Source organism: Streptomyces sp. RK62 (genome assembly GCF_018070255.1).
Classification (GTDB): Bacteria; Actinomycetota; Actinomycetes; order Streptomycetales; family Streptomycetaceae; genus Streptomyces; species Streptomyces nigra.
Map to the genome: position 1 here is coordinate 1 of NZ_JAGPYD010000021.1, position 55165 is coordinate 55165.

At 71.5% G+C, this 55165-nt stretch carries 57 protein-coding genes, 1 rRNA gene, 1 pseudogene and 1 riboswitch (1 of these 60 cut by a window edge); of the genes and pseudogenes, 38 read left to right on the forward strand and 21 right to left on the reverse strand.

What is annotated here, in order from left to right; translation table 11 throughout:
* Positions 1–10: 10 nt before the first annotated feature.
* The 11 genes from rrf (at position 11) to KBY32_RS31630 (ending at position 10343) form a co-directional block, all read left to right on the forward strand.
* Positions 11–127, forward strand: a 5S ribosomal RNA gene (gene rrf / locus KBY32_RS31580).
* Between the two features lie 110 nt (positions 128–237).
* Positions 238–849 (forward strand): CDP-alcohol phosphatidyltransferase family protein, encoded by a 612-nt coding sequence (locus KBY32_RS31585; protein WP_055622464.1) that lies wholly within the window; start codon positions 238–240, stop codon positions 847–849.
* A 114-nt stretch (positions 850–963) separates the two neighbouring features.
* A complete protein-coding gene (locus KBY32_RS31590) occupies positions 964–3459 on the forward strand; it encodes a mannose-1-phosphate guanyltransferase (RefSeq protein ID WP_055622463.1) in 2496 nt (831 codons plus the stop codon).
* 98 nt (positions 3460–3557) lie between these two features.
* Complete coding sequence (locus tag KBY32_RS31595) at positions 3558–4469, forward strand: DUF881 domain-containing protein (protein ID WP_210982487.1); 912 nt, start codon at positions 3558–3560, stop codon at positions 4467–4469.
* Positions 4466–4798, forward strand: coding sequence for a small basic family protein (locus tag KBY32_RS31600; protein WP_003988855.1), 333 nt, complete (start codon positions 4466–4468; stop codon positions 4796–4798). The genes KBY32_RS31595 and KBY32_RS31600 overlap by 4 nt, the downstream gene beginning before the upstream one ends.
* A 5-nt stretch (positions 4799–4803) precedes the next feature.
* Positions 4804–5646 carry a DUF881 domain-containing protein gene (locus KBY32_RS31605; protein ID WP_210982488.1) on the forward strand — a complete coding sequence of 281 codons (843 nt, stop codon included), beginning with the start codon at positions 4804–4806 and terminating at the stop codon, positions 5644–5646.
* A gap of 424 nt (positions 5647–6070) precedes the next feature.
* Complete coding sequence (locus tag KBY32_RS35750; RefSeq protein ID WP_055622460.1) at positions 6071–6607, forward strand: FHA domain-containing protein; 537 nt, start codon at positions 6071–6073, stop codon at positions 6605–6607.
* Positions 6608–6646: 39 nt separating this feature from the next.
* On the forward strand, positions 6647–7384 hold the full coding sequence (locus tag KBY32_RS31615) for a MerR family transcriptional regulator (RefSeq protein ID WP_210982489.1): 738 nt from the start codon (positions 6647–6649) through the stop codon (positions 7382–7384).
* An 85-nt stretch (positions 7385–7469) separates the two neighbouring features.
* A complete protein-coding gene (locus KBY32_RS31620) occupies positions 7470–7943 on the forward strand; it encodes a bifunctional nuclease family protein (protein ID WP_004002801.1) in 474 nt (157 codons plus the stop codon).
* A gap of 261 nt (positions 7944–8204) precedes the next feature.
* Positions 8205–8864, forward strand: a complete 660-nt coding sequence (locus tag KBY32_RS31625) for a MerR family transcriptional regulator (RefSeq protein ID WP_108705893.1) — start codon at positions 8205–8207, stop codon at positions 8862–8864.
* Between the two features lie 54 nt (positions 8865–8918).
* Positions 8919–10343 carry a DNA polymerase IV gene (locus KBY32_RS31630; protein WP_210982490.1) on the forward strand — a complete coding sequence of 475 codons (1425 nt, stop codon included), beginning with the start codon at positions 8919–8921 and terminating at the stop codon, positions 10341–10343.
* Between the two features lie 310 nt (positions 10344–10653).
* On the opposite strand, the gene KBY32_RS31635 is transcribed toward KBY32_RS31630, so the two are convergent.
* Positions 10654–11058, reverse strand: a complete 405-nt coding sequence (locus KBY32_RS31635) for a PRC-barrel domain-containing protein (protein ID WP_210982491.1) — start codon at positions 11056–11058, stop codon at positions 10654–10656.
* Positions 11059–11172: 114 nt separating this feature from the next.
* Positions 11173–11268, forward strand: a riboswitch (glycine riboswitch).
* 177 nt (positions 11269–11445) lie between these two features.
* Here KBY32_RS31635 and gcvP point away from each other — a divergent pair.
* From gcvP to KBY32_RS31665, 6 genes are all read left to right on the forward strand, one after another.
* Entirely contained in the window at positions 11446–14331 is a 2886-nt protein-coding gene (gcvP, locus tag KBY32_RS31640; RefSeq protein WP_210982554.1) for an aminomethyl-transferring glycine dehydrogenase, read from the forward strand.
* Positions 14332–14448: 117 nt separating this feature from the next.
* Positions 14449–14622, forward strand: coding sequence for a hypothetical protein (locus tag KBY32_RS31645; protein ID WP_199835429.1), 174 nt, complete (start codon positions 14449–14451; stop codon positions 14620–14622).
* Complete coding sequence (gene kdpF / locus KBY32_RS31650; protein ID WP_037655415.1) at positions 14619–14708, forward strand: K(+)-transporting ATPase subunit F; 90 nt, start codon at positions 14619–14621, stop codon at positions 14706–14708. The genes KBY32_RS31645 and kdpF overlap by 4 nt, the downstream gene beginning before the upstream one ends.
* Before the next feature lie 7 nt (positions 14709–14715).
* Positions 14716–16380, forward strand: coding sequence for a potassium-transporting ATPase subunit KdpA (gene kdpA / locus KBY32_RS31655; protein ID WP_210982492.1), 1665 nt, complete (start codon positions 14716–14718; stop codon positions 16378–16380).
* 26 nt (positions 16381–16406) lie between these two features.
* On the forward strand, positions 16407–18482 hold the full coding sequence (kdpB, locus tag KBY32_RS31660; protein ID WP_374225007.1) for a potassium-transporting ATPase subunit KdpB: 2076 nt from the start codon (positions 16407–16409) through the stop codon (positions 18480–18482).
* 5 nt (positions 18483–18487) lie between these two features.
* A complete protein-coding gene (locus KBY32_RS31665; RefSeq protein WP_210982494.1) occupies positions 18488–19156 on the forward strand; it encodes a potassium-transporting ATPase subunit C in 669 nt (222 codons plus the stop codon).
* A 146-nt stretch (positions 19157–19302) separates the two neighbouring features.
* Here the strand turns inward: KBY32_RS31665 and KBY32_RS31670 are convergent, their stop codons facing one another.
* Together KBY32_RS31670 and KBY32_RS31675 are read right to left on the reverse strand one after the other, a co-directional pair.
* Complete coding sequence (locus tag KBY32_RS31670; protein WP_055622451.1) at positions 19303–19509, reverse strand: DUF5999 family protein; 207 nt, start codon at positions 19507–19509, stop codon at positions 19303–19305.
* 386 nt (positions 19510–19895) lie between these two features.
* Entirely contained in the window at positions 19896–20498 is a 603-nt protein-coding gene (locus KBY32_RS31675; protein ID WP_210982495.1) for a hypothetical protein, read from the reverse strand.
* A gap of 557 nt (positions 20499–21055) precedes the next feature.
* Between KBY32_RS31675 and KBY32_RS31680 the strand changes: the two genes are divergently transcribed.
* Positions 21056–22573 carry a glutamate-cysteine ligase family protein gene (locus KBY32_RS31680; RefSeq protein ID WP_210982496.1) on the forward strand — a complete coding sequence of 506 codons (1518 nt, stop codon included), beginning with the start codon at positions 21056–21058 and terminating at the stop codon, positions 22571–22573.
* 30 nt (positions 22574–22603) lie between these two features.
* Here KBY32_RS31680 and KBY32_RS31685 read toward each other — a convergent pair whose 3' ends face one another.
* Complete coding sequence (locus tag KBY32_RS31685) at positions 22604–24376, reverse strand: substrate-binding and VWA domain-containing protein (RefSeq protein WP_210982497.1); 1773 nt, start codon at positions 24374–24376, stop codon at positions 22604–22606.
* Between the two features lie 203 nt (positions 24377–24579).
* Here KBY32_RS31685 and KBY32_RS31690 point away from each other — a divergent pair, with 203 nt between their 5' ends.
* Complete coding sequence (locus KBY32_RS31690; protein WP_115509019.1) at positions 24580–25380, forward strand: CPBP family intramembrane glutamic endopeptidase; 801 nt, start codon at positions 24580–24582, stop codon at positions 25378–25380.
* Positions 25381–25441: 61 nt separating this feature from the next.
* Here the strand turns inward: KBY32_RS31690 and KBY32_RS31695 are convergent, their stop codons facing one another.
* On the reverse strand, positions 25442–26251 hold the full coding sequence (locus KBY32_RS31695; protein ID WP_210982498.1) for a PhzF family phenazine biosynthesis protein: 810 nt from the start codon (positions 26249–26251) through the stop codon (positions 25442–25444).
* A 164-nt stretch (positions 26252–26415) separates the two neighbouring features.
* Between KBY32_RS31695 and KBY32_RS31700 the strand changes: the two genes are divergently transcribed.
* Positions 26416–27033 carry a PadR family transcriptional regulator gene (locus tag KBY32_RS31700; protein WP_210982499.1) on the forward strand — a complete coding sequence of 206 codons (618 nt, stop codon included), beginning with the start codon at positions 26416–26418 and terminating at the stop codon, positions 27031–27033.
* A gap of 104 nt (positions 27034–27137) precedes the next feature.
* Here KBY32_RS31700 and KBY32_RS31705 read toward each other — a convergent pair whose 3' ends face one another.
* Positions 27138–27572 carry an SRPBCC family protein gene (locus KBY32_RS31705; RefSeq protein WP_055622444.1) on the reverse strand — a complete coding sequence of 145 codons (435 nt, stop codon included), beginning with the start codon at positions 27570–27572 and terminating at the stop codon, positions 27138–27140.
* Between the two features lie 260 nt (positions 27573–27832).
* On the opposite strand from KBY32_RS31705, the gene KBY32_RS31710 reads away from it, so the two are divergent.
* The 3 genes from KBY32_RS31710 to KBY32_RS31720 all read left to right on the forward strand — a co-directional run bounded on the left by KBY32_RS31710 (position 27833) and on the right by KBY32_RS31720 (position 30550).
* Complete coding sequence (locus KBY32_RS31710) at positions 27833–28354, forward strand: Clp protease N-terminal domain-containing protein (protein WP_210982500.1); 522 nt, start codon at positions 27833–27835, stop codon at positions 28352–28354.
* 74 nt (positions 28355–28428) lie between these two features.
* On the forward strand, positions 28429–29427 hold the full coding sequence (locus KBY32_RS31715; protein ID WP_107096769.1) for a DMT family transporter: 999 nt from the start codon (positions 28429–28431) through the stop codon (positions 29425–29427).
* A 172-nt stretch (positions 29428–29599) separates the two neighbouring features.
* Positions 29600–30550: a DMT family transporter gene (locus KBY32_RS31720; protein ID WP_210982501.1), complete on the forward strand. Its 951-nt coding sequence runs from the start codon at positions 29600–29602 to the stop codon at positions 30548–30550.
* Between the two features lie 131 nt (positions 30551–30681).
* Here KBY32_RS31720 and KBY32_RS31725 read toward each other — a convergent pair whose 3' ends face one another.
* Positions 30682–31359, reverse strand: coding sequence for a pyridoxamine 5'-phosphate oxidase family protein (locus tag KBY32_RS31725; protein WP_210982502.1), 678 nt, complete (start codon positions 31357–31359; stop codon positions 30682–30684).
* A gap of 35 nt (positions 31360–31394) precedes the next feature.
* Between KBY32_RS31725 and KBY32_RS31730 the strand changes: the two genes are divergently transcribed.
* Positions 31395–32726, forward strand: coding sequence for an aminotransferase class I/II-fold pyridoxal phosphate-dependent enzyme (locus KBY32_RS31730; protein WP_210982503.1), 1332 nt, complete (start codon positions 31395–31397; stop codon positions 32724–32726).
* 19 nt (positions 32727–32745) lie between these two features.
* Here the strand turns inward: KBY32_RS31730 and KBY32_RS31735 are convergent, their stop codons facing one another.
* Positions 32746–33681, reverse strand: coding sequence for a DMT family transporter (locus KBY32_RS31735; RefSeq protein ID WP_055622438.1), 936 nt, complete (start codon positions 33679–33681; stop codon positions 32746–32748).
* Between the two features lie 75 nt (positions 33682–33756).
* Between KBY32_RS31735 and KBY32_RS31740 the strand changes: the two genes are divergently transcribed.
* The gene (locus KBY32_RS31740; RefSeq protein ID WP_210982504.1) at positions 33757–34656 is read left to right on the forward strand and encodes a LysR family transcriptional regulator; all 900 of its coding nucleotides are present in this window, start codon (positions 33757–33759) and stop codon (positions 34654–34656) included.
* Positions 34657–34663: 7 nt separating this feature from the next.
* Here KBY32_RS31740 and KBY32_RS31745 read toward each other — a convergent pair whose 3' ends face one another.
* Positions 34664–35131, reverse strand: a complete 468-nt coding sequence (locus tag KBY32_RS31745) for a pyridoxamine 5'-phosphate oxidase family protein (RefSeq protein WP_055622436.1) — start codon at positions 35129–35131, stop codon at positions 34664–34666.
* 138 nt (positions 35132–35269) lie between these two features.
* Here KBY32_RS31745 and KBY32_RS31750 point away from each other — a divergent pair, with 138 nt between their 5' ends.
* The gene (locus KBY32_RS31750) at positions 35270–35920 is read left to right on the forward strand and encodes a cysteine hydrolase family protein (protein ID WP_210982505.1); all 651 of its coding nucleotides are present in this window, start codon (positions 35270–35272) and stop codon (positions 35918–35920) included.
* Here the strand turns inward: KBY32_RS31750 and KBY32_RS31755 are convergent.
* A complete protein-coding gene (locus KBY32_RS31755; RefSeq protein ID WP_055622434.1) occupies positions 35907–36356 on the reverse strand; it encodes a Rieske (2Fe-2S) protein in 450 nt (149 codons plus the stop codon). The two genes, KBY32_RS31750 and KBY32_RS31755, sit on opposite strands and share 14 nt — an antisense overlap.
* Positions 36357–36565: 209 nt before the next feature.
* Here KBY32_RS31755 and KBY32_RS31760 point away from each other — a divergent pair, with 209 nt between their 5' ends.
* The 6 genes from KBY32_RS31760 to ung all read left to right on the forward strand — a co-directional run bounded on the left by KBY32_RS31760 (position 36566) and on the right by ung (position 42050).
* Entirely contained in the window at positions 36566–37330 is a 765-nt protein-coding gene (locus KBY32_RS31760) for a HipA family kinase (protein WP_210982506.1), read from the forward strand.
* A complete protein-coding gene (locus KBY32_RS31765; protein WP_115509031.1) occupies positions 37327–37776 on the forward strand; it encodes a DUF3037 domain-containing protein in 450 nt (149 codons plus the stop codon). The genes KBY32_RS31760 and KBY32_RS31765 overlap by 4 nt, the downstream gene beginning before the upstream one ends.
* Positions 37777–37889: 113 nt before the next feature.
* Entirely contained in the window at positions 37890–38651 is a 762-nt protein-coding gene (gene fabG / locus KBY32_RS31770; RefSeq protein WP_115509032.1) for a 3-oxoacyl-ACP reductase FabG, read from the forward strand.
* Positions 38652–38669: 18 nt separating this feature from the next.
* Positions 38670–39431 (forward strand): SDR family oxidoreductase, encoded by a 762-nt coding sequence (locus KBY32_RS31775; protein ID WP_055622430.1) that lies wholly within the window; start codon positions 38670–38672, stop codon positions 39429–39431.
* Positions 39432–39643: 212 nt separating this feature from the next.
* Entirely contained in the window at positions 39644–41224 is a 1581-nt protein-coding gene (locus KBY32_RS31780) for an ABC transporter substrate-binding protein (RefSeq protein WP_115509033.1), read from the forward strand.
* 142 nt (positions 41225–41366) lie between these two features.
* Positions 41367–42050: a uracil-DNA glycosylase gene (ung, locus tag KBY32_RS31785; RefSeq protein WP_055622428.1), complete on the forward strand. Its 684-nt coding sequence runs from the start codon at positions 41367–41369 to the stop codon at positions 42048–42050.
* Positions 42051–42217: 167 nt separating this feature from the next.
* Here ung and KBY32_RS31790 read toward each other — a convergent pair whose 3' ends face one another.
* The 4 genes from KBY32_RS31790 to KBY32_RS31805 form a co-directional block, all read right to left on the reverse strand.
* Positions 42218–42700: a tetratricopeptide repeat protein gene (locus KBY32_RS31790; protein ID WP_210982507.1), complete on the reverse strand. Its 483-nt coding sequence runs from the start codon at positions 42698–42700 to the stop codon at positions 42218–42220.
* Between the two features lie 281 nt (positions 42701–42981).
* On the reverse strand, positions 42982–43458 hold the full coding sequence (locus KBY32_RS31795; RefSeq protein WP_210982508.1) for a hypothetical protein: 477 nt from the start codon (positions 43456–43458) through the stop codon (positions 42982–42984).
* Between the two features lie 112 nt (positions 43459–43570).
* The gene (locus tag KBY32_RS31800) at positions 43571–44083 is read right to left on the reverse strand and encodes a DinB family protein (RefSeq protein WP_210982509.1); all 513 of its coding nucleotides are present in this window, start codon (positions 44081–44083) and stop codon (positions 43571–43573) included.
* 56 nt (positions 44084–44139) lie between these two features.
* The gene (locus tag KBY32_RS31805) at positions 44140–44730 is read right to left on the reverse strand and encodes a TetR/AcrR family transcriptional regulator (RefSeq protein ID WP_210982510.1); all 591 of its coding nucleotides are present in this window, start codon (positions 44728–44730) and stop codon (positions 44140–44142) included.
* A gap of 83 nt (positions 44731–44813) precedes the next feature.
* Here KBY32_RS31805 and KBY32_RS31810 point away from each other — a divergent pair, with 83 nt between their 5' ends.
* Together KBY32_RS31810 and KBY32_RS31815 are read left to right on the forward strand one after the other, a co-directional pair.
* Positions 44814–46016, forward strand: a complete 1203-nt coding sequence (locus KBY32_RS31810; protein ID WP_210982511.1) for an FAD-dependent monooxygenase — start codon at positions 44814–44816, stop codon at positions 46014–46016.
* Positions 46013–46918 (forward strand): Gfo/Idh/MocA family protein, encoded by a 906-nt coding sequence (locus tag KBY32_RS31815; protein WP_210982512.1) that lies wholly within the window; start codon positions 46013–46015, stop codon positions 46916–46918. The genes KBY32_RS31810 and KBY32_RS31815 overlap by 4 nt, the downstream gene beginning before the upstream one ends.
* On the opposite strand, the gene lnt is transcribed toward KBY32_RS31815, so the two are convergent.
* The 3 genes from lnt to KBY32_RS31830 form a co-directional block, all read right to left on the reverse strand.
* Positions 46842–48413: an apolipoprotein N-acyltransferase gene (gene lnt, locus KBY32_RS31820; protein WP_210982513.1), complete on the reverse strand. Its 1572-nt coding sequence runs from the start codon at positions 48411–48413 to the stop codon at positions 46842–46844. The genes KBY32_RS31815 and lnt overlap by 77 nt on opposite strands.
* Positions 48414–48485: 72 nt before the next feature.
* A complete protein-coding gene (locus KBY32_RS31825; RefSeq protein WP_210982514.1) occupies positions 48486–48968 on the reverse strand; it encodes a nuclear transport factor 2 family protein in 483 nt (160 codons plus the stop codon).
* 84 nt (positions 48969–49052) lie between these two features.
* Complete coding sequence (locus KBY32_RS31830; protein WP_210982515.1) at positions 49053–49718, reverse strand: NADPH-dependent F420 reductase; 666 nt, start codon at positions 49716–49718, stop codon at positions 49053–49055.
* Positions 49719–49842: 124 nt separating this feature from the next.
* Between KBY32_RS31830 and KBY32_RS31835 the strand changes: the two genes are divergently transcribed.
* Together KBY32_RS31835 and KBY32_RS31840 are read left to right on the forward strand one after the other, a co-directional pair.
* On the forward strand, positions 49843–50205 hold the full coding sequence (locus KBY32_RS31835; RefSeq protein ID WP_210982516.1) for a helix-turn-helix domain-containing protein: 363 nt from the start codon (positions 49843–49845) through the stop codon (positions 50203–50205).
* Between the two features lie 22 nt (positions 50206–50227).
* Positions 50228–50653: pseudogene (locus KBY32_RS31840) on the forward strand (hypothetical protein); the annotation flags it as partial.
* Positions 50654–50687: 34 nt separating this feature from the next.
* Here KBY32_RS31840 and KBY32_RS31845 read toward each other — a convergent pair.
* The 3 genes from KBY32_RS31845 to KBY32_RS31855 all read right to left on the reverse strand — a co-directional run bounded on the left by KBY32_RS31845 (position 50688) and on the right by KBY32_RS31855 (position 52443).
* Positions 50688–50867 carry a hypothetical protein gene (locus tag KBY32_RS31845; protein WP_210982517.1) on the reverse strand — a complete coding sequence of 60 codons (180 nt, stop codon included), beginning with the start codon at positions 50865–50867 and terminating at the stop codon, positions 50688–50690.
* Positions 50868–50997: 130 nt separating this feature from the next.
* A complete protein-coding gene (locus KBY32_RS31850; protein ID WP_055622418.1) occupies positions 50998–51873 on the reverse strand; it encodes an undecaprenyl-diphosphate phosphatase in 876 nt (291 codons plus the stop codon).
* A 99-nt stretch (positions 51874–51972) separates the two neighbouring features.
* Positions 51973–52443, reverse strand: a complete 471-nt coding sequence (locus KBY32_RS31855; protein WP_210982518.1) for a helix-turn-helix domain-containing protein — start codon at positions 52441–52443, stop codon at positions 51973–51975.
* Between the two features lie 219 nt (positions 52444–52662).
* On the opposite strand from KBY32_RS31855, the gene KBY32_RS31860 reads away from it, so the two are divergent.
* Positions 52663–53832 (forward strand): thiolase family protein, encoded by a 1170-nt coding sequence (locus KBY32_RS31860; RefSeq protein ID WP_210982519.1) that lies wholly within the window; start codon positions 52663–52665, stop codon positions 53830–53832.
* Positions 53833–53894: 62 nt separating this feature from the next.
* Here KBY32_RS31860 and KBY32_RS31865 read toward each other — a convergent pair whose 3' ends face one another.
* Positions 53895–54677, reverse strand: coding sequence for a TVP38/TMEM64 family protein (locus tag KBY32_RS31865; protein WP_210982520.1), 783 nt, complete (start codon positions 54675–54677; stop codon positions 53895–53897).
* Positions 54678–54725: 48 nt separating this feature from the next.
* Here KBY32_RS31865 and KBY32_RS31870 point away from each other — a divergent pair, with 48 nt between their 5' ends.
* A protein-coding gene (locus KBY32_RS31870) for a DNA alkylation repair protein (RefSeq protein ID WP_210982521.1) crosses the window boundary here: on the forward strand, positions 54726–55165 show its 5' portion. Its footprint extends 283 nt past the window's final position; only the first 440 of its 723 coding nucleotides appear in the window; the start codon lies at positions 54726–54728; its stop codon lies off the right edge, out of view.

A 55165-nucleotide genomic window follows, 5' to 3' on the forward strand; every position in this document is an offset into this window, starting at 1 on the left:
TTCATAGTGTTTCGGTGGTCATAGCGTGAGGGAAACGCCCGGTTACATTCCGAACCCGGAAGCTAAGCCTTACAGCGCCGATGGTACTGCAGGGGGGACCCTGTGGGAGAGTAGGACACCGCCGAACTCCTTTTAGAGCTCTGGCTCTTGGGCATCACTGCCCGAGAGCCAGAGCTTTTTTGCGTTGAGGTAGGGTCGGGGAGCATCGTTGGTTCGTTTACCACAGGAGGCCCCCGGGTGGAGGTCCAGGAGACCCGTGTCCAGACAGACCGGGTGCTCACCATCCCCAACATCCTCAGCATGGCGCGGCTCGTTGGTGTGCCGCTGTTCCTGTGGCTGATTCTGCGGCCCGAGTTCGGGGGGCCCAAGAGTGACGGCTGGGCGCTTCTGGTGCTGGCCCTGAGCGGTGTCAGTGACTACCTGGACGGCAAGCTGGCCAGGCGCTGGAACCAGATCAGCAGCCTCGGCCGGCTTCTCGACCCGGCCGCCGACCGGCTCTACATTCTTTCGACTTTGGTCGGCCTCACATGGCGCGAGATTCTCCCCCTGTGGTTGACCGCGGTACTACTGGCGCGCGAGCTGGTTCTGCTGGTCATGGTCGGCATCCTCCGGCGGCACGGCTATCCGCCGCCCCAGGTGAACTTCCTGGGGAAGGCGGCCACCTTCAACCTGATGTACGCCTTCCCGTTGCTGCTGCTCAGTGACGGTAGTGGTTGGATCTCGTCACTCGCTGCTATTTTCGGATGGGCGTTCGCCGGATGGGGTACAACGCTCTATTGGTGGGCAGGAGTCCTCTACGTGGTACAAGTCCGCCGCCTCGTTCGCGCGGACGCCGCCATGGCCGATTGAACTCGCCGATTGCAGAGGGCGTAGCGGCTCGATGGCCCGCTCGGGAAAAGTGCGGGACAATCTGGACGGGTGAAGTCGGCTAGACCGTCGTCTCTGGAGGAGGACGCTTCCGACATGAAGGCCGTCGTGATGGCCGGGGGTGAAGGCACACGCCTTCGCCCCATGACCTCGAGCATGCCCAAGCCGCTCCTGCCGGTGGCCAACCGGCCGATCATGGAGCATGTGCTGCGGCTGCTCAAAAGGCATGGGCTGAATGAGACCGTCGTCACCGTCCAGTTCTTGGCGTCGCTCGTCAAGAACTACTTCGGTGACGGCGAAGAGCTCGGTATGGAGCTCACGTATGCCAATGAGGAGAAGCCACTCGGTACCGCCGGAAGCGTCAAGAACGCAGAGGAAGCACTGAAGGACGATGCTTTCCTCGTGATCTCCGGCGATGCCCTGACGGACTTCGACCTCACCGAGCTCATCAACTTCCACAAGGAAAAGGGCTCGATGGTCACCGTCTGTCTGACGCGTGTACCGAATCCGTTGGAATTCGGTATCACGATCGTCGACGAGGAGGGCCGCGTCGAGCGCTTCCTGGAGAAGCCGACCTGGGGCCAGGTCTTCTCGGACACCGTGAACACCGGTATCTATGTCATGGAGCCCGAGGTATTCGACTATGTCGAGGCCGATGTGCCCGTCGACTGGTCCGGTGACGTCTTCCCTCAGCTGATGAAGGAGGGCAAGCCGATCTACGGCTATGTCGCCGAGGGCTACTGGGAGGACGTCGGTACGCACGAGAGCTATGTGAAGGCTCAGGCGGACGTCCTGGACGGCAAGGTCGACGTCGAACTCGACGGCTTCGAGATCTCCCCCGGTGTATGGGTGGCGGAGGGTGCCGAGGTGCACCCCGACGCCGTTCTCCGCGGGCCGGCGTACATCGGTGACTACGCCAAGGTCGAGGCTGGTGCCGAGATCCGTGAGCACACGGTCGTCGGCTCCAACGTCGTCGTGAAGAGCGGTGCCTTCCTGCACAAGGCCGTGGTGCACGACAACGTGTACGTCGGGCAGCACAGCAATCTGCGCGGCTGTGTCGTCGGCAAGAACACCGACATCATGCGGGCCGCGCGGATCGAGGACGGCGCGGTCATCGGCGACGAGTGCCTGATCGGTGAAGAATCGATCGTTCAGGGCAATGTGCGGGTCTACCCGTTCAAGACCATCGAGGCTGGTGCCTTCGTCAACAACTCGGTGATCTGGGAGTCCAGAGGCCAGGCGCATCTGTTCGGCGCCCGCGGTGTCTCCGGCATCCTGAACGTCGAGATCACGCCCGAGCTGGCCGTACGGCTGGCGGGCGCGTATGCCACGACCCTGAAGAAAGGGGCCACCGTCACGACGGCGCGTGACCACTCCCGTGGTGCGCGTGCGCTGAAGCGGGCGGTGATCTCCGCGCTGCAGGCCAGCGCCATCGACGTACGGGACCTGGAGAACGTGCCGCTGCCGGTCGCGCGGCAGCAGACCGCGCGGGGCAGTGCCGGCGGCATCATGATCCGTACGACGCCCGGCGTGCCCGACTCGGTGGACATCATGTTCTTCGACGGGCAGGGCGCCGACCTGTCGCAGGGCAGTCAGCGCAAGCTGGACCGGGTCTTCGCACGGCAGGAGTACCGGCGTGCGTTCCCCGGTGAGATCGGCGACCTGCACTTCCCGGCCAGCGTCTTCGACTCGTACACCGGGTCGCTGCTGCGTAACGTCGACACGACGGGGATCGCCGAGTCCGGGCTCAAGGTCGTCGTGGACGCCTCGAACGGCAGCGCCGGCCTGGTGCTGCCCAGCCTGCTGGGCAAGCTCGGCGTGGACTCCCTGACGATCAACCCCGGTCTCGACGAGTCCAGGCCCACCGAGTCCGCCGACACGCGGCGGTCGGGGCTGGTGAGGCTGGGAGAGATCGTGGCGTCGGCGCGGGCCGCGTTCGGTGTGCGGTTCGACCCCGTCGGCGAGCGGCTGTCGCTGGTCGACGAGAAGGGGCGGATCGTCGAGGACGACCGGGCCCTGCTCGTCATGCTCGACCTGGTGGCCGCGGAGCGGCGCAGCGGGCGTGTGGCGCTTCCGGTGACCACCACGAGGATCGCGGAGCAGGTCGCGGCCTATCACGGGACACAGGTGGAGTGGACGACGACGTCGCCCGACGACCTGACCCGGGTGGGCGCCGACGAGGCGACGATCTTCGGCGGTGACGGCCGGGGCGGGTTCATCATCCCCGAGTTCAGCAGTGTCTTCGACGGCACCGCCGCGTTCGTACGGCTGATCGGGCTGGTGGCTCGCACCCAGCTCACCCTCAGCCAGATCGACGCGCGGATCCCGCGGGCGCACGTCCTCAAGCGGGACCTCGCGACCCCGTGGGCGGTCAAGGGCCTCGTGATGCGTCGCGTCGTCGAGGCGGCCGGGGATCGCTTTGTCGACACGACCGACGGCGTGCGCGTCGTGGAGACGGACGGCCGCTGGGTGATGGTGCTGCCCGACCCGGCCGAGGCGGTCACCCATCTGTGGGCCGAGGGTCCGGACGACGCGTCCGCCCAGGCGCTGCTCGACGAGTGGGCGGCGGTGGTGGACAGCGCCGGACGCTGAGTCCCGCATAGACACATGTGCCGGACAGGCCCCCCTGAAAGGGGCCTGTCCGGCACACGCGGTGGGGCCATTCGGAGTATCGGCGGCGACGTGCGACGATGTGCGGCATGCCGCAGCCCCCCGTTCGGAGCACACCCACGCGCCCGCCGCGTCCGGACGCGTCCATGTCGCTGCTCACCAATGTCATGGACCACAGTCTCGACGACGGCTACGCGGAGGCCGCCGCCCGGAAGCAGGCCGCCGGTGAGGGAGGGCTTCCCAAGACACTGCGGGCCAAGCTGGGGCTCGCCGTAGGGCTGGTGCTGGCGGCGCTCGTGGTGACCGTGGGAGCGGCGCAGGCGCGCGTGGCGGCGCCCGTCGTGGCCAAGGAGCGCGAGGAGCTCGTCGACCGCGTCGAGAAGGAGACGCAGGCGGCGGACGAGCTCGAGGAGACGGTCGACAAGCTGCGGGCCGACGTGAACGCGCGGCAGCGTGAGGCGCTGAAGTCGGGCGGGCACGGCGAGCAGGCCGACCTCGTCAGCGTCCTGTCCGGCGCCGTCGAGGTGCGCGGGCCGGGCGTGAAGCTGGTCGTGGACGACGCCAAGGAGGCCGGTTCCGCCGCCGGCGGTGACGCGCGCGGCTCGTCCGGCTTCTCCGACACCGGGCGGGTGCGCGACCGCGACATGCAGCGCGTCGTCAACGGGCTGTGGGAGTCGGGCGCGGAGGCCGTGTCGATCAACGGGCAGCGGCTGACCGCCCTGTCCGCGATCAGGGCCGCGGGCGACGCGATACTGGTCGACAACAGGCCGCTGGTGCCGCCGTACATGGTGCTCGCGGTGGGGGACGGGGAGCGGCTGAGCCGCGCCTTCCAGGACAGCGCCGACGGCCTGTACCTGAACGCCCTGCAGGAGAACTTCGGGATCAGGACCAACATCTCCGCGCAGGAGGATCTCCGGCTGCCCGCGGCACCGAGTGTGATCGTCCGTACCGCACAACCGAACACCGAGACAACTGAGAAGGGCACATCGTGATCGCCGTACTGGGCCTCGTCGTGGGCGTCGTGGCCGGCCTGTTGGTCCGGCCCGAGGTTCCGGCGGTCGTCGAGCCGTATCTGCCGATCGCCGTCGTGGCGGCTCTCGACGCCGTCTTCGGCGGTCTGCGGGCCATGCTCGACGGCATCTTCGACGACAAGGTCTTCGTCGTGTCGTTCCTGTCGAACGTGGTCGTGGCCGCGCTGATCGTGTTCCTGGGCGACAAGTTGGGTGTGGGCGCGCAGCTCTCCACCGGTGTCGTCGTGGTGCTCGGCATCCGGATCTTCTCCAACGCCGCGGCGATCCGCCGGCACGTCTTCCGGGCGTGAGGCCGATGAGCAACGAGGACGCGACCCGCGAGAACCGGCTGCGCGAGGAGTTGCCCGATGAGGTGCACACCGCCCCCGAAGAGGCTCCTGAGGCCCCTGAGGGGGACGGTGACCGCCCGGCGGAGCTGACCGGCCGGCAGCGGCTGGTGAAGGGCCTGTGGCCGCCGCGCGTGAGCCGGGCCCAACTGATCGTGGCGGTGCTGCTGTTCGGCCTCGGCTTCGGTCTGGCCGTGCAGGTGGCGTCGAACAGCGACGGCGACAGCGCCCTGCGCGGAGCACGTCAGGAAGATCTTGTCCGCATCCTCGATGAACTCGACGACCGAACTCAGCGTCTTGAGGACGAGAAGCAGGGTCTCGAGAAGCAGCGCGACGAACTGGAGAACAGTTCCGACCAGGCCGAGGAGGCCCGCAGACAGACGGTCGAGAAGGAGAGGCAACTCGGCATTCTGGCGGGCACCGTGGCCGCCGAGGGACCCGGCATCAGGATCACCATCGACGACACGAAGGGGACGGTCGAGGCGGACATGCTGCTCGACGCGATCCAGGAGCTGCGCGCGGCCGGGGCGGAGGCGATGCAGGTGAACGGTGTCCGCATCGTCGCCGGCACCTATCTGTCCGACGCGGGCAACGCCGTGAGCGTCGACGGGAACAAGATCAACGCCCCGTATCGTTTCAAGGTCATCGGCAAGCCGCAGGATCTGGAGCCGGCGCTCAACATCCCTGGAGGCGTGGTCCAGACACTGGAGAAGGAGCAGGCCATCGTGACCATCGAGCGGTCTGACAAGATCGTTGTGGACGCCTTGCGAGCGGCGAAGCGGCCTGACTACGCTCGGTCGTCCTCCCGGTGAACCGGCGGTGCATGGGGGACATCCGGCAAGGGCATGAGCTTGCGGGGGGTCGGCGCACCGATTGGGTGGTGCGTGGTGGAAACTGTCTGGCGGAGGCGGACGTTGTGAAGATGTCCGGGTCGGCCAATAGGTTCAGTCAGGGTTCGTCCTGCCCCACGGGCGGGTCTGTTTCGGTCAAGGGGAATCGCCCGTGAAGTTGTTTGGGAAGCTGTTCGGCAAGAGTGCGCGAGACGAGAACGCGACCACTCGTCACCGCGCACAAGGGGACGAGGATGGGCAGCGCCCCCTGTTCAGGGACCAGGTCCCTGGACCGGGCGGTGACATTTCCGGAGGTCAGGGCGCGCCGTCGGTTGACCCTGGCCAGTCCGGCGACATAGGTTTCGGGCAACCGTCAACCTCAAGTACGGGTGGAGGGTTTTCCCCGATGTCGGCCCTGGTGTGTACGAGGTGCGGTAACCGCAACGCGGAGAACAGCCGCTTCTGCTCCAACTGCGGCGCGCCGCTGCGTGCCGGCGCGGCGCCCGAGCGTCCGTCCGAGACGACGTCGACGATCTCCATCTCGGGCATCGAGGCCTACGACGCCGAGACCACGGGACAGACGCAGATCCCCGCGCTCTCCCCGGAGGCCCAGGCCGCCGTCGACGCGCTGCCGGTGGGCTCCGCGCTCCTGGTCGTGCGCCGTGGACCGAACTCGGGCAGCCGCTTCTTGCTGGACGGCGATCTGACCACCGCCGGGCGGCACCCGCAGAGCGACATCTTCCTGGACGACGTGACGGTCTCGCGTCGGCACGTGGAGTTCCGCCGCGCCCAGGACGGCTCGTTCACGGTGGCCGACGTCGGCAGCCTCAACGGCACCTACGTCAACCGCGAGCGGATCGACCAGGTCGCTCTGAACAACGGCGACGAGGTGCAGATCGGCAAGTACCGGCTGGTCTTCTACGCGAGCCAGCAAGGCTACTGACCTCCCCCGGACCCGTCCGGGGAGACCCAGGGAAGGTCCATGCTGAAAACACCGGGCGGCGGTGCCGGGCACGGCGCCGCCGCGACGGACGGTCGGCCGATGAGCATCGGCACGGTGCTGACCGTGCTGCGCGAGGAGTTCCCTGACGTCACGATCTCCAAGATCCGTTTCCTCGAGTCGGAAGGGCTGGTCGAGCCGCGGCGCACACCGTCGGGTTATCGCAAGTTCGGCCCGCAGGACGTCGAGCGGCTGCGCCATGTCCTGCGGATGCAGCGCGACCACTATCTACCCCTGAAGGTGATCCGCGAGCACCTGGACGCCATGGAGCGCGGCGAGGCCGCGGCCCTGCCCGCCCTGTGCCGGCAGCGGGACGGCGACGGCATCCTGGAACCGGTCGAGGAGCCCACCGCGGCCCGTGTCGGGCGGGCGCAGCTGCTCGCCGCGGCCGGTATCGAGGAGCGGGAACTCTCCGAGTGGGAGTCGTACGGGCTGATCACCCCGCTGCCCGACGGCGCCTACGACGCGGAGGCGGTGACCGTGGCCACGCTCGTGGCGGAGCTGGGGCGCTTCGGCATCGAGCCGCGGCATCTGCGGGTGATGAAGGCCGCAGCGGACCGGGAGGCCGGCCTCGTGGAGCAGGTCGTGGCGCCGCTGAAGCGGCATCGCAACCCGCAGACCAGGGCTCACGCCGAGGCCAGGGCCAAGGAGCTGGCGGGGCTCACCGTCCGGCTGCACGCCGCGCTGATGCAGACGGCGCTCGGGGTGCGGCTGCCCTGAGCGGGGCATGCACGGATCGGCCGGATCGGCCACCCGATCCCGGCCCGACTACCCAAACGTCCCGAGCACGGCCTAGGGTTGCTGTGTGAACGAGCTCGATGTCGTAGGTGTCCGGGTCGAAATGCCCTCCAACCAACCGATCGTGCTCCTGCGCGAAGTGGGAGGCGATCGCTACCTCCCCATCTGGATCGGGCCCGGGGAGGCGACGGCGATCGCCTTCGCCCAGCAGGGAATGGCCCCCGCACGACCGCTGACCCACGACCTGTTCAAGGACGTGCTCGAGGCCGTCGGCCAGGAGCTCACCGAAGTGCGCATCACCGATCTGCGGGAAGGCGTGTTCTACGCCGAGCTGGTGTTCGCCAGCGGTGTCGAGGTGAGCGCCCGTCCGTCCGATGCCATAGCGCTGGCCCTGCGCACCGGAACGCCGATCTACGGCAGTGACGGCGTGCTCGACGACGCGGGTATCGCGATCCCGGACGAGCAGGAGGACGAGGTGGAGAAGTTCCGCGAGTTCCTCGACCAGATCTCGCCGGAGGACTTCGGCACCAGCAGTCAGTGAGACGGCGTGGGCGGCCCGCCCGACCTGGTCGGAGCGGTGCGGCCCGCGGCCCGTCACGGCCCATGGGCCGGGCATGTGCCACGGGCGAGGGAAGGCGTCATGGAGCCCGATTCGGGCACATTCGGCTAGCCTTTCCCCGCGGCAAGGCACGGGAAACCACTCGTAGGGTGATTATCACTCGGCGTGCCGAGTGTGGCGATCGTTGACGCACCCCCGGTGACTGCCTACCGTCGAGAAGGCAGGTCAAGGACGGAGGTCGGCGTGAGAAGCAGCGGCGGCGGTACGGCTGGGGGTGCACCCGAGCGCGGCCTCGGGGCGAGCGGCCCGTACCCGCTTCACGGCAGCGCTGTCCAGGGCGGTGCGGCCGATCACGCGCAGCGACCGACGGCCGTGCCGAGCAGCGGCGGAGGGGCGGCGTCCATGGCATCCGAGGAGATCGGGTACCGGGGTCCGACGGCCTGCGCGGCCGCCGGGATCACGTATCGGCAACTGGACTACTGGGCCCGCACCGGTCTCGTCGAGCCGAGTGTGCGGCCCGCGTACGGGTCGGGGACGCAGCGCCTGTACAGCTTCCGGGACGTCGTCGTCCTCAAGATCGTGAAGCGTTTCCTCGACACGGGTGTGTCCCTGCAGAACATCCGGACCGCCGTCCAGCATCTGCGGGAGCAGGGCTTCCACGACCTCGAGCGGCTGACGCTGATGAGCGACGGCGCGACCGTGTACGAGTGCACCTCGCCGGACGAGGTCCACGCGCTGCTCCAGGGCGGCCAGGGGATCTTCGGGATCGCCGTGGGCGTGGTGTGGCGGGACGTCGAAAGCGCCTTGTCGCAGCTGCACGGGGAGCGGATCGACACCGGGGAGACGCTGGTCGGGCACAACCCGGCCGACGAGCTGGCGCGGCGGCGCAATCGCGCGGTCTGAGGACGCGGCCTCGGAACGCGGACGTTGTCAGTGCCGTAGGGCAGCATCGGAACTGTGAGAAACGCGCCCACCATCCTGCACCTCGACATGGATGCCTTCTACGCGTCGGTGGAACAGGCGTCCAAGCCGAGCCTGCGCGGGAAGGCCGTGATCGTGGGCGGGCTGGGGCCTCGCGGGGTGGTCGCCACGGCCTCGTACGAGGCCCGGATCTTCGGGGTGCACTCCGCCATGCCGATGGCGCAGGCGCGGCGGCTCGCGCCCAACGCCGCGTATCTCGTGCCTCGCTTCCGGATCTACCGGGATGTCAGCGAGCGGGTGATGGGGCTGCTGCGGGAGCTGTCGCCGCTGGTGGAGCCGTTGAGCCTGGACGAGGCGTTCGTCGACCTGGAGGCCGGGGGAGTGGCCTGGGACGCGGAGTCCGCCCGGCTGGTGGGGGTGAAGCTGCGCTCCGACATACGGGCGGCCACCGGGCTTGCCGGGTCGGTGGGGCTGGCCGCGTCGAAGATGGTCGCGAAGATCGCCTCGGAGGAGGCCAAGCCGGACGGGCTGGTGCTGATCGAGCCTGGGACCGAGCGAGGGCTCCTCGGGCCGATGTCCGTACGGGTCCTTCCGGGGGTGGGGCCGGCCACCGGGGACCATCTGCGGCGGGCCGGGATCCACACCGTCGAGGAGATCGCCGAGGCGGGTGAGGACGAGCTGGTGCGGCTGCTGGGGAAGGCGCACGGGCACGCCCTGTACGCGATGGCGCTCGCGCACGACGAGCGGCCCGTGGTGGCGGAGCGGGAGGCGAAGTCCGTCTCGGTCGAGGACACGTACGACGTGGACATCCACGACCGGCTGCGGGTGGGGCTGGAGGTGCAGCGGCTCGCCGACCGGTGTGTGCGGCGGTTGCGGGGGGCCGGACTTTCGGGGCGGACCATCGTGCTGAAGGTGCGGCGGTACGACTTCTCGACGCTGACGCGGTCCGAGACGTTGCGGGGGCCCACGGATGATCCGGCGGTGGTGCGGGAGGCCGCGGCGCGGTTGCTGGAGGGGGTGGATACGACCGGGGGTGTGCGGTTGCTGGGGGTCGGGGTGAGCGGGCTCGCCGACTTCACGCAGGAGGACTTGTTCGCTCAGGCGGCTGGGGAGGTGGCCGCGGAGGCGGACGACCTCGGCGGGGGTGGTGCTGTGGCTGAGGAGGCTCTCGGTACTTCTGGGGCCGCTGTGGAGGGGGATCGGGACGGTGATGCGGTGGGCGAGGCGCAGGCGCAGCCGCAGCCGACTGAGCGGCGGTGGCATGCGGGGCACGATGTGCGGCATGCCGAGTACGGGCACGGGTGGGTGCAGGGGAGCGGGGTCGGGCGGGTGACGGTGCGGTTCGAGACGCCGGAGTCGGGGCCGGGGCGGGTGCGGACGTTTCGGGTCGATGACCCGGCGTTGGAGGTGGCGGAGCCGTTGCCGTTGGTCGCGGCGGAGACGCCTGTGGCGCCGGGGTAGTGGGCGGCGCGGGGTGCTGGGCCGCGCCGCGGGTGCCGCTGCGCCCACCCGTGCCGCCCCAGCGGCACGACTGCCCGCAGCTGCGTGGGCCGGGGTCGCCGGCGTTGCTGGTAGGGCGTGGGGCTGGGCTGTGCCTACGGGTGCCGCTGCGCTCAGCCGCTGCGCGGGCCGGGGGTCGCCGGCGTTGCTGCTGGGGCGGCGCTGGGTGCTGGGTCGCGCAGGGCGGGTGCCGCTGCGCCCACCCGTGCCGCCCTGGCGGCACGACTGCCCGCAGCTGCGTGGGGCGCGCGCCGCAGCGGCAGGGTGGGGGTCAGGTGTGGGGGTGGGGGGTTCGGGGGGAGTTTGGAGGGTTCGAGGGGGCCAGGGTGCCGAAGTCGATGTCGGGGGGTGGGGGGCCCGGCGGGGCCACGTCGAGGCCGTAGTGGTGGTAGAGCTGGAGTTCCTGCTCGGGGGAGAGGTGGCGGCCCACGCCGAAGTCGGGGGCGTCCTTGATCAGGGCCCGCTCGAAGGGGACGTGCAGGGCGCCCTCCACCAGTTCGCTGGGCTCCAGGGGGACGAAGGCGTCGCGGGAGAAGAGGCCGGTGCGTATCGCGGCCCACTCCGGTACGCCGGTCGCGTCGTCCAGGTACACCTCGTCGATGGTGCCGATCTTGGTGCCGTTGCGGTCGAAGGCCTTGCGGCCGATCAGGTTGCGCGGATCGATGTCGGTCTGCACGGTCCCTCCACTTGGTCGCAAGTCATCCGTAAGCACTACGAAAAGGCAGATCCGTGACGGCGGCCACTCGAAGGTCCGTGCGGTGCCCCCGCTGGTAGGCTTGGCAGCGGCTGCTGACCCCGTGCGGGAGAGTCCTCCGGAGATCGCCGGAGGCGCCGAAGGAGCAAATCCTCCCCGGAATCTCTCAGGCACACGTACCGCACGGACGAGGTCACTCTGGAAAGCAGGGCGGGTGTCGACGGCTCCCGCTCTCACCGACGGTGAAAGCCGGGGCCCTCAGGGCGCCCCGGTGAAGCTCTCAGGTTGAGATGACAGAGGGGGAGGCCGTCCGGGCACCCGCGCCGTGGTGCCCCTCGAAGGTCGCGTCAGACCATGGAGGCCTCCGCAATGACCGCCCATCGCATTCCGCTCTCCGAGCTCGAGCAAGGGATTCCCTTCGAGCAGCGTCACATCGGTCCCGATTCCGAGGCGCGGGCCAAGATGCTCGCCCATGTCGGGTACGGCTCGCTCGACGAGCTGACCGCCGCCGCGGTCCCGGACGTGATCAAGAACGCCGACGCCCTCGACCTGCCCGGTGCCCGCACCGAGGCCGAGGTGCTGGCTGAGCTGCGCTCGCTCGCCGACCGGAACCAGGTCTTGGACTCGATGGTCGGGCTCGGCTACTACGGGACGTTCACCCCGCCGGTCATCCTGCGCAACGTCATGGAGAACCCGGCCTGGTACACGGCGTACACGCCGTACCAGCCGGAGATCTCCCAGGGCCGGCTCGAGGCCCTGCTGAACTTCCAGACGGTGGTTGCCGACCTCACCGGGCTGCCGACCTCCGGCGCCTCCCTGCTCGACGAGGGCACCGCGGCCGCCGAGGCCATGGCCCTGTCGCTGCGCATGGGCAAGAACAAGAAGGGCCTCTTCCTGGTCGACGCGGACGCCCTTCCGCAGACCATCGCCGTGATCCAGACCCGCGCCGAGCCCACCGGCGTGGAGGTCGTGGTCGCCGACCTCAGCGAGGGCATCCCCGCCGAGATCGCCGAGCGCGAGATCAACGGTGTGCTCCTGCAGTACCCGGGTGCCTCCGGTGCCGTACGGGACCTCACGCCCGTCATCGAGCAGGCCCATGAGCTCGGTGCCCTGGTGACCGTCGCCGCCGATCTGCTGGCGCTCACGCTGCTGAAGTCGCCCGGCGAGCTGGGTGCGGACATCGCGGTCGGCACCACGCAGCGGTTCGGTGTTCCGATGGGCTTCGGCGGGCCGCACGCCGGTTACATGGCGGTCCGCGAGAAGTTCGCGCGCAGCCTGCCCGGCCGCCTCGTCGGTGTGTCCGTCGACGCCGACGGCAACAAGGCGTACCGCCTGGCGCTGCAGACCCGTGAGCAGCACATCCGCCGTGAGAAGGCCACCAGCAACATCTGTACCGCCCAGGTGCTGCTCGCCGTGATGGCCGGCATGTACGCCGTCTACCACGGGCCGGACGGCCTGAAGGGCATCGCCGCCCGCACCCACCGCTACGCCACGATCCTGGCCGCGGGCCTGTCGGCCGGCGGGGTCGAGGTCGTGCACGGCTCGTTCTTCGACACGGTGACCGCCCGCGTGCCCGGCAAGGCCGCCGACGTCGTCGCCGTCGCCCGGGACCACGGGGTGAATCTGCGCCTCGTCGACGCCGACCATGTGTCGGTCGCCTGCGACGAGACGACCACCCGCGCCCAGGTCTCCGCCGTGTGGAAGGCGTTCGGCGTCGACGGCCGGATCGACGCGCTGGACGCCTCGGCCGGGGAGGCGCTGCCCGGCGCGCTGCTGCGCGGCGACGAGTACCTGACGCACCCCGTCTTCCAGCAGCACCGCTCCGAGACCGCGATGCTGCGCTACCTGCGCCGGCTCGCCGACCGTGACTACGCGCTGGACCGCGGCATGATCCCGCTGGGCTCCTGCACGATGAAGCTCAATGCGACCACCGAGATGGAGCCGGTCACCTGGCCCGAGTTCGGCCAGCTGCACCCGTTCGCGCCCGCCGAGCAGGCGGAGGGCTACCTCACGCTCATCCGTGAGCTGGAGGAGCGTCTCGCCGAGGTCACCGGCTACGACAAGGTCTCGCTCCAGCCGAACGCCGGTTCGCAGGGCGAGCTGGCCGGTCTGCTCGCCGTACGCGGCTACCACCGGGCCAACGGCGACGAGCAGCGCACCGTCTGTCTGATCCCGTCCTCCGCGCACGGCACGAACGCCGCCAGCGCCGTGATGGCCGGGATGAAGGTCGTCGTCGTCAAGACCGCCGAGGACGGCGAGATCGACGTCGAGGACCTGCGGGCGAAGATCGAGAAGCACCGTGACGAGCTCGCCGTGCTGATGATCACCTACCCGTCCACGCACGGCGTGTTCGAGGAGCACGTCGCCGACATCTGCGCGCAGGTGCACGAGGCCGGCGGCCAGGTCTACGTCGACGGCGCCAACCTCAACGCGCTCGTCGGGCTCGCCAAGCCGGGCCACTTCGGCGGCGACGTCTCGCACCTGAACCTGCACAAGACCTTCTGCATCCCGCACGGCGGCGGTGGCCCGGGCGTCGGCCCGGTCGGTGTGCGCGCCCACCTGGCGCCGTACCTGCCGAACCACCCGCTGCAGCCCGCGGCCGGTCCGGAGACGGGCGTCGGCCCGATCTCGGCGGCGCCCTGGGGCTCGGCGGGCATCCTGCCCATCTCCTGGGCGTACGTCCGCCTCATGGGCGGCGAGGGCCTGAAGCGGGCCACGCAGGTGGCGGTGCTCAGCGCCAACTACATCGCCAAGCGGCTCGAGCCGCACTACCCGGTGCTCTACACCGGTCCGGGCGGCCTGGTCGCGCACGAGTGCATCATCGACCTGCGGCCGCTCACCAAGGCGACCGGCGTCAGCGTGGACGACGTGGCCAAGCGCCTCATCGACTACGGCTTCCACGCGCCGACGATGTCCTTCCCGGTGGCCGGCACGCTGATGATCGAGCCGACCGAGTCCGAGGACCTGACCGAGCTCGACCGGTTCTGCGACGCGATGATCGCCATCCGCGCCGAGATCGAGAAGGTCGGCTCCGGCGAGTGGCCCGCCGAGGACAACCCGCTGCGCAACGCCCCGCACACCGCCGGTGCGCTCAGCGGCGCGTGGGAGCACGCGTACAGCCGCGAGGAGGCCGTGTTCCCGGCCGGGGTGTCCGTCGCCGACAAGTACTGGCCGCCGGTGCGCCGCATCGACCAGGCCTTCGGCGACCGGAACCTGGTGTGCTCCTGCCCGCCCATGGACGCGTACGAGGGCTGACCGTCCGCTGACCCGAAGGGCTCCGCCCCTGGCCGTACCGGCCGGGGGCGGAGCCCTTTCGCGTGCCACCTGGGTCGCGCGCCGTATGGGTTGCGTCAAGGCGGTGACGTGGGCCGTATGGGAGCCGTCAACGGCGGTCGTTTCCGGCCATGGAGGGCGTTTCCTCGAAGCGTCCCCGTCCGAACGACCTTCACCCAGGAGTCCACGATGGCCGATCTGGCCTTCGTCGTCACCACCATCGCGTGCTTCGCCCTGGTGGCCCTCGTCGCCAAGGGGGTGACGAAGCTGTGACCGCCGAGAACATCGCCGGCCTGGTCGTGGCCGTCGCCCTGCTGGGCTATCTCGTCCTCGCCCTGATCTTCCCGGAGAGGTTCTGAGAAACAGATGGGTCCCGTCCTCGCCGGCGTCCTCCAACTGCTGGCCCTCACCGCAGCCCTGGCGCTCGCCCACAAACCGCTCGGCACCTACATGGCCCGGGTCTACTCCGCGGACCGGCACTGGCGTGCCGAGAAGTGGATCTACCGGTGCATCGGTGCCGACCCCGACCGGCAGATGCGCTGGACCGCGTATCTGCGCGGCGTCCTCGCCTTCTCCGCCGTCGGCGTCCTCTTCCTGTACCTGCTCCAGCGGCTGCAGGGCGTGCTGCCCGGGTCGCTCGGGTTCGCCTCCATCGACCCGGACCAGGCGTTCAACACCGCCGTCTCCTTCGTGACCAACACCAACTGGCAGTCGTACTACGGCGAGCAGGCCATGGGCCATGTCGTGCAGACCGCCGGGCTGGCCGTGCAGAACTTCGTCTCCGCCGCCGTCGGCATGGCCGTCGCCGTGGCGCTGGTGCGCGGGTTCGCGCGCTCGCGCACCGGTGAACTCGGCAACTTCTGGGCCGACCTGGTGCGCGGTGTCGTCCGCGTCCTCCTGCCGCTCGCCGCCGTCGCCGCGCTCGTGCTCGTCGCCTGCGGGGTGCTCCAGAACTTCTCCGGCATCCACGAGGTCGGCCAGTTCCTGGGCGGCACCCGGCAGTGGAACGGCGGCGCGGTGGCCTCGCAGGAGGCCATCAAGGAGCTCGGCACCAACGGCGGCGGTTACTTCAACGCCAACTCCGCGCACCCCTTCGAGAACCCGACGCCCTTCTCGAACCTCTTCGAGATCTTCCTGATCCTCCTCATCCCGTTCGCGCTGACCCGGACCTTCGGCGTCATGGTCGGCTCGGTGCGGCAGGGGTACGCGATCCTCGGCACGATGGCCGCCCTCTGGCTGGGCTTCACCGCCCTGATGATGTGGACCGAGTTCAGCCACCACGGTCCGGCGTTCGACCTCGCGGGCGGGGCGTACGAGGGCAAGGAGGTGCGCTTCGGCGTCGGCGGTTCGTCGATCTTCGCCGTGGCGACCACGCTGACCTCGACCGGTGCCGTCGACTCCTTCCACTCCTCGTTCACCGGCCTCGGCGGCGGCATCACCCTGCTGGGCATGATGCTGGGCGAGATCGCGCCCGGCGGTGTGGGCTCCGGTCTCTACGGCATGCTCATCATGGCGATCATCGCGGTGTTCCTCGCCGGTCTGATGGTCGGCCGTACGCCCGAGTACCTGGGGAAGAAGATCGGCTCCCGGGAGATCAAGGCGGCCGCCTGCTACCTCCTGGTCACCCCGGCGCTGGTCCTCGTCTTCACGGCGCTCGCCATGGCGCTGCCGACCCCGGCGCACTCCATGACCAACAGCGGGGCGCACGGCTTCTCCGAGATCCTGTACGCCTACACGTCCGCCGCCAACAACAACGGCTCGGCCTTCGCCGGGCTGAACGCGGACACACCGTGGTTCAACACCACGCTCGGACTGTGCATGCTGTTCGGCCGTTTCCTGCCGATGATGTTCGTCCTGGCCCTGGCCGGCTCGCTCGCCGGACAGCGGCCCGTCCCCGTCACCTCGGGCACCCTGCGCACCGACAAGCCCCTGTACGCCGGTCTGCTCGTCGGCACGATCGTCGTCGTCACCGGCCTGACCTACTTCCCGGCCCTCGCGCTCGGACCGCTCGCCGAGGGGCTGGCGTCATGAGCATCGATCCACAGAAACAGAGCACCATGTCTCCTTCCCTTCTCGCGCCCCGCCAGGACGCGCCGGCCGGGCCCAAGCCACCCCAAGGACGCGTCGGCGCGGGCCTGTTCGACCCGAAGCAGCTCCTCAGGTCGTTGCCGGACGCCTTCCGCAAGCTCGATCCACGCGTCATGGTCAAGTCGCCCGTGATGTTCGTGGTGTGGGTCGGTTCGGTGCTGACCACGGCGTTCGCCCTCGCCGACCCCGGAGACTGGTTCGGGTGGACCATCAGCGCCTGGCTGTGGCTGACGGTGATCTTCGCCAATCTGGCCGAGGCCGTCGCCAAGGGCCGTGGCAAGGCGCAGGCCGACACCCTGCGCCGGGCCAGGACGGACACGGTGGCGCGCCGGGCCGACGGGACGGTCGTCCCCGGCACCGAACTGCGCGTCGGCGACCTCGTGGTGTGCGAGGCCGGTGACGTCATCCCCGGCGACGGGGACGTCGTCGAGGGCGTCGCGTCCGTCGACGAGTCCGCGATCACCGGTGAGTCGGCCCCGGTCATCCGGGAGTCCGGCGGCGACCGTTGCGCCGTCACCGGCGGGACGAAGGTCCTCTCCGACCGGATCGTCGTCCGGATCACGACCCGGCCCGGCGAGACGTTCATCGACCGGATGATCGGTCTGGTCGAGGGCGCCGCCCGGCAGAAGACACCGAACGAGATCGCGCTGACCATCCTGCTGGCCTCGCTCACCATCGTCTTCCTGCTCGCCTGCGCCACGCTGCCCCCGCTGGCCGGCTACGCGGGCGCGCAGCTGCCGATGGTCGTGCTGGTGGCCCTGCTGGTCTGCCTGATCCCGACCACGATCGGCGCGCTGCTCTCCGCCATCGGCATCGCGGGCATGGACCGGCTCGTGCAGCGCAATGTGCTCGCCCTGTCCGGGCGGGCCGTCGAGGCCGCCGGCGACATATCGACACTGCTGCTCGACAAGACCGGCACCATCACGCTGGGCAACCGCAGGGCGGCCGAGTTCGTGCCGGTCGGCGGGGTGACGGCCGCGGAGGTGGCCGACGCGGCCCAGCTGTCCTCGCTGGCCGACGAGACGCCCGAGGGCCGTTCGGTCGTCGTGCTCGCCAAGGAGCAGTACGGGCTGCGCGAGCGGGAGTTGACGGGAGCCGAGTGGGTCGCGTTCACCGCGCAGACCCGCATGTCCGGGGTGGACGTCCCCGGGCGCAGGATCCGCAAGGGAGCCGCCGCGGCTGTCGTCGCCTGGGTCGCGGAGCGCGGCGGTGACGTGCCGGGCGCGGCGTGGGAGCTGGCCGACCGGATCGCCGAGGCCGGCGGCACGCCGCTGCTGGTCGCCGTCGAGGACGCGGCCGGAGCGCGGGTGCTCGGCGCCGTCCACCTCAAGGACGTCGTCAAGGACGGTCTGCGCGAACGCTTCGCGGAACTGCGCCGCATGGGCATCAGGACCGTCATGATCACCGGCGACAACCCGCTGACCGCCAAGGCGATCGCCGAGGAGGCGGGCGTCGACGACTTCCTCGCCGAGGCCACCCCCGAGGACAAGATGGCGCTCATCAAGCGGGAACAGGCGGGCGGCAAGCTCGTCGCGATGACCGGTGACGGCACCAACGACGCGCCCGCGCTCGCCCAGGCGGACGTCGGCGTGGCCATGAACACCGGTACGTCGGCCGCCAAAGAGGCCGGCAACATGGTCGACCTCGACTCCGACCCGACCAAACTGATCGAGATCGTCGAGATCGGCAAGCAGCTGCTCATCACGCGGGGAGCGCTGACCACGTTCTCCATCGCCAATGACGTCGCGAAGTACTTCGCGATCATCCCGGCGCTGTTCGCGGCGGTCTACCCGGGCCTGGACAAGCTCAACATCATGGGCCTGTCCTCCCCGCACTCCGCGATCCTGTCGGCGGTCGTCTTCAACGCGCTGATCATCGTCGCGCTGGTGCCGCTGGCGCTGAAGGGCGTGCGCTACCGGCCGGTCAGCGCGGACCGTCTGCTGCGGCGGAACCTCACCGTCTACGGACTGGGCGGCCTCATCGCGCCGTTCGCCGGCATCAAGCTCATCGACCTGCTCCTCTCCCTCATCCCCGGAATCGGCTGAAGGCCATGAACCACTCCGTATCGAACACGGCCCGTCTGCTCGGGGCGGGCCTGCGCGCGCTCCTCGTCCTCACCCTGGTCACCGGCGTCCTCTATCCGCTGGCCGTCACCGGCATCGCGCAGGGACTGTTCCCCGGCAAGGCGAACGGCTCCGAGATCAGGGCGGACGGCAAGGTCGTCGGCTCCTCGCTGATCGGCCAGGCGTACGACCTGCCGCTGAAGAACGGCCAGGAGACCCCGGCACCCGACCTCAAGTGGTTCCAGGGCCGCCCGCAGAACGGCCTCGGCAGCAACAGCGTCAACACGCAGTACCGCCTCATCCTGTCCGGCGCTACCAACCGGTCCGGCGACAACCCGGAGCTCCTCCAGTGGGTGAAGGAGGCCAAGGCGGCCGTGGTCAAGGACAACTCGACCGCCGGGTACCGGGTGAAGCCGTCCCAGGTGCCCGCGGACGCGGTGACGTCCTCCGGTTCCGGACTGGACCCGGACATCTCACCGGAGTACGCCGCACTCCAGGTCCACCGGGTCGCCGAGCGCAACGGCCTGTCCGTGCGGCAGGTGCGGGAACTGGTCGAGGCCCACACCGAGGGCCGTACGCTCGGCTTCATCGGGGAGCCCCGGGTCGACGTGCTCGAACTCAACATCGCGCTGCGGGACTTGGTGGGCGGGAGCTGACGCGGGCCGTCCGCCCGGCTACCGTGTGTGATCGGGGCCGGACACACGTGGGGGCCGGCTCGCAGTCGGAGTCTGCGACCGGCCCCTGGGAGTACTCCGGGCGTGCGGCGCGCGCCGCCCGGTACCGCGGGGATCGTCCGGGACGACTACGCGGCGGTGACCACCTTGCCGGCGCCCAGCGGACGGTGCGGGGCGATGATCTTGCCGTCCGGCAGGAGTTCACCGGTGTCCTCGAAGAGGAGAACACCGTTGCACAGCAGGCTCCAGCCCTGCTCCGGGTGGTGCGCCACGAGACGGGCGGATTCCCGGTCGGCGGAGTCGGCTGAGGGGCACGGTGGTTGGTGCTGGCACATGGAGGGGATCTTTCGCTCTGTCGTGACGGATGAGATGGCTGATGTGTCTGTCTCGCGGCGTGAAACGTCGTTCATGGCCGCCCCCCGTTGTTAAGTCGGTCTGGACCCAGTGTTGCCCTACGGGCGGTCATCCGCAGGGATTTCGCAGCACCGCTTCTCACAGGTTGATGACGCATGACCCGCGCGGGCGGTTCACCCCAACCGCACTGTCCCTTCGGATGGTTTCGCCTGGTCGGATGGGGCTAGTCCGGGGTGGCCCGGGTGGTGCTGCGACACGTCTGAGCGGGGTGTCGCTCGGGCGAGTCGCGGCGCTGCCCGGGCCGTAATGCCGCGTACCCCGCCACCCGGAATGGATGGCGGGGTACGCGGGCCTCGCGCCCGTGCCGTCAGGCCGGCGAGCCGAGCAGGGGTGGCAGGGGCGGCAGCGGAGCCGGGGTGGCGCGCAGGGTCAGGACGGGCAGCAGGTCGGCCACCCGGTGCGGGACATGGGAGGCGATGCCCGGAGGGGCGGGGGCCAGCGGGATGAGGACGTCGGCGGGGTCGGGGTGGCCCGTGGCGGCGTCGGCGGTGGCATCGCCGTGCAGCCACAGCGTGAGCATGTAGAGGCCGGGGAACGACAGCAGTCGCGGCTGGTACGGCTGCGTCAGTGTCTCGGCCTGGCGCAGCGCGCGCTCGGTGGAGGCGATGTAGGGGCCCTCGAAGAAGTGCGAGAAGGCCCAGCCGTCGGGGGTCAGCCGGGTCTCGGCGGCGGCCACAGCGCGTTCCCCGGAGCGGATCAGGAAGCGCCAGCCCGCCAGCCGGGTCGTGGACATGCCCGCCGGGGTGAGCTCGTCCAGCACATGGACGGGCAGCGGGAGTTCGGGGGTGGTGGGTCCCTGTGCGGCGCGCAGGGAGGGAGTTCGAGCCTCGCTGACGGCGGTGGGGGAACCGAGCGCGGTCAGGACGGAGCGAAGTGCGGGCGCGGGAGCCGGGGGAACATGCAGCGGCATGGTGGGTCGCCTCTCATTCGACAGGCACGATGGCGCGAGGGCGGGGCAGGGCGGACAGCGCTGTCTGCTCGGGGGGAGGTCAGAGGTGCCGGGGAGCCGGGGTCCTGAAGCGCGGGGGATGTCGGGCCTGCCGTACGTCACCTGGACGACAGGTACGGGGACCGCGGGTGCCGACCCTCTGCCTGATAGCGCAGTTTATACGACGACGGTTCAGATGATGTTTCATCTAGCCGGTCCCGGTGTACACGGCAAGAGTGCATTCGGTCGGCGATATGCGGGAGAAAATCCCCATTGCCGGCCGGAGGTGTGGTGGTGACCTCGAAAAACGTCCGGGGCGCGGTCGGCCAATTGTCGTCGGCGTTTTTCACGACTTCGTGAACGCTCGGAAACTGCGCTGTGTCGCTTGCCCGGTGAATGTGCCGCCGGTCACAGCGGAACAGACTAGCGGGCCACAGGCCCGGGCGGGGACGTTATCGATCGCCTTGGCTGGGCATCATCCCACCTGACCCGCGAGACCGGCGGCCGATCCTCGGCCCGCCCATCCGAGGAGGGACCCGATGGGGGAGAAGGTCGTGGCAGGTCGGTTCGACCTGTCCGATCGTCAGCACTACCGTGACAAGCTGCGGCAGTGTCTGACGGGGCTGGAGCGGCTGTTGGAGGAGCGGCGGTTCGACCGTCCCAGGAATCTCCTGGGGCTGGAGATCGAGCTGAATCTCGCCGGCGCCGACGGTATGCCGAGAATGTTGAACGGGCAGGTACTCGAACGTATCGCCAGCCGTGACTTCCAGACCGAACTCGCGATGTTCAATCTGGAGGTCAACATAGCCCCGCACCGCCTGGAGGGCCGTGTTTTCGACCAGCTGGGCGAGGAACTCCGTACGTCACTGGCATATGCCGACCGAAAAGCGGGCGAGGTCGACGCGGGAATCGTGATGATCGGTATTCTGCCGACCCTCGACCGTGACGACCTGGTCTCCTCGAATCTCTCCGAGGTGGACCGCTACGCGCTTCTCAACGAGCAGATCGTGGCCGCCCGCGGCGAGGACTTCACCCTCGACATCGACGGCGTGGAACGCCTGACGTGCACCTCGAAGTCCATCGCCCCCGAGGCCGCCTGCACCTCCGTGCAACTGCACCTCCAGGTCACCCCGGGCCGCTTCGCCGACGTCTGGAACGCCGCCCAGGCGGTCGCCGCCGCGCAGATCGCCGTCGGCGCCAACTCGCCGTTCCTCTTCGGGCGCGAGCTGTGGCGGGAGTCCCGCCCGCCCCTGTTCCAGCAGTCCACCGACACCCGCCCGCCCGAGCTCCAGGCGCAGGGCGTCCGGCCGCGCACCTGGTTCGGGGAGCGCTGGATCACCTCGGCGTACGACCTCTTCGAGGAGAACCTGCGCTACTTCCCCGCGCTGCTGCCGATCTGCGACGACGAGAACCCGCTGGAGGTCCTGGACGCCGGCGGCACCCCCACTCTCGCGGAACTCGTCCTGCACAACGGCACCGTCTACCGCTGGAATCGTCCCGTCTACGACATCGCCGACGGCGTCCCGCATCTGCGCGTGGAGAACCGCGTCCTGCCCGCCGGGCCCACCGTCACGGACGTCATCGCCAACGCGGCGTTCTACTACGGCGTCGTCCGCGCCCTCGCCGAGGAGTCGCGGCCCGTGTGGACCCGGATGCCGTTCGAGGCGGCGGCCGCCAACTTCGACGCCGCCTGCAAGGACGGCATCGACGCCCGGCTGCTCTGGCCGCGCCGCGGCCGGCACGGTGCCATGGCCGAGGTCGACGCCGTCAGCCTCGTCCGCGACGAACTGCTGCCGCTGGCCGAGGTGGGCCTGGACGCATGGGGCGTCGAACCGGCCGACCGGGACTTCTACCTGGGCGTCATCGATGAGCGCTGCCGTCGGCGCACCAACGGCGCGTCCTGGCAGGCGGCCACCTTCCACCGGGCGCTGGAGTCCGGGCTGGGCCGGGACGCCGCGCTGGCCGCGACGACCCGGCGCTACCGGGAGCTGATGCTCCGCGGTGAGCCCGTGCACACCTGGCCGGTGGGCCTTCCGGAGCCGGTGCCCGCCGTGTGAGGACCGTTCGGGAGATCGTGTCGGCGGCCGTCATCCCCGCCGGTCGGGGGACGCCGCCTTCACGATCGCCTTGAGGATCGCCGTCTCCATCTGGGCCGGGTCCGTCACCTCGTGGCCCGAGCCCCCGGTCGCCTTCGCGATCCGGTCGGCCTCCTCGCGGTCGGCGTCCGGGCCCACGGCGATCATGATGAGGGGGAGCGGGCGCTTGGAATCGGCCAGCTTCCCCAGGCGGGAGAGGAGCGCGGCCCGCGAGATGCTGCCCGGGTCCTCGTTGACGCCGTCCGTGAGGACGACCACGGCGTTGAACCGGCCCTTCGCATAGGAGGACCTCGCCGCCTCGTACGCGGCGAGCGTCGTGTCGTACAGGCCCGTCGCCCCGTCCGGCACCGGCTTCAGCCGGTCGACGGCCGCCGCCAGCCGGTCCCGCTGCGTGACGTCGCCCTCGCTGTCGCCGAGGCGCCCGGCCGGCACCCGGACCCGGTAGTCCTTGGCGCCGTCCAGGGCGGTGGAGAAGTCCCACAGACCGATCTCGTCGTCCGCCGTGAAGGTGTTCAGCGCGCGCCGCAGCGACGCCCTGGTGACGTCCATCCGGGACCGCTCGGTGCCCGGCACTCGCTCCTCCATGGACGCGGAGGCGTCCACGACCATGGTGATCCGCGCGCTGCGCACGGTGATCTCCCAGACGCCGAGCGCCTCCTGGAGGGCGACCGCCGTCACCGGCCGGTCGACCGGCGCCGCGTACGGCTGCGGGGCGCTGCCGCCGGCCCGCGCGACCAGGCCGTCCGGCACCTTCTCGTCCGAGGTGCGGAAGCCGTACCGCTCCAGCAGGCGCTGCTGCTCCGGGTCGTCGAGGTAGCTCATGAACCGGATCGCCGCCCGGCTCTCGTCGGTGGTCAGCCCGGTCTGGTCGAGCAGCGCGTACGGGTAGTCCAGCCGGGGCGCGCCGTCCTGCGGGTAGAAGAAGTCCAGGTCACGGGCGTCCTCGGTGGCCGCGTTGTACGTGAAGGCGGCCTGTTCGCTGAGGACCACCGCCTGATTGCGCCGGGGGTTGGCCGACTCGCTGTCCGAGGCGTCGCGCGGCAGGCTCTCCAGGATCTGCCCGTCGCCCTCGGTGACCCGCTCCGACAGCGCCTTCATCAGGGCCGCCGCCCGGGTGTCCCCGCCCTCCGTCGCGTCCGCCGCCGCGCTCACCCGGGTCAGCGCGAGCAGCCCGGCCGCGCTGCGCGACGGATCGCCGGCTCCGAGCCGAACGGGACCGTCGCCCAGCGTCTCCCCGGCCAGTTCCGTCCAGGTGTACGTCCGGCGCGGCCAGCCCAGCTTCTTCGCGGCGGCCGGGACCATGGCGACCCCGACCGGTGAGGCGGCGACATTGCCGATCGTGGAGACCTCGGCCGTGCCGCCGTCCGCCGTGAGCCGCTGCACCCACGCCTGCGAGTCCGGCACCCACACCTCGGCGCCCGGGTCCTCGTCCGCCGACAGCGCCTCGGCGATCCGATGCGGCTCGCGTGCGGTCACCGTCACGGCGACGCATCGCCCGTCCGAGGTGAGACCGGCCCGCCGGGCCCGCTCCGCGGCCGTCTTCAGCGCGGGCGCCACCTCGGGGGACGCGGCCAGCGTCAGCCGTACCGCGTCGTCCTGGCACGAGGTGCCGAAAGTCAGCAGGCCCTCCCCGACCGCCGCCGCGGTGCCGCCGGCCACCGTCAGCGCGACCGCCGTCACCAGGGCCAGCCTGCGCCGGAAGGCGCGTCGACCGGGGTCGCCGCTGCCCGCTCCATACTGATCGGGCAAGCTGTGACGTCCCATGACGGTGGTGCCCCTCCCTGTCGCCCCGCCCGGTCCCGCGCCGCACTCCGGCCGCGGGCGGGCGGCGGGGCGGCGCCGGCGGAGCGCCCCGTACGGAAACCCCGTCCCCCGACGGCGGGCCCCGCACGGTCCTCGATACTTTTTTCGAGACCCTAGCGGGGCCGCGATGAGGATGAGGCGGGATTAGCCAACTGGAGGCAGGTGTGCAGGGCGAGGCAGGTCCCCTGGCCGATCCCTTTCCGAACGAACGGCCCGCACGGCGGATCCTCCGTGACGAGACGCTGCTCGTCCTGGCGCTCTCGCTCGGCGCGAGCGGCGTGTCCGCCGTGATCAGTTTCGTCGGGTCCGTGACGAAACCGGGCGGTCTCAAGGACCAGGCGGCCACGCTCAACGCCTCGGCCGCGCCGGGCCGTCCATGGCTGGATCTGGCGTGGCAGCTGTTCGGGATCGCCAGCGCGCTGGTGCCCGTCGCGCTGGTGGCGCACCTCCTCATGCGGGAGGGCGGGAGCATGCGCACGCTCGGCTTCGACCGGGGGCGCCCCTGGTTCGACCTGGGCCGTGGGGCGGGGATCGCCGCCGTCATCGGCAGCACCGGCATCGCGTTCTACCTGGCCGTCCGCGAGCTCGGCTTCAACCTCACCGTGGTGCCCGAGGCGCTGCCCGACGTGTGGTGGAAGTACCCGGTGCTGATCCTGTCGGCCCTGCAGAACGCCGTCCTCGAAGAGGTCATCGTCGTCGGCTATCTGCTGCGGCGGCTGGGGCAGCTGGGCTGGACGCCGGCCGCCGCGCTGGTGGCCAGCTCCGTGCTGCGCGGCTCGTACCACCTCTACCAGGGCATCGGCGGCTTCATCGGCAACATGGTGATGGGCGTGGTCTTCGTCCTGCTCTACCGGCGGTGGGGGCGGGTGGGCCCGCTGGTCGTCGCCCACACCCTGCTCGACATCGGGGCGTTCGTCGGATACGCCCTGCTCGCGGGGCGGGTGGACTGGCTGCCGACGCCCTGACCCGACGGCGTACCGAAGGGGGCGTACGACTCGGTCGTACGCCCCCTTCCGCATGCGTGCCCTAGGCGTTGAGCTCGCCCTCGATGACCGTGACCGCGCGGCCGCCGAGGAGCGTGCGCTCGCCGCGGAGTTCGACGCGGACGTGCCCGGGGCGCCGGGACGCCTGCAGGCCCGTGAGCTCGGTACGGCCGAGGCGCTCGGACCAGAACGGGGCGAGGGCGGTGTGGGCGCTGCCGGTGACGGCGTCCTCGTCGATGCCGACGTTCGGGAAGAACCCGCGGCTGACGAAGTCGTGGCCGCCGGCGGGGTCCTCGGCCGCCGCGGTGGCGATGACGCCGCGCTCGGAGTGCGCGCCGAGCGCCCGGAAGTCGGGGGTCAGGGCGCGGACCGTCTTCTCGTCGGGGAGTTCGACGAGCAGATCGCCGACGAACGGCCCGGTGTCGAAGGCGCACAGCGGCTCGGCGCCCAGGGCCTCCGCGAGGCCGTCGGGCACCGGCACCGGGGTCAGCGGGGCCGTCGGGAAGTCCAGCGTGATCGAACCGTCCTCGCGGGGCGTGGCGACGAGGACACCGCTGCGGGTGGCGAACCGCACCGGGCCCTCGTGGGCGCCGGTGCCGAACAGGACGTGGGCGGTGGCGAGGGTGGCGTGACCGCATATCGCGACCTCGGCGGCGGGTGTGAACCAGCGCAGTGCCCAGTCGGCCTCGCCGCCCCCGGGCAGCGGGTGGGCGAAGGCCGTCTCGGGGTGGTTGACCTCCATGGCCACGTCCTGGAGCCAGGCGTCCGCCGGGAAGGCGTCGAGGAGCAGGACCCCTGCCGGATTGCCGGAGAAGGGACGGTCGGTGAAGGCGTCGACGATTCGAATCCGCATGTCGTCGACGGTAGGGGGTTCCGGGAGCGGGGGGCCAAGGCCAATCGGAGGGTGCTGGACCGGTTCCTCAGACGACGGGCGGATCGGTGGGGGGTTGTCGGGCGAGTGCTTCCGATATATCGTTGAAGCATCGCGACAGATCAACGATGGATGGAGTGATGGCGATGCGTTCCCATGGATACGAGCGTGGACACGGCGGTCATGGTGAGCACGGGCACCACGGCCGGGGCGGCTTCGAAGGGCGCCGTGGCGCTTTCGGTCCGTTCGGGCCGGGTGGCTTCGGCGGGCCCGGATTCGGTCCCGGCCCGTGGGGGCCCCGGGGCCGGGGCGGACCTCGGGGGCGGGCCCGGCGCGGTGACGTGCGGGCCTCGATCCTGGCCCTGCTGAAGGACCGCCCGATGCACGGCTACGAGATGATCCAGGAGATCGCCGAGCGCAGCGGCGGGGCGTGGAAGCCCAGCCCCGGCTCGGTGTACCCGACCCTCCAGCTGCTGGAGGACGAGGGCCTGATCGTCAGTGAGAGCGAGGGCGGCAAGAAGCTGTTCGCGCTGACCGACGCGGGCCGCGAGGCGGCCGAGGCGGGCCCGGAGGCCCCCTGGGAAGAGGCTTCCCGGGGCGTCGACTGGGAGGCGCTGGGCGAGATCCGGCAGGCCGGCTTCGGCCTGATGGAGGCCTTCGGCCAGGTCTGGAAGACGGGCACGAAGGAGCAGCGCGAGAAGGCGCTCGCCGTCATCGGCGACGCCCGCAAGAAGCTGTACCTGATCCTCGCCGACGAGGACTGAGCGAGGACTGAGCGGGGCCCGTGGCCTCCCCGCCGCGGTGAAGGAAGCGCCCCGTGGAGCGATCCGCGGGGCGCTTCGCGTCGCCCGGCCGGACCGGGACGGCGTCAGGCGACCAGCCCGGCCAGCTTGCGCAGCGACTCGTTCAGGGCCGCCGTCGCCGAGTCCCTGAGCTTGCCGGCCATCAGCGACACGGCCGCGCCCGTGAACTCCCCGTCGATCCTCAGCGTCGTGGCGGATCCGCCGGACTCCGGCGTCAGCGTGTACCGCGTGACAACCGTGACCGCCATCGGTCCCTTGCCGCGGATGGCGAGCGTGCGCGCCGGCTCCAGTTCCTCGATGGTCCACTCGACCTCCGCCGGGAAGCCCATCAGCTTCATGTTCTCCTGGAAGGTCCCGCCGACCTCGAGGGCCGAGGGGCCGCCGGCCGGGAAGTCCGTGTGGGTCGCGTTCCACTCGCCGTACGACGGCCAGTCCGTCAGCTGTGCCCAGACCTTCTCGGCGGGTGCCTCGATACGTGCCTCCGCGCTGACTTCGGCCATGCGACCACCTCTTCGTGTCGGGCTCGGGTGTCGCGGAACGTAGCCGTGAGGCCCGCAACATTCAATAGTGATGAACCGTCAGATGTGCGGGCCGGGCCGCCGACATGTGGAGGGCAAGGCGGCGCGCGCCGCATCGCCGTCTTGCGTCAGATCTCCTCCCCAAGGAGGAGATTTCCGTCCCGGGAGTCCACTTCGCGTGGGACGCCGAGATGGTTCCCCTCGTGGATGCCCGACAGCGAAATAGTTGATGGGGTGAACATGTGCAGCCCCGTATCCCCCGGCAGTCCACCCAGGAACAGGACTCCCGGCGCCAGGACGCCGCCCGGCCCAGTGACGAGCTGACGGCGGTGGTGTCCGGCGCGCGCCGCCGGGCGGTCCGGGACGGGGACCGGCACGTCGACACGGCCCATCTGCTGCACTCGCTCCTCGAACACGACCCGGCCGTCCACGCCGTCCTCGGCGAGGGGCCGCAGGTCGCCCGGCTGCTCGGCTATCTCGTCCAGCGCAGTATCGGCTACGGCCTGCGCTGGCAGGGCGCCGTCGAGGACTCCGGGGCGGTGCCCGTCGTACCGGACGCCGACGGTCTCTCGCCGCTGGCCGCCGACGCCATGCACGACAGCTGTCTGCGGGCCGCCCGGCGCGGCGACTCGCTGGCGCGCGGCCTCGACCTGCTCGGGGCGCTCGTGCGGGACCCGCGCGCCCGCGCCGTGGAGGTGCTGCACCGCGCCGGCGTCGACGTGGACGGCCTGCGGGCCCGCATCGACAAGGAGGGTGCGCTCTAGGCCGTCCGCGTCCAGCCAACGAGACAGGTGTCACCGGGGATGACGCTCATGTCATCGCCTGTCATCATGGGCCGGTGCGCACGTCTGAGAGCGGCCTGGCAGGCCGCGGCAAAGGGATCGGGCTCGGTCTCGCGATCGTCTCCGCCATCGCCTTCGGTGGTTCCGGTGTCGCGGCGAAGCCGCTGATCGAGGCGGGGCTCGACCCGCTCCATGTGGTGTGGCTGCGGGTCGCGGGCGCGGCCCTCGTGATGCTGCCGCTCGCCGTACGCCATCGCGCCCTGGTCCGCCGTCGGCCCGCCCTGCTCGCGGGGTTCGGACTGCTGGGTGTGGCCGGTGTGCAGGCGTTCTACTTCGCCTCCATCTCCCGTATCCCGGTCGGTGTCGCGCTGCTCGTGGAGTACCTGGCGCCGGCGCTCGTCCTCGGCTGGGTGCGGTTCGTGCAGCGGCGGCCCGTCACCCGCGCCGCCGCCGTCGGTGTCGTCCTCGCGGTGGGCGGGCTCGCCTGTGTCGTCGAGGTGTGGGCGGGGCTCGGCTTCGACGCCCTCGGGCTGCTCCTCGCGCTCGGCGCCGCCTGCTGCCAGGTCGGCTACTTCGTCCTGTCCGACCAGGGCAGCGACTCCGGCGCCGACGCCCCCGACCCGCTCGGCGTCATCGCGTACGGCCTTCTGGTCGGCGCCGCCGTGCTCACCGTGATCGCCCGCCCGTGGGCGATGGACTGGGCCGTGCTCGGCGGCACCGCGCACATGGACGGCACACCCGTCCCGGCCGTGCTGCTGCTGGCCTGGATCGTCCTCCTCGCCACCGTCGTCGCGTACGTCACCGGCGTGGTCTCGGTCCGCCGGCTCTCGCCGCAGGTCGCCGGGGTCGTCGCCTGCCTGGAGGCGGTCATCGCGACCGTGCTGGCCTGGTTCCTGCTCGGCGAGCACCTGTCCGCCCCGCAGATCGTCGGCGGTGCCGTCGTCCTGGCCGGTGCCTTCATCGCGCAGTCGTCGGCGCCCGCGAAGGGGGCGCCGCAGCCTGTGGCGGCCGGCGGTGTCGATACCGAGTTGTCCGAGCGGGAAAACGTCGCCTAAGGTGCCCGATCATGCCGTTGACACGCGTTCTTCCGCCTCCGGCCGCCTGAGGCGGGCCTTCCGGATCGTCCGCCCGGCCGTGCCGGGCGGTGCCGCGCTGCCCGCAGACGTGTCCCCCGGACCCCGCTGAGCCGGGTCCGTCCACCTTCTGCGCGTTCCCGGAGAACCACTCGTGTCGAACACCGCTCTGTCCGGCCTGCCCGTCGGGCGTGGCCTGCTCTTCCTGATCGTCGCCGGCGCCGCCTGGGGCACCGCGGGCGCCGCCGCCTCCCTGGTCTACCGGGCCAGTGACATGGGGCCGGTCACGCTGTCCTTCTGGCGCTGCGCGGTCGGCTTCGTGCTGCTGCTCGCCGTCCATCTGATGCGTCCGCGCACCCGCGCGGCCGATCCCGCGCCGCTGCGGCGCAAGCTGTCGCGGGCCGGGGCCACGGGCCTGGGCCTTGCCGTCTTCCAGACCGCCTACTTCGCGGCCGTCCAGGCCACCGGTCTCGCCGTCGGCACCGTCGTCACGCTCGGCGCCGGTCCCGTGTTCATCGCGCTCGGCGCCCGGCTGATGCTGGGCGAGCGGCTGGGGCGCGGGGGAGTGGCCGCCGTGGCCGGCGCGCTCACCGGGCTCGGGGTGATGGCGCTCGGCGACGCCGGGGCGAGCGTACGGCCCGCCGGTGTGCTGCTGGCGCTGCTGTCCGCGGCGGGGTACTCCGTGATGACGCTGCTGACCCGCAAGTGGGGCCGCGACGGAGCTGCCGACGCCGCCTCCACGTCCGTGTGGGCCTTCGCGGTGACCAGCGTGTGCCTGCTGCCGCTGGCCCTGGCCGAGGGACTCGTCCCGCACGCGGCCGAACCCGCCCGGGTCGGCTGGCTGCTGCTCTACATCGCGGCCGTGCCGACCGCGCTCGCCTACGCCCTCTACTTCGCGGGGGCGGCCGCCGTCCGCTCGGCCACGGTGTCCGTGATCATGCTGCTTGAGCCGGTCAGCGCGGCGGTGCTGGCGGTGCTCCTGCTCGACGAGCAGCTCACGGCGGCGACCTGCCTGGGCACCCTGCTGATGCTCGGGTCCGTCGTCGGGCTCGCGCTGGCGGAGGCCCGGGGAGCCCGCCGGGACCGCCCGCACCCGGCGGGGTGACCCGCGGGGGCCCGTCGCCGGGCGAGGGCCCGCCGGGACCGGCTCGGGGAGGCCGCCGGGACCCGCCCCCGCCCGGCGGGGTGACCCGCGGGGCCCCCGCTGGCCGGGCGAGGCCCCCGCGTCCTCGGCCCTCAGGCGAGGTAGTCCGGCAGCGCCGTGTCGGGGGCGAGGGCGGGGTCGCCGACGGGGGTGTCGTAGCCCTTGCGCAGTGGGACGACGCCGGCCCAGTGGGGGAGCGCCAGGTCCTCGGGTTCGTCGTTGACGCCGCCGGTGCGGAGCTTGGCGGAGACCTCTCCCAGGTCGAGGCGGATCACCGCGGTGGCCGCCAGCTCCTTCTTGTTCGCCGGCCGGGAGTCGGCGGACCGGCCCGGTACGACGTGGTCGACCAGGGCGTCCAGGGCGAGCCGCTTCTCCTCGGGGTCGGTCACCTGGTGGGCGGTGCCGTGCACCACGACCGAGCGGTAGTTGATCGAGTGGTGGAAGGCCGAGCGGGCCAGGATCAGCGCGTCCACGTGCGTGACCGTCAGACAGACGGGGAGCCCGGGGTCGGGCTCGCCGGTCACCCGCAGCGGGCGCGATCCGGTCGAGCCGTGGACGTAGAGCGTTTCGCCGACGCGGGCGAACAGCGTGGGCAGCACGACCGGGGCGCCGTCGCGGACGAAGCCGAGGTGGCAGACGTAGGCCTCGTCGAGTATCGAGTGCACCAGCTCCTTGTCGTACGACGCCCGTTCCGGGGAGCGGGTGGGGACGGTGCGCTCCGTCGGTGTGTAGGCGCCGGGCGGCGGGGTCGGCTGCTGGGTCACCTGCATGGCGCTCTCCATTGCACTAGTGCATAATGTCGTTTGTGCTAGGAGAATATCGGATCGAAGGCCGGCGGGCGACGGAGATTGCGTCGAGCGTCGAGCGCGGGGTCGGCACGGGCGAGCTGGAACCCGGCCAACTGCTCCCGCCCATGCGGGAGTTGGCCACAGACCTGGGCGTGAACCCGAACACGGTCGCCGCCGCCTACCGCATCCTGCGGGAGCGCGGCGTCATCGAGACCGCGGGGCGCCGGGGCAGCCGGGTGCGGCCCCGGCCCGCCACGACCGGACGCGAGTACACCCGGGTCGAGGTGCCCGAGGGCGTCCGGGACGTGGCGAGCGGCAACCCCGACCCGGCGCTGCTGCCGTCGCTGGCGCGGGCGTTCGCCGCCGCCGGTGAGCAGGGCGACCGCGAGCCCGTCCTGTACGGCGCCGATCCCGTGGAGCCCGAGCTGGCGAGCCTCTCGCGGGCCGGTCTGGACGCCGCAGGGGTGCCGCCGGGGCCGCAGGCCGTCGCCTCGGGCTCGCTCGACGCCATCGAACGCGTCCTGGAGGCCCACCTCAAGCCCGGCGACACCGTCGCCGTCGAGGACCCCGGCTGGGGCAGCCTGCTCGATCTGATCCCGGCTCTGGGGCTGCGACTCGCCCCGGTGGGCGTCGACGACGACGGACCGCTCCCCGAGGACGTACAGCGGGCCCTCGCCTCCGGCGCACGGGCCCTGATCGTCACCGACCGCATGCAGAACCCCACCGGCGCCGTCGTGAGCGCCACACGCTCGCGTGCCCTGCGCTCGGTCCTGCGGGACCACCCCGACGTGCTGCTGATCGAGGACGACCACGGGCACGGGATCGTCGACCAGCCGCTGCACCCCCTCGCGGGCGGGACCCGGCACTGGGCCTTCGTCCGCTCGGTCGCCAAGGCGTACGGACCGGACCTGCGGCTCGCCGTGCTGACCGGCGACGACGTCACCGTGGACCGGGTACGCGGACGGCAGCGGCTCGGCGCCGGCTGGGTCAGCCGGCTGGTGCAGCGGGCCGTGGTCCGGCTGTGGACCGACGGCGGACACGATCCGGCGGCCGTGGCGGCGGCGTACGGCGAACGCCGCGATCTGCTGCTGCGGGCGCTGGCCGAGCGCGGCATCGAGGCCCACGGGCGCAGCGGCCTGAACGTCTGGGTGCCGGTGCCCGACGAGACCGGTGCGGTGTCGCGGCTGCTGCACGCCGGGTGGGCGGTCGCCCCGGGCGCCCGTTTCCGCACGGCCTCCCCGCCCGGCATCAGGATCACGACGTCGACCTTGCGGCCGGAGGAGACCGGTCCGTTGGCGGACGCGGTGGCGGCGGCGCTGGGACCGGGACCGGTGCGGAGCTACGTCTGAGCCCCGGTCGTCGCCCGGGTCAGGTGCCCCGCTTCACCTGGGTCAGGGCCGCTCCCGCCAGGACTATGACCGCCCCGACCGGGGTCGACCAGGCCAGGGACTCGCCCAGGACGGCCACGCCCGCCGCCGTGGCGATCACCGGGATGAAGTAGGTGACCATCTGTGCCGTGGTCGGCCCGACCTCCGCGACCAGGCCGTACTGGATCAGCACCGCCAGCCCGGTGCCGAGCGCGCCCAGCGCGACGACCGCCAGCAGGGGCAGCAGTGAGAAGCGCGCCGGGAAGGACGTGAACAGGGGAGTGACGATCGCCAGTTGCACCGTGGCCAGCAGCAACTGCGCGCCGGTCAGCGACAGATGCGACGAGCCGTTCCCGGCCAGAGTGCGGCGGACGTAGATCCAGCCGATCGGGTAGCTCAGCGAGGCCAGCAGTGCCATCGCCGTCCCCTTCGCGTCCAGTCCGTGGAAGCCCTGCCATGCGCCCAGCACCGTCAGCACGCCGATGAACCCGATCCCCAGCCCGGCGACCCGTACGCGCGTGGGCCGGTCCTCGGAGAGGGCGACCATCGACAGGGCCATGCCCCACAGCGGCGAGGTCGCGTTGCAGATACCGGCGAGCGTCGACGGGATCGTCAGCTCGGAGTACGCGAACAGCGAGAACGGCAGCGCGTTCAGCAGGAACGCGGCCACCGTCAGATGCCCCCAGGTGCGCGCCCCGCGCGGCAGCCGCTCCCGCTTGACCGCCATCGCCGCCGCGAGCACCGCCGTGCCGAACACCAGCCGGCCCAGGGTGACCTGGAAGGGCGCGAACCCGTCGGTGCCCACCTTGATCAGCAGAAAGCTGAAACCCCAGATCAGGGAGAGGGCGGCGAACCGCAGCCGCCAGTCGAGGCGGGGGCGGGAGCGGGGGAGGTCCGGTGCGGCGGCCGGGGTGCGCGACGGGGTGGCGGTGGTCATGGCATCTACGATGCGGCACGATGATCTCGTAGCACGATCGAGATTTCGCGCACGATATCTCGTAGCATCACTTACATGTTGAACCTGGAGCGCCTGCGCACCCTCGACGCCCTCGCCCGGCACGGCTCGGTCAGCGGCGCGGCCGAGGGGCTGCACATCACGACCTCGGCCGTCTCCCAGCAGATGTCCAAGCTGGAGCGCGAGGTCGGCCAGCGGCTGCTCGCCAAGAACGGCCGGGGGGTGCGGCTCACCGACGCCGGGCGGCTGCTCGCCGATCACGCGGCCCGCATCCTCTCGCAGGTCGAACTCGCCCAGTCCGACCTGGAGGCGCAGCGCGGACAGGTGGTCGGCGAGCTGCGGCTCGTCGCCTTCCCCACCGCGCTGCGCGGGCTCTTCCCGGCCGCGCTCTCCGCCCTGCGCGCCGAACACCCCGCGCTGCGCGTGCACTCACGCGAGCTGGAGCCCGAGGGCGGGGTCGCGGCGGTGGTCCGCGGGGACGCCGATCTCGCCGTCGTCCTCGACTGGTACAACAAGCCGCTGCCGATGCCCGAGGGCCTCGCGAAGGCGTCCATCCTCAAGGACCGCGTCGAGATCGCCATGCCCGAGGGGCATCCGCTGGCCGGACGCACCGAGGTCACCATGGAGGACTTCGCGGACGACGAGTGGGTCGCCTGGCCCGAGGGCGAGTTCTGCCACGACTGGCTGCTCTACACCCTGCGCACCGAGGGCATCGAGCCGCGCATCGCCCACCGGGCCGAGGAGCACCACACCCAACTGGCCCTCGTCGCCGCCGGACTGGGTGTCTGCGTGGCGCCCCGGCTCGGCCGGGACCCCATGCCGCCCGGGGTGCGGGCGGTGCCGGTGCGCGAGAGCGTCCACCGCCACATCTACGCCGTGTGGCGCACGGACGCGGACCGCCGCCCGTCGATCCGGGCGGCGGTGCGGGCGCTGCGCTCGGCGGCGGACGCCGTCTGAGCGCCTGCTACGCCGAGCCGAGCTTCCGGAAGTCCCAGGACACGATCTTCTCCGGGGTCAGCCGGATCCAGGCGTGCCGCCCGTCGTGCGGCATCTCCTCGATGCCGAAGTTCTTGCGGGCGAACAGCGTCTCCGGTACGTCGAGTTCGGCGCACAGCTCGCCGACCCGCGGGGCCTCGCCCACGAAGTCGACGGTGCCGGACAGCTCCACCCCGCGCAGCTGCTCGTACTCCTCGCCCGTGTCGATCACGATCGCCACCCGAGGATCGCGGCGCAGATCGGCCCACCGCTTGCTGCGGACCACCGAGTACAGCCACAGCGACGTACCGTCCCACGCGAACCACAGGGCGCTGACATGCGGAAAGCCGTCGGCGGACACCGTGGCGACCCGGCAGGTGCGCTGCTCGGTGAGGAACGCGTCCAGCTCGCCCGGCGACATCATGATCTTCCGGCCCCGGCGCTGAGTGACGGTCATACGGCCCCCTCTTCCTTCTCCCACGTCGTGCCAGAGGAGAGATCCTCTGACATCACGTCAGAAAAGGATGAGTCGTCTTCCGTCCCCACGCAATGGTGGCTACGCTCACCGCCCACGCCGCCGGCCCCTGGGGGAGCCATGCCGCAGCACGCCGAGCTCAGCGAACTCCTCGACCCCGCGACCACCGTCCTGCTCACCGTCGAGTGCCAGAACGGCGTCGTCGGCCCGGACAGCGCCCTGCCCGAACTCGCCGACGCGGCCCGCGGCTCGGGCGCCCTCGCCCGGGTGGCCCGGCTGGTCGACGCCGCCCACGCGAGCGGCGTACAGGTGATCCACGCCGTCGCCGAACGCCGCCCGGACGGCCGCGGCGCCAACCGCAACGCCCGCCTCTTCCGCGCCGCCGAGCGGCTGCCCGTACGGCAACTGTCCGGCACCGACGCGGTCCGGGTGGCGGCGCCGATCGAGGTCGCCGACGAGGACCTGGTCGTACGACGGCTGCACGGCCTGTCCCCGATCCAGGGCACCGACGTCGACGCCCTGCTGCGCAACCTCGGCTGCCGCACGCTCGTCGTCGCGGGCGTCTCGGCCAACGTGGCCGTGCCCAACGCCGTCCTCGACGCGGTGAACCGCGGCTATGTGGTGGTCGTCCCCCGTGACGCCATCGCGGGGGTACCCCCCGAATACACCCCCGCGATGATCGCCCACACCCTCGCGCTCGTCGCCACCGTCGTCACCACGGACGAGGTGCTGGACGGCTTCGCGCGGGCGGCGCGCGTCAGGCCAGCGTGATGGAGCCGCCGGCCACGTCGATCTTCTTGGCGGGCAGCGGCTGGGTCGCCGGGCCCTTCTTCACACTGCCGTCCAGGACGGAGAACTGGCTGCCGTGACAGGCGCAGGACAGCGTGTCCTCCTTGAGGTCCGTCATGGGGCAGTTCTGGTGCGTGCAGATCGTCGAGAAGGCCTTGAAGTCACCGGCCGCCGGCTGCGAGACGACCACCTTCTCGGCGTCGAAGACCTTGGCGCCGCCCTCCGGGATGTCCGCCGTCTTCGCGAGCGCGGCACCGCCGCCACCGCCCGCCGCCGCTCCCTGCTCCGTGGACGAGCCGGACGCCTCGTCCTCGGACCCGCACGCGGTCAGCGCGACGGCGAGCCCCGCCGCGCCCACCGCCGCCACGACGGTACGGCGGCTCGGGCCCGGCTTCGGCTGTACTGATTCGCTGGTCATGCTGACGTTTCCTTCCGGTCATCCGTGATCTGCCGAGAGGTACGGTCCCTGGGGACCCCCTGTTCAGACGCTGCGGAAATCCTGTCGTGCCCGGCCTCGGACGCGGGTAAAGAGGAGCTGTCGGTCCGCTGTCGACAGCTGTCGGTCCGCTGTCGGCGCGGCGGCGCACCGGGCCCCGGACCGCACCTCCCCGCCAGTAACCTGGGGCGATGCTCAAGGAAGTCATCGCGACCCGCTACATCACGCCCCTGCGTGAGGGCGGCTCGCTGCCGGGACTCGTCGAGGCCGACGACCTCGGGACCTACGTCATGAAGTTCACCGGGGCCGGACAGGGCCGCAAGACGCTGGTGGCGGAGGTCGTCTGCGGCGAACTCGCCCGCCGGCTCGGCCTGCGGGTGCCCCGGCTGGTCACGATGGAGCTCGACCCGGTACTGGGGCTCGGCGAGCCCGAACAGCAGGTGCAGGACCTGCTCCGGTCCAGCGGCGGCACCAACCTCGGCATGGACTTCCTCTCCGGCGCGCTGGGCTTCGACCCGCTCGCCTTCGAGGTGAGCCCCGAGGAGGCCGGCCGCGTCCTGTGGTTCGACGCGCTGGTGAACAACGTCGACCGCTCCTGGCGCAACCCCAACCTGCTGATGTGGCAGGGCGAACTGTGGCTCGTCGACCACGGCGCCACGATGATCTGGCACCACAACTGGCCCGGCGCCGACGCCTCCGCCGCCCGCCCCTACGACGCCTCGGACCACGCCCTGGCCCGGTTCGCGCCCGACCTCGCCGGCGCCGCCGCCGAGCTGGCACCCCGGGTCACCGAGGACCTGCTGACCGAGGTCACCGCCGAGATCCCGGACGTCTGGCTGGCCGGCGAGCCCGGCTTCGACACCGCCGACGACCTGCGGCGGGCCTATGTGCGGCCGCTGCTCGCGCGCGCGGCCGGCGTCCACGAGCGCGTCACCGGAATCGAGGAGGTCGCGTGAGCGAGAGGCACATCCACATGGCGGGCCACGTCGTCGAGCGCCACATCATCCGCGGCGGCGAGGCGAACGAACGGGACGTCTTCGAGTACGCCCTCCTGCGCGTCGTCCCCCGGGTCGAGCGCGGCGAGTGTGTCAACGCCGGTGTCCTCGTGTACTGCCGGGCCCGCGGCTACCTGGGCGCCCGCACCCACCTCGACGAACGGCGGCTGCTCGCCCTCGACCCGGATGCGGACGTGGCCGGTGTACGGGCCGCCCTCGACGCGGTCGAGCGCGTCTGCGGCACCGGCGAGACGGCGGGCCAGGCCGCGGGCGACGACGCGGGACGCCGTTTCCGCTGGCTGATCGCGCCCCGCTCGACGGTCGTGCAGCCGGGGCCCGTGCACACCGGGCTCACCCTCGACCCGGTGGCCGAGACGGAACGGCTGCTGGATCGGCTGGTGCGGTGAGGGGCAGGTAATGGATCACATGCGCGCGGTGGCCGTTGACACCGCGTGCCAGGACTTCTAGCGTCACGTCCATCGAAGGTACTAAGCGGTCGCTCACCTGAGGAGAGTCACTGATGTCCACCACTGAGCAGCGGGTCGCCGTCGTCACCGGCGCAGCGCGCGGCATCGGCGCCGCCACCGCGGTACGGCTGGCCGCCGAGGGTCGCGCGGTCGCCGTCATCGACCTCGACGAGGCCGCCTGCAAGGACACCGTGGAGAAGATCACCGCGGCCGGCGGCACGGCCCTCGCGGTCGGCTGCGACGTGTCGGACGAGGCGCAGGTGGAGGCCGCGGTCGCCCGGATCGCCGACGAGCTGGGCGCCCCGACGATCCTGGTCAACAACGCCGGTGTGCTCCGTGACAACCTGCTGTTCAAGATGAGCGTCTCCGACTGGGACACCGTCATGAACGTGCACCTGCGCGGCGCCTTCCTGATGTCGAAGGCCTGCCAGAAGCACATGGTGGACGCGGGCTTCGGCCGGATCGTCAACCTGTCGTCGTCCTCCGCGCTCGGCAACCGCGGCCAGGCCAACTACTCCGCCGCCAAGGCCGGTCTGCAGGGCTTCACCAAGACCCTCGCCAAGGAGCTCGGCAAGTTCGGCGTCACCGCCAACGCGGTCGCCCCCGGCTTCATCGCCACCGAGATGACCAAGGCCACCGCGGACCGCGTCGGCATGGGCTTCGAGGACTTCAAGGCCGCCGCCGCCACCCAGATCCCGGTGGCCCGCGTCGGCGAGCCCGAGGACATCGCCAACGCCATCGCCTTCTTCACCGGCGAGGCCGCCGGCTTCGTCTCCGGCCAGGTCCTGTACGTGGCCGGCGGACCGCTCGACTAGGGCCGAGGAGCCACCGACATGACTGAACTTCCCGCACTCTCCGGCAAGGTCGCCCTCATCACGGGCGCCAGCCGCGGCATCGGCTACGGCGTCGCCGAGGCGCTCGTCGCCCGCGGCGACCGCGTGGTCATCACCGGCCGCAACGAGGACGCCCTCAAGGAGGCCGTCGAGCAGCTCGGCGCCGACCGGGCCGTGTACGTGGCCGGCAAGGCGCACGACGAGGCCCACCAGACCGTGGCCGTCGAGCGCGCCATGGAGTCCTTCGGCCGCGTCGACTACCTGGTCAACAACGCTGGCACCAACCCGGTGTTCGGGCCGATCGCCGACCTCGACCTCGGTGTCGCGCGCAAGGTGTTCGAGACCAACGTGATCTCGGCGCTGGGCTTCGCGCAGAAGACCTGGCACGCCTGGCAGAAGGACAACGGCGGCGCGATCGTCAACATCGCCTCCGTGGCCGGCATCGCGCCCTCGCCGTTCATCGCCGCCTACGGCGTCAGCAAGGCCGCGCTGATCAACCTCACCCAGCAGCTCGCGCACGAGTTCGCGCCCAGGGTGCGGGTCAACGCGATCGCGCCGGCCGTGGTGAAGACGAAGTTCGCGCAGGCCCTCTACGAGGGCCGCGAGGAGGAGGCCGCCGCGTCCTACCCGCTGGCCCGCCTCGGCGTACCGTCCGACATCGGCGGCGCGGCCGCGTTCCTCACCTCCGACCAGTCCGACTGGGTCACCGGACAGACGCTCGTCGTCGACGGCGGCATCTTCCTCAACGCCGGCGTCGGCTGATCCGCACCGCTCCGGCACCGTCTTCCGCCGATCCGACAAGGGCGCCGCTGTACGACAGTGGCGCCCTTGTGCGTGTATCGGACGATCGGTGACTCTCTGACAACGTAGTCAAACCACATACGCAAAAGTGCTCCCAAGACGAGAGGTTCACAGGCCGTGAGCCTGCGGTATGTTTTGCCGACCCTTGGTATGGCAGATCGAGGAGCGTGCGCGTGTTCAAGCGGATCCGACGCCTGCGTCAGGTGGCGGCCATCGCATCCATAACGTCCCTGGTGGCTGGATGCGGCGTCCTCTCATCCGACTCCTCGGAGGAGCAGGGCCCGATCATCGTGGGGACGACGGCTGCACCAAGCACCCTCGACCCCGCCGCGGCCTGGGACAGTTCCTGGGAACTGTTCCGGAACATCTATCAGACGCTGCTCAGTTACCCCTCGGGGGCGAGCGCGCCCGAGCCGGACGCCGCGGAGGAGTGCCGGTTCACGGACGGCTCCAACAAGAAGTACCAGTGCGAACTGCGCGAGGGTCTGAAGTTCTCCGACGGGCACGCGCTGAACGCGCAGGCCGTCAAGCACTCGATCGACCGCATCCGGAAGATCAACGTCAACGGCGGCCCGGCCGGACTGCTCGGCAGCCTCGACCGCGTCCAGGTGCTCAACGACCGCGAGGTCGTCTTCCACCTCAACAAGGCCGACGCCACCTTCCCGTTCGTGCTCGCCACCCCCGCGATGTCGATCGTGGACCCCGAGGAGTACCCGGCCGGCAAGCTGCGCGAGGAGAGCTCGATCGTCGGCTCCGGTCCGTACAACCTGCAGTCCTACGACGAGGGCAAGCAGGCCGAACTCGTCAAGAACGACACCTACAACGGGTACGCGGAGCGGAAGAACGCCGCGGTCACCATCCGCTACTTCCAGGACTCGCCCACCATGGTCGGCGCGCTGCGCGACAAGGAGCTCGACGTCGCCTTCCGCGGTCTCAACGCCGACGACATCGTCGAGCTCCAGGCCGACGACAAGGACGAACTCCAGATCACCGAGGGCTTCGGCACCGAGATCAACTACCTGGTGTTCAACCCGAAGGACCCCACGGCCGGCAAGACCGCCGTCCGCAAGGCCATCGCCCAGATCGTCGACCGCCCCGCGATCGCCCACAAGGTCTACAAGGACACCGTCGAGCCGCTGTACTCGATGGTCCCCAAGGGCCTGACCGGCCACACCACCGGCTTCTTCGACGACTTCGGCGACCCCAGCAAGGCCAAGGCCCGCAAGATCCTCACCGAGGCGGGCATCTCGACACCGGTGTCGCTGACCCTCTGGTACACCAGCGACCGCTACGGCTCCTCCACCAAGGCCGAGTTCGAGGAGCTGAAGCGCCAGCTGGAGAAGTCGGGGCTCTTCCAGATCACCCTCAAGAGCCGCCCGTGGAAGACGTACGTCTCCGGCTACCAGAAGGGCGAGTACCCGGTGTTCGGCCGTGGCTGGTTCCCCGACTTCCCGGACGCGGACAACTTCATCGCGCCCTTCGTCGGCGACCAGAACGCCCTCGGCACGCCCTATGTCTCGCCGAAGATCACCGAGACGCTGCTGCCCAGCTCCCGCGCCCAGAGCGACCGGGCCAACGTCGTCAAGGACTTCGAGGAGGCGCAGCGCATCCTCGTCGACGACGCGCGGCTGCTGCCGCTGTGGCAGGGCCGCCAGTACGTGGCGGCCAGCACGGAGATCTCCGGCTCGGAGCGGGCCCTCGACCCGTCGACGATCATGATGGTGGGCGAGCTGTACCGCAAGACCAGCTGGTAGACACGCTCTTCCCCGGGTCACGGGGGCGGGAGGTACGGTCCGCGAGGCGATTGTCAGTGGCCGCCTGTAGGTTCGGAGAATCAACAGGCGGCCCTTGGCCGTGGACCGCACACCGTCCACCGCACACCGTAAGGAAGTTGACGTGACCGACATCGCCATGCTGCCCGAGTCCTGGCGCGGGGTTCTGGGCGACGAACTGCAGCAGCCCTACTTCAAGGAGCTGACGGAGTTCGTCGAGGAGGAGCGGGCGAAGGGTCCCGTCTACCCGCCGCGCGAGGAGGTCTTCGCCGCCCTCGACGCGACGCCGTACGACAAGGTCAAGGTGCTCGTCCTCGGCCAGGACCCGTACCACGGCGAGGGCCAGGGCCACGGCCTGTGCTTCTCGGTCCGCCCCGGCGTGAAGACCCCGCCGTCCCTGCGGAACATCTACAAGGAGATGCAGGAGGAGCTCGGCCTCCCCATCCCCGACAACGGCTATCTGATGCCCTGGGCCCAGCAGGGCGTCCTCCTGCTGAACGCGGTGCTGACGGTCCGCGCCGGCGAGGCCAACTCGCACAAGGGCAAGGGCTGGGAGAAGTTCACCGACGCCGTGATCCGCGCCGTGGCGAGCCGCCCCGACCCGGCGGTGTTCGTCCTGTGGGGGAACTACGCGCAGAAGAAGCTCCCCCTCATCGACGAGACCCGGCACGTGGTCGTCAAGGGCGCCCACCCCTCGCCGCTCTCGGCCCGCAAGTTCTTCGGCTCCCACCCGTTCACCCAGATCAACGAGGCCGTCGCCCGGCAGGGCCACGAGCCGATCGACTGGCGCATCCCCAACCTGGGCTGAGCTGACTAGGGCCTTTCGTTTGGATCATGCCGGGCTCGCGGGGTCTGGTGCCGCACCTCGCCGCGTTGTCGTCGGTTGCCATGGCTCCGCCATGGCGCCCTCCTCCGCCTTGCGATGCACGGCACCAGACCCCGCTCCCTGATCCGGCCTGATCCAAACGAAAGACCCTAGGGCGCGTCCCCCAGGTGGCGCTCCAGTCGGCGGATCTCCGCCCGCACCCCGTCCCCGTAGCTGTCGTCGCCCAGCGCCCCGGCCGCGCCCCGCGCCCGTCGCAGATGGGCCCGCGCGGCCTCGGCGCGGTCGAGCTTGACGTAGTCGGCCGCCAGGTTCAGATGCAGCGAGGGGTACAGCGCCTTGAGCGCGGGGACGCTGCGGGGGCCGTCGGTGGGCCCGGTGCCGCCGGCGCTCTCCGCCTCGGTCAACGCCCGCAGGTCCCACGCCAGTTCGTCGGTGGGATCGTCGTGGGTGTCGGCCAGATAGTGGGCCAGGGTGCAGCGGTGCAGGGGGTCGCCGTCCGCGCCCAGCTCGGTCCACAGATCGAGCAGACGGCGGCGGGCCTCCTCGCGGTCACCGGCGTGATGCAGGATGACGACCTGCCCGATGCGTGTCAGCACGGCCTCGGAAGCCGTGCGCTCCTGTCGCTCCGTCACCGCGTCCTCCGGGCCCTCGTCGGCTGGTCCCTCCTGACGCTAAGGGCTGTCCCGTCATTCCCGGTGGATCAGCGCGCGGCGTCGGATGCGGTGCATCGCAAGGCGGAGGGTCGTCCGCATACTGGATGTATGCGGACGACCCGACAACGCGGCGAGGTGCCGTAGCTGTCGTCGCGCGCCCGCCAAGCATGACGGGACAGCCCTTAGCCGCCCGCCCCGGCGATCCCGGTCAAGCGGCCCCGTAGCCGGCCGCCCATCGGACTGCGGAGGGCCGGGCGGGATCACCGGCCGTACGCCTGGTCGCAGATGCGTGCCTCCTGGCTGTCGGGCCGCCAGCCGCCGTACTTCCGGCCGAGCGCGCAGACGTCGGCGTTCCCCCCGGCGTCCTGGCGGAGTTGCCGGGCCACGTCGGGCACCGTGACCCGCGGGGCGGTGGTGGGGGCCGGGCGGCGCGGGGCGCGCTTCTCCGGCTGGGGGCGCGGGGCCGCCGGGGCCGGCCGGGAGGTGTGCGACGGTGCCGCGGGCGCGGCGGACCGCTTCGGGTCCGGGCGCCGGGAGGGGCCGATGAGCGCCAGCGCCTCACGGGCCGGCGCCTGGACGACCTCGGGGTGGGTGTGCCCGCTCGGCAGGGGAGGGGCGGGCCGAACCGGTGTCGCCCGGGGTGCGGAGGCCGGCGGGGCCTGGACCGTCGTACAGCCCGTGAGGGCCGAGACGGCCGCGGTGACCAGAAGGGTCGCGGTGGTCGTCGATCGATGCACCCGCTCCACTCTGGTGGGTGCCGGGGCCGCCCGGAGAGCGGACAGGCGCAGGTTGGTCCGCACGGGTGATCTCCGGCCCCGTACGGGCGGCCCCGGCCCTCTCAGGGTGACGTCACTCGCCGGTCGCGCCGTCGATCCGCTCGCGCAGCAGGTCGGCGTGCCCGTTGTGACGGGCGTACTCCTCGATCATGTGCGTGTAGATCCAGCGCAGGTTGTAGCGCTTGCCCGTGCGGGCGTGGGCGCCTTCCGACAGGTCGTCCAGGCCGAAGCGCGCGGCGTGCTGCCGGGCCTTGTCGATCTCCGCCTGCCAGCCGGCGTACGCCTGCTCCCAGGTGTCGCCGGGGGAGAAGTGGAACTCGCCGTCGGGGTCGGCGTCCCTGTAGTAGACCGGGCCGGCGTCCTCGGCGGCCATGACCCGGCGGAACCAGCCGCGCTCCACCTCCGTCATGTGCCGGACCAGTCCCATGAGGGTCAGCTCGGACGGCTCGGCGGAGGGGGTGCGCAGTTGGTCCTCGGTCAGGCCCTCGCACTTCCACGCCAGGGTCTGCCGGTGGTACTCGAGCCAGCCCTCCAGCATGGTGCGCTCGTCGGCGGTGGTGGACGGTTCATGGCGTTCGGTCGTCATCCGAGCATGATCGCCCAACTCGGCCTCGGGGACCAGGAGTTTGCCGGGCGGCGAGGTCAGGGGCCGGACATCCCCGCGAGAAGTTCACGCAGTCCGGCCCGGACCTCCTCCAGGCTCGGCACCTCGTTGCTGAAGGAGCCGGCCACACAGCTGAAGAGGAGTCCGTCCGCCCACGCGACGAGGGAGAGCACATGGCGGCCGGGGGCCGGTGAGCCCGCCGCGGTGAGCAGCGCGCCGAGCTGGTCGCGGAAACGGCGGCCCGTCGCGTCGAAGTATGCCCGCAGCTCCGGCCGGCGCGTGGCTTCCAGGGCCAGCTCGTAGCGGGCCAGCGTCAGCGCGCGGTGGCGGGTGAGGGAGCGGTGGGTCGCCAGGGCCAGCCCGTCGGCCAGGGCGTCGAGGCCGCCGCGCGGGTCGGGCATCTCCTCCAGGGCCAGCACCCGCGCCTCGCGCTCGGCCAGCCGGCGTACCGCCAGCTCCAGCAGGGCCTGCCGGGTGCGGGCCACATTGGACGTCGCGCCCTGCGGCAGGCCGGCCGCCTCGTCGACCGCCCGGTGGGTCAGTCCGCGCATCCCGCGCTCGGCCAGCAGTGCGAGGGCGGTGTCGGCGACGAGATCGGCGCGGGCGGCGGACGGTGTGTGTACGGGCATGGGGGCCAACCTACCCCGCTGCACTACGTCTGTAGTACGGTCGAAGCGTCGGGTACTACACCTGTAGTCACTCTGGAGGAGTCATGGCACCCACCGGAAGGGCCGTCGTGATCGGCGGTGGCATCGGCGGCCTGACCGCGGCCGCCGCACTGCACCAGAAGGGCTGGGCCGTCACCGTCCTGGAACGGGCCCCGGGCCTGGAGCCGGTCGGCGCCGCCATCTCCCTGGCCCCCAACTCGCTGCGCGCCCTCGACGTCATCGGGGCCGGCGACGAGATCCGCGACCTCGCCTCCCGGATGGACGACGGGGGACTGCGCACCCCCTCCGGACGCTGGCTCGCCCGCACCGACGCCGACGCCCTGGCCCGGCGCTTCGGCGGCCCCCTCGTCCTGCTGCACCGCGCCACCCTCGTCACCAGCCTCGCCGCCCGCCTCCCCGCGGACGCCGTACGCACGGGCACCCCCGCCACGGTCGCCGACCCCGGCGACGCCACCCGCCCCGCGCGCGTCGGCACGCCCGACGGCGAGCTGGAGGCCGACCTCGTGGTGGCCGCCGACGGCATCCGGTCCGCCGTACGGGACGTGCTGTTCCCCGGCCACCCCGGGACCGTCTACTCCGGATTCACCACCTGGCGGCTCCTGATCCCCGTGCCCGGCGCCGGCTTCGCCTCCCACGAGACCTGGGGCCCGGGCCGCATCTGGGGCTCCCACCCGCTCAAGGACGGCCGGGTGTACGCCTACGCCGCCGCCGTCACCCCCGCCGGCGGACGGGCCCCCGACGACGAGAAGGCCGAACTGCTGCGCCGCTACGGCGACTGGCACGACCCGGTGCCCGCGATCCTCGCCGCCGCGCGCCCCGAGGACGTGCTGCGCCACGACGTCCACCACATCGCCGAGCCGCTGCCCGCCTTCCACCAGGGACGGGTCGCCCTCGTCGGCGACGCCGCGCACGCGATGCCGCCGACCCTCGGGCAGGGCGGCAACCAGGCCATCGAGGACGCCGTCGTCCTCGCCCATCACGCCGGCGACCTCGCCGCCTACACCGCCGCCCGCCAGCCCCGGACGACGGCCATCTCCCGCCAGGCCGTCCGGGCGGCCCGGCTGAACATGATGACCGGCCGGGCCGCCGGCGCCGTACGGAACGCGGCGCTGGCCGCCGTGTCGAGGGCGGCGCCGCTGCTGTTCCTGAAGGGCTTCGAGGGCATCGCCGACTGGCGGCCGCCGCAGGCGCCGTATGCTGCCCGCAAGACCCCGGACGGCGATCACCCCAAGGAGCACACCCCGTGAAGGTCGGCTGCATCGGACTAGGTGACATCGCGCAGAAGGCGTACCTGCCGGTGCTCGGGGTGCAGCCGGGGATCGAACTGCATCTGCAGACCCGTACGCCCGCCACGCTCGCCCGTGTCGCCGACGGCCTGCACCTCCCCGACGCGCAGCGCCACACCGACCTCGAGTCGCTGCTGTCCGCCGGGCTGGCCGCCGCCTTCGTGCACGCCCCCACGGTCGCCCACCGGGAGATCGTGACCCGGCTGCTGGAGGCGGGCGTGCCGACCTACGTCGACAAGCCGCTCGCCTACCGGCTGGACGACTCCGAACGGCTGGTGACCCTCGCCGAGGAGCGCGGCGTGAGCCTCGCGGTCGGCTTCAACCGGCGTTACGCCCCCGGCTACGCGCAGTGCGCCGACCATCCGCGCGAGCTGATCCTCATGCAGAAGAACCGCGTCGGGCTGCCCGAGGAGCCCCGCGCGATGATCCTCGACGACTTCATCCACGTCGTGGACACCCTGCGCTTCCTGGTGCCCGGACCGGTCGACGACGTGACGGTGCGCGCCCGCACCGAGGGCGGACTGCTCCACCACGTCGTGCTGCAGCTCTCCGGCGAGGGCTTCACCGCGCTCGGCGTGATGAACCGGCTCAGCGGCTCAACCGAGGAGATCCTGGAGGTCTCCGGGCAGGACACCAAGCGGCAGGTCCTGAACCTCGCCGAGGTCGTCGACCACAAGGGCCAGCCCACCGTGCGGCGGCGCGGCGACTGGGTGCCGGTCGCCCGCCAGCGCGGCATCGAGCAGGTCGTCCTGGCCTTCCTCGACGCGGTGCGGGCCGGGAAGGTGCTCAGCGCCAGGGACGCGCTTGCGACCCACGAACTGTGTGAGCGGGTGGTACGGGCGGTTCAGGAGCAGGCCGCCTGAACCGGGGCCGCAGACCGCGCGTCGCCTCGCCCAGGCACCACAGGGCGACGATCAGCACCGCCGCGTGCAGCGGCCAGTCGCCGAACCGGACGTACGGGGTGACCCCGTCGGCCAGCGGCACCTCGAAGACGGCGCTCGCGCCGGCGCTCGTGCCCAGCCAGGACCCGACGCGCTGCCCGTCCGGGCCGTACACGGCGGACACACCGGTGAGCGTCGCGTGCACCATGGGGCGGCCCGTCTCGGCGGCCCGCAGCGCCGCCAGCGACGCGTGCTGCTCGGGAGCCCAGCTCTGCTGGAACGTCGACGTCGCCGACTGGGCGATCAGCACCTCGGCGCCGTCGTCCGCGAGATGGCGGCTCATGTCGGCGAAGGCGGACTCGAAGCAGACCATCGGGCCGACGCGCAGGCCGTTCCCGACGTCCATCACCACCTGCTCGGTGCCCTGCCTGCGGTCCTCGGCGGCCGCCTTGCCCACCGAGGTCGCCCAGCCCAGCATCGAACGCAGCGGGATGTACTCGCCGAACGGCACCAGCCGCATCTTGTCGTAGCGGTCACCGGTCGGGCCGTCGGGGCCGACCAGGACGGAACTCTTGTAGATGCCGGGCCGGTCGGAGCGCCGCGCGTCGACGTTCACCAGGACCTCCGCGCCCGTCTCGCGGGACAGGGCGGCCAGCCGGCGCGACAGGTCCGGACGGTCGGCCAGGTCGAAGCCGACGCTGCTCTCGCCCCAGACGACCAGATCGACGTCCTGGCCCGCCAGTTCACGGGTCAGGCGCTCCTCGCGGTCGAACCGCGCGTCCGGTCCCTTCACGACGCCCGGCTGCACGACCGCGATCCGCACCCGGTCGTCGACGTGCGGACGCGGCGCCCACATCCAGGCCGCCGACGTGCCGACGGCCGCCGCCGTCAGTCCGACCACCGCCGGGACGCGCGCCGCACGCTCCGTCAGCAGCACGGCGAGCGCCACGTTCACGGCCACGACCAGATAGCTGACCAGCCACACTCCGCCCACCGAGGCGAGCCGCAGAGCAGGGCCGACGTCCCACTGGCTGGCGCCCAGGACGCCCCACGGCCCGCCGAGCCCCTGCCAGGAGCGCACCAGTTCGATCAGCAGCCAGCCCGACGGCAGCAGGACGAGCGCGGCCGTGGCGCGCGCCGGCGCCTGCCCCGCACCGAGCAGTCGGTGCACCAGCCAGCCCCAGGGTGCCCAGAGCGCGCCCAGCAGGGCGGCGATGACGAACGTGAAGACATGCAGGTTCGGCAGCAGCCAGTGGTGCATCGCCAGCATGAAGCCGAACCCGCCCCACCAGCCGTCGTGCGCCGCGCGCCGGCCCGTCGGCGCACCGCGCAGCAACGCGATCCACGGGATCAGGGCGACGTACGCGAACCACCAGAGCGACGGCTGGGGAAAGGCGAGCACGGGCAGGGCGCCCAGGGCCGCGGCGATGGCCGAGCGCCGCCATGGTGAGGCGAGCCAGCGACTGATCGTCTTCATGCAGCGCCTCCTACCCCGTGGTCCTTCCAGTGTGCGCACAGGACCGGTACCGGGACATCCGGCCGCCGCCGGTCAGCCGACGCCGGCCGGTGCGGTCCGCTCGGGCGTACGGCGCCACTTCTCCTCGATGACGACCTGGCGCAGCCGCCAGCCGTCGTCGGTGCGCACCAGACCGAAGGCGTACCGGCCGCCGCTGACGAAGTCCGGCGCCCCCGTTCCCTCGCCGGCGGCGAGCCGCATGGGGTTGACGTAGTCCGCCCGTACGTCCGCGGTGTCCCCGACGTCCTGCTCGAGGACGCCGAAGCGCACCCGGCGGTTGACGATCAGGTGCTGCCGTACCGAGAAGGCCCGCATGCTCTCGGCCAGCCACACCGCGACCGTCCCGGCGTCCCCCTCGGTGCCCCCGGCCGAGCGGTAGTCGGCACGGCCACCCGGGGCGAAGAGGCCGCGGTACGCCTCCCAGTCGCCGTCGTCCACGGCCACCGCGTACTCGCTGATCAGCTCGTCGACGGCCAGTCGGTCCCTGAGGGTGGCGAGCTCCACACGCTGCGTCATCGGCTCAGTGTTGGGCATGGGGCGCGGCGCGCCAAGAGGGCGTGCGGGGATATCGGGGCGGGGCCTGTCGTCGGGTGGGCGGGGCTACGCCCCGGCCCCTGTGCGCGTGGTGGCCGTAGAAACCACGGGCACCGCCGAGTTGGGGTCGACGCCGGCGAAGGCCAGGCCGATGACGAACCCCGCCACCTCCTCCAACTGTCGGACGCGGTCCAGGGTTCCCAGCGTCGCCGGGAGCCCGCCCACGTCCCGCACCAGGGTGCCGACGACACCCAGTGCCGCCGTGTCGTCGCCGCACATGGCCACCGTCACCGGGGACGTGGAGTCCTCGGGCGGGGTGGTCCACCGGTCGGCGGGGAAGAGGTGGAACGCCTTGACGACCCGCGCCCCCGGGGCGAGACGCGCGATCCGCCCGGCCGCGGACTCGCCGGGCTCGAGGAGGAGCGCGCCGACGCCGTGGGCCACGGCATTGGTGGGGTCGATGAGCGGCGTCCTGTCGAGGGTGCCCTCCGGGGCACCCGCCAGGCGCAGCATGTCCTCGATGCCGTCCCACGTGACCGCGAGCAGTACGGCGTCCCGCCCGGCGACCGCTTCGCGCGGCGCGACGGCGCGCACGGTGGGCCCGAGGCGCCCGGCGATCCGCTCGGCCTTCGCCCGGGACCGCCCGGCGATCGCCACCTCGTGCTCCGCTCGTGCCCAGCCCGTGGCCAGGGCTGTCGCGAGGGTGCCCGTCCCCAGAATCCCGATGCGCATGGTCTCCACCTCATTCGTCGCTGGTCCGTGGTCGCCGCACGACGCTAGGCGAGCTGGTACGCACCGAGTGGTGCGCGCGGGAGGCGGGACGATGAGGCCGACAGCGCGGGATGATGGGGCCGACATGACCGAACACGACGCCCACTGCCAGGAGTTCGTCGCCGACTGCCGGGTGCGCGCGGCCACGGACCTCTTCACGCACACCTGGGACCCGGTGGTGCTGGCCGCGTTGAGCGAGGGCCGGCGCCGACGCCTCGCCCTGCGCACGGCGATCGGCGGCATCAGCGACAAGGCCCTCACGGACGCCCTGCACCGCCTGCTCGCGAACGGTCTGATCGAACGCCACGCCGAGGCTGGCGTGCCACCGCGCGTGGAGTACGCCCTGACCGCCTTGGGCCGCAGCCTGGTCGAGGGCCCGATGGCGGCATTGGGGCGCTGGGCCCTGGAGCATGGCGACGAGCTGTTGGAGGCGCGGGAGCGGGGGTGAGGGGCGTCAACTCCGTTGGAACTCGCACGACGGTCATGGCCTGTTCGACGCCGTGACCGGCGAGATGGTCGCCAGGGATCACGACCCGGACGAGGAGGACGCCGTCCCCGACGGGGTCGCCGACCTGTCCTGCCCCGGGCTGGGGCCGGTCGCCGGGAGCCGGGTGCGCATCGCGGGGCTGTTCGGCGGCGGGCTCCACACCACCACTGGGGACGGCTGGACCCTGGAGGTCGTCGCGCCGGCCTGGCCGCATGAACGTGTCCTGTTGTCCCGTGACGGCGGGCTGCCCCATGCCGGGCCGCATGGAGAGCAGTGGTGGCACATCCACCATGCCCACTACTCGGAACTTCGAGCAGCTGGATTCTCCCCTTCCGGCGAGACGGTCGCCGTGGCGACGGGCAGCGACCTGGCCCTGTGGACACGCCGAGCCGAGCAAGGCTCTCACTGAGGGTTCGTCACTCCCCGGCCTCCCGCTCGTCGCTTCAAGCGGCCTGGACCACCTCGGCGCGGATGGCGGCCGCCCACTCGACCACCAGCAGTTCGTACTCTTCCCGTTCCTGCGCCGAGAGGGAGCCGCCCGCGCGCATCCACAAGGCGCGGATCGCCTCGTTCACCTCGGCGGCGGAGCGCACGGAACCAGGGTTTAAGGAACTGGGGGACATGGCGTCAAGCCTAGGGGCAAGCACTGACCGTGCGCTACCGGACGGCTACACGCCACGTATGTCTTTGGTCACGAATACGGCCAAAAACGTTTGCTCATCGGCGAGTCGGCGGGCTGGCGCGTCGCGCGGGTCAGCCTGCCGACTCCGCCGCGTGCGGGCTCAGGACGCCCGCCGCCACCAGGGCGATGATGACCAGGCCGAGTGCCACCCGGTAGTACACGAACGGCATGAAGCTCTTCGTCGAGATGAACTTCATGAACCATGCGATCACCGCGTATCCGGAGCCGAAGGCGATCACCGTGGCGAAGATCGTCGGACCCCAGGACACATGGTCGTTCTCCAGCGCGTCCTTGAGTTCGAAGAGGCCGGAGGCGAGCACGGCGGGGATCGCGAGCAGGAACGAGTAACGGGCCGCGGACTCGCGCCGGTAGCCCATGAAGAGGCCACCGCTGATGGTGGCGCCGGAGCGGGACACGCCCGGGACGAGTGCCATGGCCTGACACAGGCCGAAGATGAGGCCGTCCCTGACGTTCAGGTCCTCCAGCGACTTGCGCTCCTTGGCGGCACGGTGCCTGCCGCCGGACTCATCGCGGGCAGCCATCCGGTCGGCGATGCCGATGATGACGCCGACCACGATCAGCATCGTCGCCGTGATGCGCAGATCCCGGAACGGTCCCTCGATCTGGTCCTTGAACGTCAGGCCGAGGACGCCGATCGGAATGGAGCCGACGATGACCAGCCAGCCCATCTGGGCATCGTGGTCGCGCCGCATCTCCTTGTCCGTCAGCGACTTCAGCCACGCCAGGATGATCCGCCCGATGTCCTTGCGGAAGTAGATCAGGACCGCTGCCTCGGTGCCGATCTGCGTGATCGCGGTGAACGCCGCGCCGGGGTCCTCCCAGCCGGAGAACGCCGCGGTCAGCCGCAGGTGCGCACTGGAGGACACGGGGAGGAATTCGGTCAGCCCCTGGACGAGTCCGAGGATGAGGGATTCAAACCAAGACATGAAGTTACGGAGTCCAAGCGCTGATCGTGGGTGTCGAGGGGCAGCGTAGCGCCCCTCGGTGAACACCCCTGTCTCAGGGTTCGCGCGCGTGGTCCGTGGTCAGGCAGCCGTGGGCCCCGACACCGACCAGCCCGGCGCCTGGGGGTGCGCCGTGAGGTCCTCGTGGCGGACCGTCTTCCCGCAGGCCCGGCAGGTGACCTCCGGGAGCAGTTCGTTGCCGCAGATGTGCTCGATCACCATGGGCCGGTCGTCGTCCTGGCGCAGATGGCGGTCGCCCCAGGCCATGAGGGTCATCAGGACGGGTTCCAGCTCCAGGCCCGCCTGCGTGGGCCGGTACTGGAACCGCTGCGGGCGCTCGCTGTAGGCGCGCTTCGTGAGGATCCCGGCGTCGACCAGTCGCCGCAGCCGGGTGGAGAGCACGTCGCGCGGGGCGCCGATGTTGCGGACGAGCTGGTCGAAGCGGCCGTTGCCGAGGCACACCTCGCGCAGGACGAGCAGGGAGTACTTCTCGCCGACCAGGGCCAGCGTGTCGGCGATCGAACAGGGGCGGGGGTCCTTGGTGGCGGCCATGCCGGTCAGTGTAGGGAAGTGTGCGTCTGGTTTTCCAACCTTGCGGCTCAGGGTCGCGCACTATGTCATTTGGTGTCACTTGGTGTCATTTGGCGGGTTTGATTTTCCAACTTACAGCGCTATGGTGAGTTCAGATTTCCTACTCACCGGTAATCCCGCTCCGGTAATCCCGCTCCGGTCACACCGGTGATCGGCTCGCGCGCCAAGGAGGCCCGCACCATGCGAGACGCAGTCATCGTCGAAGCCGTACGCACCCCCATCGGCAAGGGCAAGCCGAACGGCTCCCTCGCGCACGTCCACCCCGTCGAACTCCTCGCCCACACGCTGCGCAGCCTTGTGGAGCGCTCCGGTGTCGACCCGGCGCTGATCGACGACGTCATCGGCGGCACCGTCGACCAGGTCGGCGAGCAGGCCATGAACACCACGCGCTACGCCGCCCTGTCCGCCGGGTTCCCGGAGACCGTGCCGGCGACCACCGTCGACCGGCAGTGCGGCTCCTCCCAGCAGGCCGTGCACTTCGCCGCCCAGGGCGTCCTGTCCGGCGCGTACGACATCGTCGTCGCCTGCGGTGTGGAGTCGATGAGCCGGGTGCCGATGTGGTCGAACGTGCCGCCCGGAAAGGACCCCTTCGGTCCCGGCATCGCCGCCCGCTACCCCGACGGGCTCGTCCCGCAGGGCATCAGCGCCGAACTGATCGCCGCCAAGTGGTCCCTCACCCGCGAGCAGATGGACGCGTTCGCCGTCACCTCCCACCACCGGGCCGCCGCGGCCTGGGAGCAGGGCCTGTTCGACGCCGAGGTCGCGCCCCTGGACGGCGTCTCACGTGACGAGAGCGTCCGGCCCGGCACCACGCCGGAGGTCCTCGCCGGCCTCGAGCCCGCCTACCACGACCCGGTGTTCGCCGAGCGGTTCCCGCAGATCGAGTGGAACATCACCGCGGGCAACGCCAGCCCCATCAACGACGGCGCCTCCGCCGTCCTCATCACGTCCTCCGAGACGGCTGCCCGCCTCGGCCTGCGGCCCCTCGCCCGGCTGCACAGCTTCGCCGTCACCGGCTCCGACCCCGTCCTCATGCTGACCGGTGTGATCCCGGCGACCGACAAGGTGCTGCGCCGGGCGAACCTGTCCATCGACGACATCGACCTGTTCGAGGTGAACGAGGCGTTCGCCAGTGTCGTGCTCGCCTGGCGCCAGGAGACCGGCGCGGACCTGGCCAAGGTCAACGTGCACGGCGGCGCGATCGCCCTCGGCCACCCGCTCGGCGCGAGCGGCACCCGGCTCACGACGACCCTGGTCTACGCGATGCGCGAGCGCGGCGCCCGCTACGCCCTGCAGACGATGTGCGAGGCCGGCGGGCTCGCCAACGCGATGATCCTCGAAGTCGTCTGAGCCACGCCATCTGACCGAAGCCGTCCGACCCAAGCCGTCGACCGACGGCGACGGGCGGCGGCTCAGCGGCCGCGCAGGTGGTGGCGCTTGCGCCAGGCCACCACCACGCCCGCCAGCGCCGGTAGGGCGATACAGGCCAGCGCGATCAGGAAGGCGGGCGACGTCGGCGTCTGGGCACGCGCCCCGGCGACGACGTACGCGGCGGTGTTCGGGATCGACCCGAGGGCCGTCGCCAGCAGGAACGGGACGTACCCCATGCGGGAGACGGACGCGGCGTAGTTCGAGGCCCAGAACGGCACCCCCGGGAAGAGCCGCACCGCCAGCATCGAGCGGAAGCCGTGCCGGCTGAACTGCCCGTCCGCCGCCTTCAGCACGCGCCCGCGCAACAGCGGCCGCAGCGCGTCCTGGCCCAGCAGCCGGCCGAGCCCAAAGGCGATCCCCGCCCCCAGCACCGTGCCCGCGATCGCCGCGCCCAGACCCAGCTGGGAGCCGAACAGCGCGCCCGCCGCCAGGTTCAGCAGGGGACGCGGCACGAACGCCACCGTGACCAGCCCGTACGCCACCGCGAACAGCACGACCGCGGCCGCGCCCTCGAGGTGCGCCGGCCAGCCGTCGGACAGGAGTCTCTGCGGCTCGAAGAGCAGCACGCAGGACGCCCCCGCGGCCAGCAGCAGCACGAGTGCCGACAGCCGCGACCAGGGCGAGAGCAGGGCTCTGCCGCAGCGGGCGGCGAGACCGGCGGGCGCGGACGTGAGCGGGGGGACGGGGACGGCGAGCTCCGTGGTGACGGCCCGGGGAGAGGCCGTCGCGGTGCCCCCAGAGCGGGTGGTGGCATCGTCGAGCATTCGGCGACAGTAACCGAAGTGGACGTGTGATCGCCGTATGGTCGTTCCATGAGCGTGACGGGTGCGGGGGTGCCGGACGTGCCGCGCAGCGTGCTCGCCGACACGGTGATCGAGCGGCTGACCGCCGTCTACGGGGCCGCCGCCGATCCGGAGCGGGCCGTCGTCATGCGGGCGTACATGAAGGACGTCGCCCCGTTTCTCGGCATCCCGAGTCCCGAGCGCCGTGCCCTCTCGCGCTCGGTCCTCCGGGGCACCCCGCGCCCCGACGAGCGCGACTGCACCGCCGTCGCGCTGCGCTGCTGGCAGCTGCCGGAGCGGGAGTACCAGTACTTCGCCGTCGACCTTCTGCGCCGGCATGTGCGGCGGCTGTCCTCCGGCTTCCTCCCGATGGCCCGGCACCTGGTGACCACCGTGCCGTGGTGGGACACCGTGGACGCGCTCGCCGCGCACGTCGTCGGCGGGCTCGTCGCGGCCGACCCGGCGCTGAC

Coding starts and splice junctions, on each gene's coding strand:
- KBY32_RS31810 (WP_210982511.1), top strand. CDS start 44,814: ATGGCACCCACCGGAAGGGCCGTCGTGATCGGCGGTGGCATCGGCGGC.
- KBY32_RS31835 (WP_210982516.1), top strand. CDS start 49,843: ATGACCGAACACGACGCCCACTGCCAGGAGTTCGTCGCCGACTGCCGG.
- KBY32_RS31735 (WP_055622438.1), bottom strand. CDS start 33,681: ATGACCACCGCCACCCCGTCGCGCACCCCGGCCGCCGCACCGGACCTC.
- KBY32_RS31595 (WP_210982487.1), top strand. CDS start 3,558: ATGTGCGGCATGCCGCAGCCCCCCGTTCGGAGCACACCCACGCGCCCG.
- KBY32_RS31685 (WP_210982497.1), bottom strand. CDS start 24,376: ATGGGACGTCACAGCTTGCCCGATCAGTATGGAGCGGGCAGCGGCGAC.
- kdpA (WP_210982492.1), top strand. CDS start 14,716: ATGGGTCCCGTCCTCGCCGGCGTCCTCCAACTGCTGGCCCTCACCGCA.
- KBY32_RS31665 (WP_210982494.1), top strand. CDS start 18,488: ATGAACCACTCCGTATCGAACACGGCCCGTCTGCTCGGGGCGGGCCTG.
- KBY32_RS31805 (WP_210982510.1), bottom strand. CDS start 44,730: ATGCCCGTACACACACCGTCCGCCGCCCGCGCCGATCTCGTCGCCGAC.
- gcvP (WP_210982554.1), top strand. CDS start 11,446: ATGACCGCCCATCGCATTCCGCTCTCCGAGCTCGAGCAAGGGATTCCC.
- KBY32_RS31855 (WP_210982518.1), bottom strand. CDS start 52,443: ATGGCCGCCACCAAGGACCCCCGCCCCTGTTCGATCGCCGACACGCTG.
- KBY32_RS31700 (WP_210982499.1), top strand. CDS start 26,416: ATGCGTTCCCATGGATACGAGCGTGGACACGGCGGTCATGGTGAGCAC.
- KBY32_RS31860 (WP_210982519.1), top strand. CDS start 52,663: ATGCGAGACGCAGTCATCGTCGAAGCCGTACGCACCCCCATCGGCAAG.
- KBY32_RS31725 (WP_210982502.1), bottom strand. CDS start 31,359: ATGCAGGTGACCCAGCAGCCGACCCCGCCGCCCGGCGCCTACACACCG.
- KBY32_RS35750 (WP_055622460.1), top strand. CDS start 6,071: ATGTCGGCCCTGGTGTGTACGAGGTGCGGTAACCGCAACGCGGAGAAC.
- KBY32_RS31830 (WP_210982515.1), bottom strand. CDS start 49,718: ATGCGCATCGGGATTCTGGGGACGGGCACCCTCGCGACAGCCCTGGCC.
- KBY32_RS31680 (WP_210982496.1), top strand. CDS start 21,056: ATGGGGGAGAAGGTCGTGGCAGGTCGGTTCGACCTGTCCGATCGTCAG.
- KBY32_RS31675 (WP_210982495.1), bottom strand. CDS start 20,498: ATGCCGCTGCATGTTCCCCCGGCTCCCGCGCCCGCACTTCGCTCCGTC.
- KBY32_RS31605 (WP_210982488.1), top strand. CDS start 4,804: ATGAGCAACGAGGACGCGACCCGCGAGAACCGGCTGCGCGAGGAGTTG.
- KBY32_RS31745 (WP_055622436.1), bottom strand. CDS start 35,131: ATGACCGTCACTCAGCGCCGGGGCCGGAAGATCATGATGTCGCCGGGC.
- KBY32_RS31845 (WP_210982517.1), bottom strand. CDS start 50,867: ATGTCCCCCAGTTCCTTAAACCCTGGTTCCGTGCGCTCCGCCGCCGAG.
- KBY32_RS31590 (WP_055622463.1), top strand. CDS start 964: ATGAAGGCCGTCGTGATGGCCGGGGGTGAAGGCACACGCCTTCGCCCC.
- KBY32_RS31740 (WP_210982504.1), top strand. CDS start 33,757: ATGTTGAACCTGGAGCGCCTGCGCACCCTCGACGCCCTCGCCCGGCAC.
- KBY32_RS31775 (WP_055622430.1), top strand. CDS start 38,670: ATGACTGAACTTCCCGCACTCTCCGGCAAGGTCGCCCTCATCACGGGC.
- KBY32_RS31705 (WP_055622444.1), bottom strand. CDS start 27,572: ATGGCCGAAGTCAGCGCGGAGGCACGTATCGAGGCACCCGCCGAGAAG.
- kdpB (WP_374225007.1), top strand. CDS start 16,407: ATGTCTCCTTCCCTTCTCGCGCCCCGCCAGGACGCGCCGGCCGGGCCC.
- KBY32_RS31800 (WP_210982509.1), bottom strand. CDS start 44,083: ATGACGACCGAACGCCATGAACCGTCCACCACCGCCGACGAGCGCACC.
- KBY32_RS31825 (WP_210982514.1), bottom strand. CDS start 48,968: ATGACGCAGCGTGTGGAGCTCGCCACCCTCAGGGACCGACTGGCCGTC.
- KBY32_RS31865 (WP_210982520.1), bottom strand. CDS start 54,677: ATGCTCGACGATGCCACCACCCGCTCTGGGGGCACCGCGACGGCCTCT.
- KBY32_RS31695 (WP_210982498.1), bottom strand. CDS start 26,251: ATGCGGATTCGAATCGTCGACGCCTTCACCGACCGTCCCTTCTCCGGC.
- KBY32_RS31670 (WP_055622451.1), bottom strand. CDS start 19,509: ATGTGCCAGCACCAACCACCGTGCCCCTCAGCCGACTCCGCCGACCGG.
- KBY32_RS31645 (WP_199835429.1), top strand. CDS start 14,449: ATGGGAGCCGTCAACGGCGGTCGTTTCCGGCCATGGAGGGCGTTTCCT.
- fabG (WP_115509032.1), top strand. CDS start 37,890: ATGTCCACCACTGAGCAGCGGGTCGCCGTCGTCACCGGCGCAGCGCGC.
- KBY32_RS31760 (WP_210982506.1), top strand. CDS start 36,566: ATGCTCAAGGAAGTCATCGCGACCCGCTACATCACGCCCCTGCGTGAG.
- lnt (WP_210982513.1), bottom strand. CDS start 48,413: ATGAAGACGATCAGTCGCTGGCTCGCCTCACCATGGCGGCGCTCGGCC.
- KBY32_RS31850 (WP_055622418.1), bottom strand. CDS start 51,873: ATGTCTTGGTTTGAATCCCTCATCCTCGGACTCGTCCAGGGGCTGACC.
- KBY32_RS31615 (WP_210982489.1), top strand. CDS start 6,647: ATGCTGAAAACACCGGGCGGCGGTGCCGGGCACGGCGCCGCCGCGACG.
- KBY32_RS31750 (WP_210982505.1), top strand. CDS start 35,270: ATGCCGCAGCACGCCGAGCTCAGCGAACTCCTCGACCCCGCGACCACC.
- KBY32_RS31755 (WP_055622434.1), bottom strand. CDS start 36,356: ATGACCAGCGAATCAGTACAGCCGAAGCCGGGCCCGAGCCGCCGTACC.